The sequence below is a fragment of the Pedococcus sp. NPDC057267 genome, from assembly GCF_042668795.1.
Classification (GTDB): Bacteria; Actinomycetota; Actinomycetes; order Actinomycetales; family Dermatophilaceae; genus Pedococcus.
The window spans coordinates 1-56890 of sequence record NZ_JBHUYG010000013.1 but is presented as its reverse complement, the minus strand read 5'-3'; the positions used below and the strand labels follow the sequence as shown (position 1 = coordinate 56890).

Here is a 56890-nt window from a genome sequence, read left to right as displayed (position 1 = left end):
GTCCCCCACGGGGGCCCGGCCTTCCGCCGTACCGGGCGTCCGGCATACTTGCCGCCCGTGGGTGACGACGACGTGTGGCTGGTGGTCGGCCTCGGGAACCCCGGGCCGCGGTATGCCGGCAACCGGCACAACGTCGGCGCGATGGTGGTGGACGAGCTGGCGTCGCGCGGGTCGTCACGGCTCACGAGCCACAAGGCACGCGCCTCGGCGACGACGGTGCGCGTGGGCATGCTGCCGGGTGGGGCGCCGGGTCCGCGTGCGGTCGTCGCGGTGCCGACGACGTACATGAACGAGTCCGGCGGCCCCGTCAAGGCCCTCATGAAGTTCTTCTCGGTCGAGCCGGACCACCTCGTCGTCGTCCACGACGAGCTCGACATCCCGGCCGGTGACGTCCGGCTCAAGCAGGGCGGTGGCGAGGGCGGCCACAACGGGCTGCGGTCGATCTCGTCCGCGCTCGGCACCAGGGACTACCTGAGGGTGCGCGTCGGCATCGGCCGGCCGCCGGGCCGGATGGACCCGGCCGACTTCGTGCTGCGCGACTTCTCCCCGACCGAGCGCAAGGAGCTGCCGTTCCTCGTCGGCGACGCGGCCGACGCCGTCGAGCTGCTCGTGACGCAGGGGCTCGTCGCAGCCCAGCAGAAGTTCCACAGCCCCGCCTGAGCCGTCCCGGTCGGCGACGAGTGTGGCGATTTCGCCGCCCCCGGATGGTCAGTGACTAGTCAGTGACCATTTTTCCGGCCTGGTCACCGGGTGGCCCCACGCGGTCGGCATGAGCCCCGGTTGGGTCGATCCCTGCGTTTGGTGGTGCTGCTCTCCGGTTGCGTCGTCCCGTCGTCGCGCGTCTCCACCACACGGCTGAGACAGGTCCGCCGACTGGTGTAGTCGAGAGGTCCACCCCGCCATCGGGTCCGGGGAGTAGTTCCCGAATTCCATTGCTGCATAACCTTTTCCAGCACGACGAATGACCGTCGTCGAGGGGTGTCCGGCACGTCGTGCCGGGTCTAGCGTGCGACGCACTTCAGTGTCGTGGGGGAGCAGGAGATGGCAGAGATCGCAGGGACCGGCCGAGCAGGGGGACGGCTCTCCGGAGAGGCCTACGTCGGGACCCACCGGGCCCGCGCGCACTCGCGCGAGGCCGCGGAGCGCACGCGGCGCAGCCGCATCCTCGCCGGCCTCACGTCGCCGGCGCGGGTCGGCGAGGGCGCACAGGCGGTGTCGCGGCGTCGCGCCACGTGGGCCGACGCGTACCGTCGCCGGGCCGTCGCGGGCGACGTGGTGGTGTCCGTCCTCACCGGTGTCGTGACCGGGCTGCTCGCGTTCCCGGGGTGGTCGCTGACGCGCACCGCCGTCGCGGCCGCCGTCATGCCCGTCCTGTGGGTCGGCGCCCTCTCGCTCGGGCACGGCTACGAGGGGCGCTACGTCGGGACCGCGCCCGAGGAGTACCGCGCCGTCGTGCGCACGGCCTGCTACCTCGTGGCCGCGGCCGGCCTGGTCTCCTACGGGCTGCGGGTCGACGTGCCCCGCGCGATACCGCTCGTCGCGGCACCGATGCTGGTCGTCCTCGGCCTGATCGCGCGCCGCATCCTGCGCAGCGACCTCGGGCGCCGTCGCCGTGCGGGCACCGACACCCAGGCGACCGTCATCATCGGCAACGCGCGGTCCGTGGCCCCGATGATCGCCGAGATCCAGCGCGCGCCCGAGCAGGGCCTGCGCGTCGTGGCGGCCTGCGTGTCGGGCCTCGACCTGTCCGGCGACGTGCCGTCCGAGGTCAACGGCGTGCCCGTGTTCGGCTACCCCGAGGAGGCCATGTCGGCGGTGGACCTCTTCGACGCCGAGGTCGTGGCGGTGTCCAGCGACCCGGACCTGCACGGTCCCGAGCTGCGCCGGCTCGCGTGGTCCCTGGAGGAGCGCGAGGTGGACCTCGTGGTCTCCGCCGGTCTGCTGGGCGTGGCCGGCCCGCGGCTGTCCATCCGCCCCACGGCGGGTATGCCGCTGCTGCACGTCGAGCGCCCGGTCATGTCCGGTGCGCGACGGGTCCTCAAGGTGGCGATGGAGCGGCTGCTGACCGCGGTGCTGCTGCTGGCTGCGCTGCCGGTCGGGCTCGCGATCGCGCTGGCGATCCGCGTCGACTCGCCCGGCCCGATCCTGTTCCGGCAGAACAGGGTCGGCGCCCGTGGCGAGCCGTTCTCGATGCTCAAGTTCCGCACCATGTGCGTGGACGCGGAGGAGCGGCTGGCCGCCCTGCAGCGGGACGCCGGCAACGACGTCATGTTCAAGATGAAGGACGACCCCCGTGTCACCCGGGTCGGCAGGCTGCTGCGCCGGTACTCCCTGGACGAGCTGCCGCAGCTGCTCAACGTGATCGCCGGCCAGATGTCCCTCGTGGGGCCACGCCCGGCCCTCCAGCGCGAGGTCGACGCCTACGAGCCTGACGCCGTGCGCCGGCTGCGGGTGCGTCCCGGCCTGACCGGGCTGTGGCAGGTGAGCGGCCGCAGCAACCTGTCGTGGGACGAGTCACTGCGCCTCGACCTCTGGTACGTGGACAACTGGTCGATGGTGCTGGACCTGCAGATCCTCTTCCGCACGGCGCGGGCCGTCCTGCGCGGCACCGGGGCCTACTGATGGCCGGGCCGTCCTCGGCGGCCGGTCCGCACCGTGCAGATGGTGCACCCCTGCCCTACCGCAAAGAGCCGAGGTGCGGGATCGGCCGGACGGCGACGATTCCCCTGAGAGGGGCCGCGGGAGCCCTGCCGAGAGGGGATGTCCGATGAGCTTGCGCGTGGCCGTGGTGGGGGCGGGGTACTGGGGTCCGAACCTGGTCCGGAACTTCGGGTCCAGCCCCGACTGGGAGGTCGTCGCCCTCTGCGACCTCGACGCCCAGCGTGCGGCAGCCGTCCTCGGCCCCCGCAGCACGGTCGACATCGAGACCTCGCTCGAGGCGCTGCTCGCCCGCGACGACGTCGACGCCGTGGCAGTCGCCACGCCGGCCGACACGCACTGCGCGATCGCGCTCGCCGCGCTCGAGGCCGGCAAGCACGTCCTGGTCGAGAAGCCGATCGCCTCCAGCCGGGCCGACGCCGAGCGGATGGTCGCCCGGGCCGAGGAGCTCGGGCTGGTCCTCATGTGCGACCACACCTACTGCTACACGCCGGCGGTCCAGCACCTGCGGGCGCTCGTGCAGGCCGGCGAGCTGGGCGACATCCTCTTCGTTGACTCGGTGCGGATCAACCTCGGGCTCGTGCGGTCCGACGTCGACGTCTTCTGGGACCTCGCCCCGCACGACCTGTCGATCCTCGACTTCGTCCTCCCCGGCGGGCTCTCGCCGCTGGAGGTGTCCGCGCGCGGTGCCGACCCGATCGGCAACGGCCACTCCTGCCTGGGCTACCTCACGATGCCGCTGCCCGGTGGTGCGATCGCCAACGTCCACGTCAACTGGCTCAGCCCGACGAAGATCCGGCACATGGTCATCGGCGGCAGCCGCCGCACCGTGGTCTGGGACGACCTCAACCCTCAGCAGCGGCTGTCCGTCTACGACCGGGGGGTCGACCTCGACCTGACGTCCGACGGTGCCGACTCCGCCGAGAAGCGGCTCGTCAACGTCAACTACCGGCTCGGCGACATGCACGCGCCGGCGCTCCCCGAGCGGGAGGCCCTCGGGCTCATGGCCGCCGAGTTCGCGGCCGCCATCACCGAGGGCCGTGCCCCCGCCACCGACGGCTGGGCCGGGCTGCGCGTGCTGTCGGTGCTCGAGGCCGCGACCGAGAGCCAGCGCCGTGCCGGCGCCATGGCCGCGGTCGGTATGCCGTTCGGCCGAGCCGGCCTGCCCCCGCAGCGCGGCCTCGTCGCGGCAGGTGCGGGCCGATGACCGCGCTCGAGGGCGCCACGGTCCTGGTGACCGGGGGAGCCGGGACGATCGGGTCGACCATCGTCGACCAGCTGCTCGAGGCGGGCGTGGCCCACGTCGACGTCCTGGACAACCTCGTCCGGGGCCGGCGGGAGAACCTCGCGGACGCGCTCGGCAGCGGCCGGGTCACCCTCGTCGAGGGCGACCTGCGCGACCGCGACCTCGTGCACGACGTGACCCGGGGCAAGGACCTCGTCTTCCACCAGGCCGCGATCCGGATCACCCAGTGCGCCGAGGAGCCCCGACTCGCCCTCGAGGTGCTCGTCGACGGCACCTTCACGGTGCTCGAGGCGTGCGCCCGCTCGAAGGTGGACAAGCTCGTGTATGCCTCGTCGGCGTCGGTCTACGGCCTGGCGGAGGAGTTCCCGACGGGGGAGCGGCACCACCACCACAACAACGACACCTTCTACGGCGCGGCCAAGTCCTTCAACGAGGGCATGGCCCGCAGCTTCCGGGCGATGTACGGCCTCAACCACGTCGGGCTGCGCTACTTCAACGTCTACGGCCCACGGATGGACGTCCACGGCCTCTACACCGAGGTGCTCGTGCGCTGGATGGAGCGGATCGCCGACGGCGAGCCGCCGCTCATCTTCGGCGACGGCCGGCAGACCATGGACTTCGTCTTCACCCGCGACATCGCCCGGGCCAACCTCCTGGCGGCGAGCAGCGACGTCGTGGACGGCGTCTACAACATCGCCAGCGGCACCGAGACGAGCCTGCTCGGCCTCGCCGAGGCCCTGCTGCGCGCCATGGACTCCGACCTGTCCGTCGAGCACGGCCCGGACCGTGCGGTCAACGGCGTCACGCGCCGCCTGGCCGACACCACGGCGGCCCGGCGGGACCTCGGGTTCACCGCCGAGGTCGGGCTCGAGGACGGCCTGCGCGAGCTCGTCGAGTGGTGGCGCCCGCTGCGCGAGGAGGTCGCGGCCGGCCGCGCACTGAAGGCCGGTGCCTCGTGAGCCGCAACAACGTCGTCTCCCACGGCTGACCACCGGTCAGCCGTCGTCCCACCCTGTCGGAAGGTCCCCCGATGAGCGCGTCAGCTTCCCCCGGACTCTCGGGTCGCTCAGTGGGTCGTGGTCGCCTCGGCGCCCTCGCCCTCGCCCTGGCCGTGGCTGTCGCCACGACCGTCCTCGTGCCGCTGCAGCTCGTGGTCGCGACGTCCGCGTCCGCCGCCGACCCGTGCGGACCGCCCGTGGTCAACGCCATCGCGTGCGAGAACAGCAAGACCGGGACGCCGACGTCGGACTGGCAGATCACGGGGGCGGGGGACGCCACCATCCAGGGTTTCGCGACGCAGATGAGCGTCCAACCCGGTGACACGGTGCAGTTCAAGGTGAAGTCCACCTACGCGTACCACTTCGACATCCTGCGGATGGGCTACTACCAGGGCAACGGTGCCCGCAAGCTGGTCGCCGGCCTGGCGCCCTCGGCGACCCAGCCGCAGAGCCAGCCGAGCTGCCTGACCGTGCAGGACGGCACCGGCATGTTCGACTGTGGCAACTGGGCCGTGTCGGCCTCGTGGACGGTGCCCACCACCGCCGTGTCCGGCGTCTACATCGCGCACCTCATCCGCGACGACGGCAAGGGGTCGAGCCACATCGTCTTCGTCGTCCGCAACGACGCGAGCCACTCCGACGTCCTGTTCCAGACCTCCGACGAGACGTGGCAGGCGTACAACACGTACGGCGGCAACAGCCTCTACCAGTGCACCCTCTCGAACTGCCCGCCGGGCAGCCCTGCGGTCTACAAGGGTGCGTCGAAGGTGTCGTACAACCGCCCGTTCCACACGGCCGAGGACGACCAGGGCGGCCGGAGCTGGCTGATGTACAGCGAGTACCCGATGATCCGCTTCCTCGAGGCGAACGGGTACGACGTCTCGTACACGACCGGTGTCGACATGTCGACGACAGGTGCGCGGACCCTGATCCAGAACCACAAGGTCTTCATGTCGACCGGGCACGACGAGTACTGGTCGGGCATCCAGCGCGCCAACGTCGAGGCCGCGCGTGACGCCGGCGTGAACCTGGCCTTCTTCTCGGGCAACGAGGTCTTCTGGAAGACGCGCTTCGAGCCGAGCTTCGACGGCACGAGCACGGCCGGACGGACGCTGGTCTGCTACAAGGACACCCACTACGACGGGCAGGTGGACCCGGTCGAGTGGACCGGGACGTGGGAGGACCCGCGGTTCAGCCCCCCGGCGAACGGTGGCAGGCCCCAGAACGCCCTGACCGGGCAGCTGTTCCTCGTCAACTCCGGCACCACCGACATCCAGGTGCCGTCGACGTACTCCAAGCTGCGGTTCTGGCGGAACACCGGTGTGGCCAACCTGACGAGCGGGCAGACCCTCACCCTGGGATCCGGCCTCGGCACCCTCGGCTACGAGTGGGACTCCGATCCCGACAACACCTTCCGTCCCGCGGGGTCGTTCCGGCTCTCGTCCACCACCTCGACGAGCGCGGAGATCTTCACGGACTACGGCAGCACGACCCAGAGCCCCGGGACGGCCACGCACAACATGACGCTCTACCGGGCGAGCAGCGGTGCGTTGGTCTTCGGTGCCGGTACGGTGCAGTGGTCCTGGGGGCTCGCCGACCCCACGCTCACGCCCGACACCAACATGCGCCAGGCGACCGTCAACCTGCTGGCCGACATGAACGCCCAGCCGTGGGCCCTGTTGTCCGGGCTGGTGGCCGCGACACCGTCCACCGACACGACGCCGCCCACGTCGACCATCACCTCACCGGCGCCCTCCACCACCGTCGGTGACGGTGGGAAGGTCACCGTCACGGGCACGGCCAGCGACACCGGGGGTGTCGTCGCGGGTGTCGAGGTGTCCACCGACAACGGGGCCACCTGGCACCCCGCGACGGGGACGACGAGCTGGTCGTACACCTGGAACGCCCACGGCAGCCCGAGCACGACGCTGCGCTCCCGGGCCGTCGACGACAGCGGCAACCTCGAGACGCCGAAGCCGGGCGTGGTCCTCAACGTCGGCTGCACCTGCTCGATCTGGGGCACGGGCCTGACCCCGAAAAAGGCGGACTCCGGCAGCGCCACGGCGACCGAGGTCGGGGTGCAGTTCAAGTCCGACGTCTCCGGCTACGTCACCGGGGTGCGCTTCTACAAGGCGAGCACGAACACGGGTACCCACGTGGGCAGCCTCTGGACGTCGTCGGGGACGAAGCTCGCCTCCGCCACCTTCACGAACGAGACCTCGACCGGCTGGCAGCAGGTGACCTTCGCCTCGCCGGTCCAGGTGAACGCGAACAGCGTCTACGTGGTCTCCTACTACGCCCCCAACGGGCACACGTCCAGCGACGACGCCTACTTCTACCCGAACCCGTCGCCGAACCCCTACACGTACAGCACTGTCGACAGCCCACCGCTGCACGCGCTGCGCAACGTCAACGGGACGCTCAACGGGCTGTCCCGCGGCGGCGCAGGCTTCCCCACAGCAGGCGCCACGGCGACCAACTACTGGGTCGACCCCATGTTCACGCCGAACACCGGGGCGGCCACTGTCCCCGGCGTGCCGACGTCCGTCACGGCCACGCCGGGCAACGGCTCCGCCCAGGTGTCCTGGACCATCCCGTCGGACGGTGGCAGCGCGATCACGTCCTACACCGTCACGCCGTACGTCGGCACGACCGCCCAGACGCCCACCACGGTCCCCGGCGGGTCGGCGGATGCGAGCGCCACGATCGCGGGGCTCACCAACGGAACCACGTACACGTTCACGGTCGCTGCCACCAACGCCGTCGGCACCGGGCCGGCGTCGACAGCCTCCAACGCGGTCACGCCGTCGCCAGTGGTCTGCAACCCGTGCACCATCTGGACGCCGACGACCGTGCCCAACACCCTCGACGAGGGTGACACCGGCTCGATCTCCCTCGGCACCAAGTTCACCTCGGACGTCAACGGTCAGGTCCAGGGCATCCGCTTCTACAAGGGCCCGACCGGCACCGGCACCCACGTCGGTGGCCTGTACACCCTCTCGGGCACCAAGCTGGCCTCGGCGACCTTCCTCAACGAGACGGCGTCGGGCTGGCAGCAGGTGAACTTCTCGACGCCGGTCTCCATCACCGCAGGCACGGTGTACGTCGCCGTGCTCTTCGCCCCCGCTGGTCACTACGCCGCGGACACCGGGTACTTCGCCGCCTCCGGCGTGGACAACCCGCCGCTGCACGCGCTGCGTGACGGGGTGAGCGGCGGCGACGGGGTCTACATCTACGGCTCGTCGATGACCTTCCCCACCAACACGTTCAACTCGGAGGGGTACTACGTCGACCCGGTGTTCGCGACGGTCACCGCGACGGTGCCCGGCGCGCCCACCGGTGTGGCTGCGACGGCGGGCAACGGCACCGCGACGGTGACGTGGACCGCACCGGCGGACGGCGGCAGCCCGATCACGAGCTACACGGTCACCCCGTACGTGGGCACGACCGCGCTCACCCCCACCACCGTCAGCGGCACCCCGCCCGCGACCACGGCGACGGTCACCGGGCTCAGCAACGGGACGACCTACACGTTCACGGTGTCGGCGACCAACGCGCTCGGGACCGGTCCGCAGTCGGCGGCCTCCCCGGCGGTCACGCCCCAGCCCCCGACCGCCCCGTCGGCACCCACCAACGTCGTGGCCACGGCCGGCAACGGGTCGGCGAGCCTCACCTGGACCGCGCCGTCCGACGGCGGGAGCCAGATCACCCAGTACACGATCACGCCCTGGATCGGCACGACGGCGCAGCCGACCACCACGGTGACCGGCACCCCGCCGGCCACCGGTGGCACGGTCTCCGGACTGACCAACGGCACGACGTACACGTTCACGGTGACTGCCACCAACGCCGTCGGGACCGGCCCGGCCTCGGCAGCGTCGGCGCCGGTGACGCCCAGCAGCAACACCGTCCCGAGCGCGCCCACGGGCGTGACGGCGACGGCGGGCAACGCCTCGGCGACCGTCAGCTGGACCGCGCCCCCGAACGGCGGCAGCGCCATCACGGCATACACCGTGACACCGCACGCGGGCAGCACGCTTCTCGCGGCCACCGTGGTCACGGGTACGCCGCCGGCGACGACCGCGACGGTCACAGGGCTCACGAACGGGACGGCCTACACCTTCACGGTGACCGCGACGAACTCCGTCGGCACCAGCGCAGACTCGCTGCCCTCCAACACCGTGACCCCGGCCGCCCCGACCAGCTGCACGCCCTGCACCATCTGGCCCTCGACGGCGACCCCGGCGACTGCCAGCGTCACCGACACCTCGTCGGTCGAGCTCGGTGTGAAGTTCACCTCCGACGTGTCCGGCTACGTCTCGGGCGTGCGCTTCTACAAGGGCTCGGGGAACACCGGCACGCACGTCGGCTCGCTGTGGTCGTCGACGGGCACGAAGCTGGCGTCGGCCACCTTCACCGGTGAGAGCGCCTCGGGCTGGCAGCAGGTCAGCTTCGCCAGCCCGGTGGCAGTGACCGCCGGGACCGTGTACGTCGCGTCGTACTTCGCCCCCGCGGGCGGCTACGCCCTGGACGGCGGCTACTTCACGGCAGCCGTGGACAACGCGCCGCTGCACGCCCTCAAGGACGGGACGAGCGGAGGGAACGGCGTGTACGCGTACGCCGGCTCGAGCACCTTCCCGTCGAACACCTACAACTCGTCGAACTACTGGGTGGATGTCGTCTTCAGCACGACGACCGCTGCCAGCGCTCCGTCCGCGCCCACCGGCGTGACGGCGACGGCGGGTGACTCGAGTGCCACCGTCACGTGGGCGGCGCCCGCGGACGGCGGCAGCCCCATCACCTCGTACACGGTCACGCCTTACGTCGGTACCACCGCGCAGACGGCGACCACGGTGAGCGGCAGCCCGCCGCAGACGTCGACCACGGTGAGCGGCCTGACCAACGGCACGGCATACACCTTCAAGGTCACGGCGACGAACTCCGTCGGCACGAGCCCGGCGTCGGCCGCCTCGAACAGCGTGACGCCCGCCCCGGTGACGTGCAGCGCCTGCACGATCTGGTCGAGCTCCGCCACGCCGACGAACGGCGACTCCGGTGACACCTCCTCGGTCGAGCTCGGGGTGAAGTTCACCTCCGACGTGGCCGGCACCATCACCGGCGTCCGGTTCTGGAAGAGCACCGCGAACACGGGCACCCACGTGGGCAGCCTGTGGAGCTCCACGGGGACCAGGCTCGCGTCGGCGACGTTCGCCTCCGAGACGGCCTCGGGCTGGCAGCAGGCGTACTTCTCGACGCCCGTCACCATCACCGCCGGCACCGTCTACGTGGTGTCCTACCTGGCGCCCGTCGGCCACTACGCCGCCGATTCCGGGTACTTCGGCTCGGCGGTGGACAACCCACCGCTGCACGCCCTCAAGGACGGCACGAGCGGCGGGAACGGCGTGTACGCCTACGGCAGCACGAGCACCTTCCCGACCAACTCGTACAACGCCTCCAACTACTGGGTCGACGCCGTCTTCAGCAACGCGGCGGCGACGGCCCCCGGTGCCCCCACGGGCGTGACGGCCACCGCCGGCAACGCGAGCGCGGTCGTGAGCTGGGGTGTGCCGTCCAACGGCGGCAGCGCCATCACGAGCTACACCGTCACGCCCTACGTGGGCACCACCGCCCAGGCCACGACCACGGTGACCGGCAACCCGCCCGCCACCACGGCCACGATCACCGGCCTGGTGAACGGCACGACGTACACGTTCACGGTCACCGCGACGAACTCGGTCGGCACCGGCCCGGCGTCGGCCGCCTCGAACGCGGTCACGCCGAAGTCGGTGACGTGCACGGCCTGCACCATCTGGGCGGCCACGGCGACACCGGGGACTGCGAGCAGCACCGACACGTCCTCGGTCGAGGTCGGGGTGAAGTTCAAGTCGGACGTGAGTGGCTTCGTCACCGGGATCCGGTTCTACAAGGGCTCGGCGAACACCGGTACCCACGTGGGAAACCTGTGGAGCTCGACCGGCACGAAGCTGGCGTTCGCCACCTTCACCGGCGAGACCGCCTCGGGCTGGCAGCAGGTGACGTTCGCGACACCCGTCGCCGTCACTGCCGGCACCGTCTACGTCGCGTCGTACTTCGCGCCGGTCGGCCGCTACGCCGCCGACAGCCAGTACTTCAGCTCGGCCGGTGTCGACAACCCGCCACTGCACGCGTTGAAGAACGGCTCGAACGGTGGGAACGGCGTCTACGCCTACGGCGCGAGCAGCACGTTCCCGAACAACTCGTACAAGGCGACGAACTACTGGGTCGACATCGTCTTCAGCACCGGGTGAGAGGGGACAGGGGTATGAGCTCGGTCAGCGTGGTCATCCCGTGCTACGCCTACGGCCGGTTCCTCGAGGACGCGGTGGCCAGCGTCCTCGAGGACCAGCCCGGGGTCGACGTCCGCGTCCTGATCATCGACGACGCGTCGCCTGACGACAGCGCGGAGGTCGCCGCCCGGATCGCCGCCCGCGAGCCCCGGGTCGAGGTGCGGCTGCACCAGGAGAACAGGGGCAACATCGCGACCTTCAACGAGGGCCTGATGGAGTGGGCGGACGGCGACTACTGCACGCTGCTGTCGGCCGACGACCTGGCCACCCCGGGGTCGCTGTGCCGGGCCTGCGACCTGCTGGACGCCCACCCCGAGGTCGGCTTCGTGTACGGCAGGGCGGCGTGGTTCACCGACGGTGTCCCGACGCCCCCGCCCCGCACGCACCTGCGGGGCGAGTCCGTCATCGGCGGCCGGGAGTGGCTGGAGCACCGCTTCCGCCAGGCGGAGAACCCGATCGTCACCCCGGAGGTCGTCGCCCGGACGTCGCTGCAGCACCGCCTCGGCGGTTACGACCCGAACCTGCCGAAGGCAGCGGACATGGAGCTGTTCATGCGCTTCGCGGCGCACGCCGACGTCGGGTTCCTCCGCGGGGTGGACCAGGCCCTGCACCGCCGGCACGGCACCAACATGAGCACCGGGGTGGACCCGCTCGCCGACCTCGTGCAGCGCAGGGCCGTCTTCGAGCAGGTGCTCGAGCGCTACGGCCACCGGCTCTCCGAGGTCAGGAACCTGTCGACGACCGTGCACCGCCAGCTCGCCTGGGAGGCCCTGTGGACCGCGGGGCGCGAGTACGACCGCAGCGCCCTGACGCGGTCGGCCCCGGGGCGGGTCCTGCTGCGCAGCACCGGGACCGGCACCGACGAGGAGCGGACCGAGCTGCTCGCGTTCGCCGCGGAGTGCTGGCCCGAGGTGAAGCGGTTCCCGCTCTACCGGACCCTGGAGGGCGGCCACCGGCTCGGTGCCCGTGACGTCGCCTTCATGGCGCGCGAGCGGGGTCGCTGGTGGGCGCGACGCCGGGCTTGGACGTACCGCGGCTACTGAGGACCGCCGGCCGCGCCGACGCGCGTCGTGCGGCGGCGCCACCACGCGCCGCGGTGAGGCGCCGCGTGCTGCTGGCGCCACCGCGCCTCATGCCGTCGGCCCGCTCCGGCCTTCAGCAAATGGCTGAGGTGCCCTGCGACTCACGGCGGAAGGATTGCCGCGACCACAGCGAAAGGGAGCTGGTGGACACGGGGGACGCGGCCCGCCCGGGCCGGGCACGCCCGACGCCAGGAGAGGGGACCGGAGCATGAAGGCCGTACTGCTCGCCGCGGGGCTGGGGACCCGCCTGCGCCCGGTCACCGACGCCGTCCCCAAGTGCCTCGTCGAGGTCGCGGGCCGCACGCTCCTGGACACGTGGCTCGACGCGCTGGCGGCGGCCGGCGTCGACGAGGTGCTGGTGAACACCCACCACCTCGCCGAGCAGGTCGCGGCCCACGTGGCCGGCCGCACCGCGGGCCCGCTCGTGCACCTGGCCCACGAACCCGTCCTCCTCGGCAGCGCCGGCACGTTGGTGCGCAACCGCGAGTTCCTCGACGGCGAGGACATGTTCCTCGTCCTCAACGCCGACAACCTCACCGACTTCGACCTGCGCGTGCTGGTGGACGCGCACCGCGCCGGGGGAGACCCCGAGGGAGCCGCCGGGGGAGCCGTGGCGACCCTGACGGTGTTCCGCACCCCGCGCCCGTCCGAGTGCGGGATCGTCGAGGTGGTCGACGGCCGGGTGGTGGGCTTCGTGGAGAAGCCGGCGGTGCCGCGCAGCGACCTGGCCAACGCCGGCATGTACGCCTTCGGCCCCGAGGTCCTGGAGGAGGTGCCCGAGCCGCTGCCGCGGGACGTGGGCTTCGACCTGCTGCCCAGGCTGGTGGGGCGGGCACGGGCGGTCTCGATCGGTGACAGCTGGTTCCTGGACATCGGCACCCCGCAGGCGCTCGAGCGCGCGCGGGCCGAGTGGGGAGCGAGGGCGAGCGCATGATCATCACCCAGACCCCGTTGCGGGTCGGCCTCGTCGGCGGTGGCACCGACCTGCCCGACTTCTACCGCGAGCACGGCGGTCGGGTCCTCAACGCGGCGATCGACAAGTACGTGTACGTCGTCGTCAAGCAGCGGTTCGACGACGACGTGTACGTCAACTACTCCGCCAAGGAGGTCGTCTCGCGCGTGGAGGACCTGCAGCACGAGCTGGTGCGCGAGGCGATGCACATGACCGGAGTGCGCGGGGGTGTCGAGATCACCACGCTGGCGGACATCCCCTCCGCGGGCTCGGGGCTCGGCTCTTCGTCCGCGGTGACCGTGGGCCTGCTGCACGCGCTGTTCGCCTACAAGGGCCGGCAGGTGACGGCCGAGGAGCTCGCAGACCGGGCCTGCGCCATCGAGATCGACCGCTGCCGCAAGCCGATCGGCAAGCAGGACCAGTACGCCGCCGCGTACGGCGGGATCTGCGACCTGCACTTCGGCCCCGGCGACCGCGTCGTGGTCGACCAGCTCGACCTCGCGTCCCCGGTCCGCCGCCAGGTGCAGGACGAGCTGCTGCTCTTCTACACGGGCACGACCCGGAAGGCCGACAACATCCTCGGCGAGCAGAAGGCCAACATCGGCGACCGCATCTCCCAGCTCGTGCAGCTGCGCGAGCTCGCGGCCGAGGCCTCCGCCGGCCTGCGCGAGGGCGACGTCGACGCGCTCGGCGTGGCGCTCAACAAGAGCTGGGCCGCAAAGCGCGAGCTCGCCTCCGGGGTGTCCAACAGCCAGATCGACGAGGCGGTCGAGTCCGCCCTGGCCGGTGGCGCGACGGGCGCCAAGGTGACCGGCGCCGGCGGTGGCGGGTTCCTGCTCGTCGTCTGCCCGCTGGAGCGCCAGCGCGCGGTGCGCGAGCGCCTGGCCGCGATGAAGGAGCTTCCCATCAAGATCGACCCGTTCGGGTCCCGCGTGGTCCTGAACGTCCACCGAGACATCTGGAGCTGAGGTGCGTACCGCATGATCCCCGTGATGAGACCGTGGCTCGACGACGCGGAGGCCAGGGCCGCCGCGGACGTCGTCGCCTCCGGCTGGCTGGCCCAGGGGCCGCGGGTCGCCGAGTTCGAGTCGGCCTTCGCCGCCAGGGTCGGCGTGGCCGAGGGCGTGGCGGTGTCGTCGTGCACGACCGCCCTCCACCTCGCCCTGCACCTGCTCGGGGTGGGCCCGGGCGACGAGGTCGTGGTGCCGTCGTTCTCCTTCATCGCCACCGCGAACTGCGTCCGCTACGTCGGCGCCGAGCCGGTGTTCGCCGACGTCGAGGCGCTCGACGGCAACCTCAGCCTGCGCACCGTCGAGGCGGTCCTGACCGACCGGACGAGGGCCGTGGTCGTCGTCGACCAGGGCGGGATGCCTGCGGACGTCCAGCCCCTGCGCGAGCTCTGCGACGCCCGAGGGGTCGCGCTCGTCGAGGACGCCGCCTGCGCCGCGGGGTCGAGCTACCGCGGCCAGCCCGTGGGGGTGTCCTCCGACCTGGCGGCGTGGTCGTTCCACCCGCGCAAGCTGCTCACCACAGGTGAGGGCGGCATGCTCACGACGACCGACGCGCAGCTCGCCGAGCGCGCCCGCCGCCAGCGCGAGCACGGCATGAGCGTGAGCGCCGCCGCCCGTCACGCCAGCCGGCAGCCGGTGCTGGAGCAGTACCTCGAGGTGGGCTTCAACTTCCGCATGACCGACATCCAGGCCGCGGTCGGACTCGTCCAGCTCGGCAAGCTCGACGCCATGGTGGCGCGCCGGCGCGAGCTGGCCGAGGCCTACCAGGCCATGCTCGCCGACGTGCCGGGGCTGCGCACCGTGCGCGACCCCGAGTGGGGCACCTCGAACTTCCAGTCGTTCTGGGTCGAGCTCGATCCCGGTTTCCCGTTGTCCCGCAACGACCTCCTGGCCCGGCTCGCCGACCAGGGCGTCTCGGCCCGCGCCGGGATCATGGCCGCCCACCGCCAGCCTGCGTACTCCGACCACCCGAGGGGGGACCTCACCGTGACCGAGCGGCTCACCGACTCCACGCTCATCCTGCCGATGTTCCACACCATGACCGAGGCCGAGCAGCACCACGTCGTCGACTGCGTCCGCGACGCGGCCGGCCTGAGGGCAGCCTGATGGGCGCCGAGCAGCGGGCCGGGGTGCCCCTCGTCGACCTGTCGGTGCAGCACGCACAGGTGGCGGAGGAGGTCGCCCAGGGCTTCGCGGAGGTGCTCTCGACCGGCGACTTCATCGGCGGGAAGGCCGTGGGGGCGTTCGAGCGCGCGTATGCCGAGTTCACCGGCGCCCGTGCGTGCGTGGGCGTGGGCAACGGCACCGACGCCCTGGAGCTGGCGATGCGCGCGGTCGGGGTCGGCCCCGGCGACGAGGTCGTCCTGCCGGCCAACACCTTCATCGCCACGGCCGAGGCCGTGCTGCGTGCCGGCGGCACGCCCGTGTTCGCCGACGTCGACGACGACGCGCTTCTTCTCGACCCCGCCTCGGTGGAGGGGGCGCTGACCGCCCGCACGCGGGCCGTCGTGCCGGTCGACCTCTTCGGGCAGGTCGCCCCCTTCGAGCAGCTGCCGGCGACGCTGGCGCAGCGCGGCATACGGGTCGTCGAGGACGGCGCGCAGTCGCAGGGGGCGACGCGGCACGGCAAGGCCGCGGGGACCTTCGGCGACGTGGCGGCGACGAGCTTCTACCCCGGCAAGAACCTCGGTGCCTACGGTGACGCAGGCGCGGTGGTGACCGACGACGAGGAGGTCGCCGCGACGGTGCGGCTGCTGGGCGCCCACGGCAGCCCGGCCAAGTACGAGCACACCGTGGTCGGGTTCAACTCCCGGCTCGACACCCTCCAGGCTGTGGTCCTGTCGGCCAAGCTCGCACGGCTGCGCGGGTGGAACGCCGAGCGTCGGGCCGCCGCGGCGGTCTACGACGAGCTGCTCGCCGGCACCGAGGGCGTGCGGTTGCCTGCGACGCTGGCCGGCAACGAGCACGTCTGGCACCTCTACGTCGTGCGGGTCGACCGCCGGGACGAGGTCCTGCGCCGCCTCCAGGAGGAGGGCGTCGGCGCGGGGGTGCACTACCCGACGCCGGTGCACCTGACCCCGGCCATGGGCCACCTCGGGTACGGGCCCGGCCGGTTCCCCGTGGCCGAGCGCGCGGCGCGGCAGATCCTGTCGCTGCCGCTGTTCCCGGGAATCACGCGTGGCCAGCAGGAGCGGGTCGCCGACGTGCTGCGGCAGGCCGTGGAACGCCAGGGGTGATGGTGCCGGCATGACCTCGTGCATGCTGGGTCCGGTGTGGTCGTGAGCGTCGACGAGAAGGCCGAGCCGGTGGGACTCGGGCGGGCGGCCGCGTCCGGGGTGCTGTGGCTGGCGGTCCAGAAGTGGCTCGTCCGGCTCAGCGCCTTCGCGACGCTCATCGTGCTGACGCACCACGTCTCCCCACGCGACTTCGGTGTCGTGGCCGCCGCGTCCACCTTCATCCCGATCATCTACCTGCTGTCGGACGTCGGGTTCTCGACCTACCTGCTGCAGAGCGAGGACTCCGACCGACGCAGCCTGAGCACCGCGTTCTGGACGACGGTGGTGGCGGGCGCCTGCCTGTCCGGCGCCCTCTGGGTCGGCAGCCCGCTCGTGGGCGCCGCGTTCCGGAGCGAGGCCCTGGTCGGGGTCCTGCGGGTGCTCATCCTGTCGGTGGTGCCGACCGTGCTCGCCGGGGTCCCCCTCGCGCTGCTCCGCCGGGCCCTGCGCTTCCGCGCCGTGGCCGTCCAGAGCCTCGTCGCCGCGATCTCGGGGCAGGTGGTCGCGATCGGCGTGGCCGTGTCGGGCGGTGGCGTCTGGGCCCTGGTGTCGCAGGTGGTCGTGACGCAGTGGGTGATCGCCGTGCTCGCGTGGTGGAGCGTCCGGTGGCTGCCCGGCCTGGCGTTCTCGCCGCGCAAGTTCCGCCAGATGGCCGCGTTCGGCGTGCGCGTCTCCAGCGTGGACTTCGTCGGGACCGGGCGGCTGTGGGCAGAGAGCCTCGTCGTGACGGTGGTGCTCGGCCCGGCCGCGATGGGGCAGCTCAACGTCGGCCAGCGGGTCGTCCAGGTCGCCCAGGACCTCGCCGCCGGCTCGCTCGTGCCGGTCTCGACCGTGGTGTTCGCCAAGGTCCGTGAGGTCCCCGAGCGCCTGGCGGAGTCGTACCTCAAGGCGCTCGGCGTCGCGTACGGAGTGGTGTCGCCGCTCATGGTGCTCATCGCCGTGACGGCACCACAGTCGATCCCGCTGGTCTTCGGCAGCCAGTGGACGGCGAGCGTCGTGCCCGCCCAGGCCCTGTCCGTGGCCGCCGTCATCACCCTCGGGGCGATGGTGGACCACGGGCTGTTCTACGGCCTGGGGCGGCCGGGCACGTGGCTCGCGTATGCCGTCGTCATCGACGCCCTGACGCTGACCACCACGGTGGTGGCGGTGCGCTGGGGCCTGCCCGCCGTCGCGTTCGGCTTCCTCGTGGTCGCCACCGTCGCGACCGTGGCCCGCTGGGTGCTCGTCGGCCGGCTCCTCGGGATGCGCCCCGCCCGGGTCGCACGGCCCTTCGTCACGGCGCTGGTCCCGACGGCGGTCACCCTGGCCGTCGGCGCGCTCGTGTCCACCTGGACGTCCCGGGTCCCGTCGGTCTGGCTCGGCCTCGCCCTGCTCGGGGCGGTCACCGTGCTGGTCAACGTCCTGCTCCTGCGGCTCGTCGGGGGCCGCGTCCTGCGCGACGCGCTGGGGCTGCTGCCCGTGCCGGCCAGGGTGACCCGGCCGGTCGTCCGCCTGCTGCGCCTGCAGCCGCTGGACGGGTCCTGAGCGCACGCTGACCGCTCGCCGGTCGCGCCCTGACCCGCCTGGTACCGGAGGCCGTTCGCGCCGGGGGACGCCTCCACCATTTGGCCTACTCCACGCTTCCGCATCGGGACGACCCGCCCCACGCTGCCGCGCGGTTCGATGAAGTCTCCAGTGGGAGGGGAAGCTCATGAAGGTTGCTGTCTTCGGTCTCGGCTACGTCGGCACGGTCACGGCCGCGGGTCTCGCGTCGCGGGGCCACGACGTCGTCGGGGTGGACGTCGACACCATGAAGGTCGAGGCGATCGCCTCGGGCCGCAGCCCCGTCGTGGAGCCGGGGATCGACGAGCTGGTGCGCGACTCCGTCGCAGCCGGCCGTCTCCAGGCCACGACCGACGCCAGGCTCGCCGTCGAGGGCGCGGACGTCTCGCTCCTGTGCGTGGGCACGCCGTCCTCCCCCCGGGGCGACACCGACCTGACCTACATCTCGCGAGCGGTGACGGACCTGCGCGAGGCCATGGAGGTGGCCGCGCCGCCGGCATCGGGCATGCACTCCGTGGTCGTCCGCTCGACGGTCCCGCCGGGCACGGTCGCCGGCGTCGTGGCGCCGGTCTTCGACGGCGACCTGCCGGACGGCTGGGAGGTCGGCACGGCGATGTGCCCCGAGTTCCTGCGCGAGGGCTGCGGCGTCGAGGACTTCTTCGCACCGCCGTTCGTCGTCGTCGGAACGGCGGACACCCGCACCCGCGCGGCGATGGGCGAGCTGTTCGCCTTCCTGGGCATGGAGATCCACCACGTCGACGTCGCCTCGGCCGAGGCACTCAAGTACGCCTGCAACGCGTTCCACGCCGTCAAGGTCACCTTCGCCAACGAGATGGGCCGCGTCTTCGCCGCCCACGGGGTCGACAGCCGCCGCGTGATGGAGATCTTCTGCGAGGACCGCAAGCTCAACATCGCACCGTCCTACCTGCGTCCCGGCTTCGCCTTCGGCGGGTCGTGCCTTCCGAAGGACCTGCGTGCCCTGCAGAGCCTCGCCCGGGTCAGCGGCGTCGAGATCCCGATGGTCGGCTCGGCCATGGTGAGCAACGAGATCGCGGTCCGGGCCGTCGTCGACCGCGTGCTGCAGACCGGTCGGCGCAGCGTCTGCATGCTCGGACTCAGCTTCAAGATGGACACCGACGACCTGCGCGAGAGCCCCAACCTCGAGGTGGCCGAGCGGTTCGTCGGCAAGGGCCTCGACGTGCGGATCTATGACCCGATCGTCAACCCCGACAAGCTGGTCGGTGCGAACCTGCGCCACCTGCAGAGCAAGCTGGCGCACGTCAACCGGTTGCTGGCGCAGACCCCGGAGGAGGCGCTCGAGGGTGCCGAGGTGGTCCTCGTCTCGTCCTCCGACCCGGTGGCGCTGCGGGCGCTCGCGGCCAGCCGCCCCGCCCTGGTCATCGACCTGCACGGCCGGCTCGGTGCCGACGTCGAGGCGCTGGAGTCCTACGAGGGCGTGGCCTGGTGAGCCGACGACGCGGCAGCGGCTCGGCGCGGCCCCGCGTCCTGGTCATCGTCCAGAACCTCCCCGTGCCCTTCGACCGCAGGGTCTGGCTCGAGTGCCAGACGCTCACCGGGGCGGGCTACGACGTGACCGTCGTGTGCCCGCAGGGCCACGGGACCGGCGCCTCGCAGGTCGTCGACGGCGTGCGCATCCTCGCCTACCGGCCGTACGCGCCGGGCGGGGGAGCGATCGGCTTCATCACCGAGTACGCGTACTCCTTCCTCGCCACCGCGCGCCTGGCCCTGCGCGCCCGGCGCAGCGGCGCGTTCCGAGTCGTCCAGGCCTGCAACCCGCCGGACATCTTCTGGCCGCTGGCGTGGGCCCTGCGCGTCCTCGACGGGACGCGCTTCGTCTTCGACCACCACGACCTGTGCCCGGAGCTGTTCGAGTCGCGCTTCCCGACCGGGCGGCGCGCGTTCCTGCGCGGCCTGCTCTTCCTCGAGCGGATGACCTTCCGGACCGCCGACCGGGTCACGTCCACCAACGAGTCGTATGCCGCGATCGCCACGTCCCGGGGCGGCAAGCCGCCGGAGCGGGTCACCGTCGTGCGCACCGGACCGGACCCGGAGCAGCTGCGTCGCCGCGAGGCCGAGCCGGAGCTGCGGCGCGGCCACGACCACCTCGTCGCCTACCTCGGGGTCATGGGCCCGCAGGACGGTGTCGACGTGGCCCTGCAGGCGGCCGACATCGTCGTGAACCGGCTGGGTCGCACCGACATCGGCTTCACCCTCATGGGCGGCGGTGACTGCTGGAGCGACCTGGTCGCGGAGCGGAACCGGCTGGGCCTCGAGGACCACGTCGAGATGCCCGGGCGCGTCCCGGACGACTTCGTGGTGTCGGTCTTCTCCACCGCCGAGGTCGGCTTGTCGCCCGACCCCCTCAACCCGTTGAACGACGTCTCCACGATGAACAAGACGATGGAGTACATGTCCTTCGGCCTGCCGGTCGTGGCCTTCGACCTGCACGAGACCCGCGTGTCCGCTCAGGACGCCGCGCGGTACGTGCAGCCGGGTGACGTCGAGGCATACGCCCGCGCCATCGTCGAGCTCGTCGACGACCCGGCGGCGCGGGCGGAGATGGGGCGCTACGGCCGTGAGCGCGTCGAGACGCAGCTCGCCTGGGAGCACCAGAGGGGCGGCTACCTCGCCGTGTTCGACGACCTGAGCGGGCGGACCCGGTCCGCCTCCGCCACGCAGCAGCGCTCGGCGCGGTCGACGGCGGCCGGTCGCCCGCGGGTGGGGTCGGGGGCCTGACCGTGTGCGGTGTGGCAGGGGCGTACCAGCAGCCCGACGGCAAGGTCGTGGTCACGACGATGGTCGAGCGCATCGACCACCGCGGGCCGGACGCGTGCGGCGTCCTGGAGCTGGTCGACCCGGAGACGTCCGTGGTGCTGGGCCACCGGCGGCTGTCGATCATCGACCTGTCGACCGCGTCGGACCAGCCGTTCGCCAAGGACGGCCTGACGCTGAGCTACAACGGCGAGGTCTACAACTACCGCGAGCTGCGGTCCGAGCTCGAGCGGCACCACGGCGTCCGCTTCGCCACCGGCTCGGACACCGAGGTGGTGCTCGAGGCCTGGCGCGCGTGGGGTCCGGCGTCGCTCGCCCGGCTGCGCGGCATGTTCGCCTTCGCCGTCCACGACGCGTCGACGGGCTCGATCACCCTCGCCCGCGACCCGCTGGGCATCAAGCCGCTGTACGTCATGGAGCGCGGGGAGGGCGTCGTCTTCGCCTCCGAGCTCAAGGCGATCCTCGCCGCGGTCGGCAGGGAGCTCACGGTCGACCCGCAGGCGATGGTCGCCTCAGCCCTCTACTACTGGGTGCCGCAGGAGTTCGACTCCGTCCGCGGCGTCTCCAAGCTGCCGCCCGGTACGTGGCGCACGTACCACCGGGACGGGTCACGGTCGGCCGGCGCGTTCTGGGACGTGGTGGAGGAGGCTGCGCGCGCGTCGCGCGGCCCGCAGGCCGACCTCCGGGAGGTCGTCGCGGAGTCGGTGCGGGCGCACCTGGTGTCCGACGCCCCGGTCGCGTCGTTCCTCAGCGGGGGCCTCGACTCCTCGATCGTCACGGCCCTGGCGCACCGCCAGGACCCGTCCATCGAGGCGTACACCATCGCGTTCCGGGCCGAGGACCAGAAGCTCGAGGCCATGCCGGACGACGCGAAGTACGCCCGGATCATGGCCCGGACGCTCGGGATCCGCCTGCACGAGATCGAGATCCGACCGGACGTCGTCAGCCTGCTCCCGCGGATGGTGGACATCCTCGACGAGCCGATCGGCGACCCGGCGGCGATCAACACGCTCCTCATGTGCGACGCGGCACGCGACGCCGGCGTCAAGGTCCTGCTGTCCGGCATGGGTGCCGACGAGCTCTTCGGCGGCTACCGCAAGCACCTCGCCACCCTCGCCACGGCCCGGTACCGCCGGCTGCCCGCGCCGTTGCGCACCGGCGTCATCGCGCCGCTCGTCCGGGCGACGCCGGTCGCGGTCGCCGGCCGCGGCATACGCACCGTCCGGTGGGCGCAGCGGTTCCTCACCTTCGCCGAGCTGCCGGAGGAGGAGGCGTTCCGGCGCAGCTACACCATGTACGACCGCGACGAGCTTGTCGACCTCGTCGACCCGGCGCTGGCCGGCACGGTCGACGGGGTCCTCGACCGGCACCGCGAGGTGTACGAGGACAACGCGCTCGAGCACCAGGTCGACCGGATGTGCCTGGCCGACGCCCGGATGTTCATGGTGGGGCTCAACCTCACCTACACCGACCGCGCCAGCATGGCTGCCTCGACCGAGGTGCGCGTGCCGTTCGTCGACATCGAGGTCTTCCGCGCCGCGTTCTCGGTGCCCGGGCCGGAGAAGATCCGCGGACGGGTGCAGAAGGCCGCGCTCAAGGACGCTGCTCGCGCCTGGCTGCCCGACGAGGTGATCGACCGCCCCAAGGCGAGCTTCGGCGTGCCGCTTCGGGCGTGGGTCGGCAACGACCTGCGCGAGCTGGTCGACGACACGCTGCTGCGCGGCGAGCTCGTCGGCTCCGGCTTCCTGCGCCGGGACCCGTTGCAGCGGCTCGTCGACGACCAGCGCTCGGGCCGGCGCGACGAGTCCAAGCAGATCTGGCAGCTGCTGTGCCTGGAGTACTGGTACCGCAACGTCAGGGCCTCGGGGGTGGCCACCGCATGAACCGCACCGACAGCTGGAGCCGCTCCACCGGCGGCCACGGCATCGACAGCAGGAACGGCACGCGCATGAACAGCACGCGCAGGAACGGCACGAGCAGGGGGCAGGCGTCGTGAAGCAGGTCGCACAGAACTACCGGAGCGGCGAGCTGACGGTGCTCGACGTCCCGGTGCCGTCGTGCAAGCCGGGGGGTGTGCTGGTCCGCTCGCTCTTCTCGCTCATCTCCACGGGCACCGAGATGATGAAGGTGACCGAGGCGCGGCTGTCGCTCCTGGGCAAGGCGCGCGCCAGGCCGGACCAGGTCAAGAAGGTGCTCGACTCGATGGCCCAGCAGGGTCCGGTCGCCACCTACAAGAAGGCGATCAACACCCTCGACAGCTACACGCCGCTGGGCTACTCGCTGTGCGGGGTCGTCGTGGAGGTCGGCGCGGGCGCGGAGGAGTTCGCCGTCGGTGACCTCGTGGCCGCGGCCGGCAACGAGTTCGCGCTCCACGCCGAGCTCAACTGGGTGCCGCGCAACCTGTGCGTCCGCGTCCCCGACGGCGTCGCCCCCGAGCACGCGGCGTTCGCCACGGTCGGCGCCATCGCCATGCAGGGTGTGCGCCGCAGCGAGCCGCAGCTCGGCGAGCTCGCGTGCGTCATCGGGCTCGGCCTCATCGGCCAGCTCGTCGTGCGGCTGCTCGTCGCGTCGGGGGTCCGGGTGGTCGGCGTCGACACCGTGCCCGCCCGCTGCGCCATGGCCGAGGAGGCAGGCGCCATCGCCAGCGGGGCGCCCGACGGGGAGGGCGGCGCCGCGCTCGAGCGCGCGATCGCCGCCGCGACCGGCGGCCTGGGTGCCGACCACGTCTTCCTCGCCGCCGGTGGCGACAGCAACGGCCCGGTCGAGCTGGCCGCCCGGATCGCCCGCGACCGGGCCCGCGTGGTGGACATCGGCAAGACCAAGCTCGAGCTGCCGTGGAACGCCTACTACGAGAAGGAGCTCGACGTCCGGTTCTCGCGCTCCTACGGCCCGGGCCGGTACGACGACCGGTACGAGCTCGAGGGCGTCGACTACCCGGCCGGCTACGTCCGCTGGACCGAGCGCCGCAACCTCGAGTGCTTCCTGCAGCTCCTGGCCGCCGGCTCGGTCGACGTCGGCCCGCTGGTCTCCGGCACGCACCCGGTCGCCGACGCCGAGTCGGTCTACGGACAGCTGCGCGACGGCTCGCTGAAGGGCATCGGCTTCCTCTTCGAGTACCCGGAGGCCGCCGACCAGGTGCCGGCCGCGGCGGCGCCGGCCACGGCATACGCGCGCACCGTGGCTGCACCGCGGCACAGCGACACGTCGCAGCGCACCGGCACCGGCGCGGACGGCGGGACGGTGCGGCTGGGCTTCATCGGCGCGGGCGCCTACGCGAGCTCGATGCTGCTGCCGCACCTCGCGAAGCTGCCGGGCGCGACCCTGGGCACGGTGGCGACCACTCGGTCGCTGTCAGCGGTGAACGCCCAGCGCAAGTTCGGCTTCCGTGCCCTCACGACCGACGCCTCCAGCGTGCTGGAGGACCCCGGCATCGACGCCGTCTTCGTCGTCACGCGGCACCACTCGCACGCCGACTTCGTCTGCCGCGCGCTCGAGGCCGGCAAGGCGGTGTTCGTCGAGAAGCCGCTGGCCCTGACCGCCGAGCAGGTCGACCGCGTGCTGGAGACCGTCGACCGCACCGGCAACGACCGGGTCATGGTCGGCTTCAACCGCAGGTTCGCCCCGCTCTTCACGGACCTGCGGCGGCGGTTCGGCCCGACGGCCGGACCGGTGAGCGTCCGCTACCTCGTCAACGCCGGCCAGCTCTCCACGGGCAGCTGGTACCTCAACGAGGAGCAGGAGGGGTCCCGGTTCCTCGGCGAGGGCGGCCACTTCATCGACACCGTCGGCGCGTGGATCGGGTCCGCACCCGTGGAGGTGACCGCCTTCCAGACCGGCGACGGCGCCGACCTGCAGGCCACCCTGCGGTACGCCGACGGCTCGCTCGCGACGCTGACCTACGCCACGGACGGCAACGCCCGCTTCCCGAAGGAGACGATGGACGTCTCCGGGGCCGGCCGCAACGCCCGGCTCGACAACTTCACCCGCGCCACGGTGTGGAGCCGGTCGGGCAAGGACGTCAAGCGGTCGTATGCCGGCCAGGACAAGGGCCAGCGGGCCGAGGTGGCCGCGTTCGTCGAGGCGGTCCGGACCGGCGGCCCGATGCCGATCGGCCTGGGCTCGCTCGTGTCCACGACGCTCGCCACGATCGCCGTCGAGGAGAGCCTCACCATCGGAGGGCCGGTCAAGCTGTGAGCAGGTCCCTGTCCTGGTACGCCCGCCGGCTGCGCGCGATGTCACCCGGCGAGGTCGGCGCGCGCGTCGGTGACCGCGCCCGGCAGCTCGCGTGGGCGCGTCGCCGGGTCGCCCCGGGCACCGTCCCGCCCGGCGGTCCCGGTGTCGACGGCGTGCCGGGACTGCTCGGCCGGCGGCGGTTCGACGCGACCGTGCCGGCGGGCACGCGCGAGGACGTGCCTGACGCCGCGCGGGAGGCCCTCCTCGCGGCAGCCGACGGCATCCTCGCGGGGCACTGGCTGGTCCTCGGCGTGCCGCGACCGGACGTCGCCGACCCCGACTGGTTCGCCGACCCCGTCACCGGGCGGCGCGCCCCGCAGGACCTCCTCGCCTTCCGGGTCGACCACCGGGACGAGTCCGTGACCGGCAACGTGAAGTCGGTGTGGGAGCTGTCGCGCCACCACCACCTCACGGTGCTCGCCGCCGCGTGGTGGCTCACCGGCGACGACCGGTATGCCGTGGCGGTGGACCGCCAGCTCCGGTCCTGGTGGGCGGCCAACCCGTTCCTCTCGGGCATCCACTGGACCAGCGGGATCGAGCTGGGCACCCGCCTCGTGAGCTGGGTGTGGGTGCGGCGGCTGCTCGACGGGTGGGCCGGTGCGCCCGCCCTGTTCGAGGACAACCCCGAGGCCCTGCGCCAGCTGCGGTGGCACCAGGAGTACCTCGCCGCGTTCCGCAGCCGGGGCTCCTCCTCCAACAACCACCTCGTCGCCGAGGCGGTCGGCCGGCTCGCCGCGGCGTGCGCGTTCCCGTGGTTCGAGGAGAGCAGCCGGTGGCGCCGGTCGGCGGCCGCCAGCCTGGAGACCTCGCTGGACGCCAACACCTTCCCCAGCGGCGTGAACCGGGAGCAGGCCAGCGACTACCACCGCTTCGTCGCCGAGCTGGGCCTGCTGGGCCTGGTCGAGGCGGACGCGGCGGGGGAGCCGCTGGGCGCCGGCACCCGCCGGCTGCTCGCGTCCTGCCTCGACGCGGCAGCCGCGATGGTCGACCGCACCGGCCGGCCGCCGCGCCAAGGGGACGGCGACGAGGGCCGCGGCCTGGTCGTCGACGACCCCGAGCGCGACCCGTGGGCCTCGCTGCTGGCGTGGGGTGCGGCGGTCGTCGGCCCCCAGCCGTGGTGGCAGCCGGTGCCGGCGACCGTGGGCTCGGTGCTGCTCGGCTCGCTGGCCTGGTCGGCGCAGGGCCACCCCGTCGCAGGGCGGCCGGCAGCAGACCGGCCGGACCGTGCCCCGGTGCAGTTCCCCGACGCCGGCCTCCACCTCCTGCGCACGCGTGACGCCGCGCCCGAGATCTGGTGCCGCTGCGACGGGGGTCCCCAGGGGTTCGGCGCGATGGCGGCACACGGCCACGCCGACGCGCTGTCGGTCGAGGTCCGGTGCGACGGCGTGGACCTGCTCGCGGACCCCGGCACGTACTGCTACCACGGTGAGCCGCAGTGGCGGTCGTACTTCCGCTCCACGCTGGCGCACAACACGATCGAGGTCGACGGACAGAGCCAGTCGGTCGAGGGCGGCCCCTTCCTGTGGTCGAGCCGCACGGATGCGGTGGTGGACGAGTTCGACGTCGACGGCGACGTGCAGTCCTGGTCGGCGCACCACACCGGCTACCGGCGGCTGGACCCGGCGCTGCGCCACGACCGGCAGGTCCGCCTGGACGCCGGCACGCGGGTGCTCACCGTGCGCGACACCCTCACCTCCTCGCAACCACACGCCGTGCGGCTCGCCTGGCACCTCGGACCCGAGGTGGGGGTCGCCCTCGACGGACCGGTCGCCGAGCTGTCCTGGGACGCGCCTTCCGGGCGGCGGACCGCTCGGCTCCGGCTCCCCGGCGAGCTCGGGTGGGCCGTCCACCGGGGCGGGACGGACCCGGTGCTCGGCTGGTACTCGCCCCGGTTCGGGGAGCGGGTCCCGGCCACCACCCTGGTCGGGTCCGGTGCGCTCGACGGTGAGCTCGTCCTGACGACCACGCTCGACCTCGCGGCGACGCGGGACCTCGGTGCGGCCCGCCGGCCCGACGCCGTGCGGGAGCTGGTCTCCGCGATCGACGGCGGCACGGCGACGCCCACCACGACCCAGCAGGAGGGACGGCGATGAGCGAGCAGGTGATCGACCTCCGGTCGACGTGGGCGATCCTGCGCCGCCGGGCCGGCGTCCTCGTCGCGGCGGCGGCACTGGGTGCCGCGGGTGGTGCGGCCACCGCCTACGTACAGCCCCCGGCATACACGAGCACGAGCATGGTGCTGCTGCCGTCCGCAGCGCCCGGGTCCAGCGCTGCGGCCTCGAGCCACAGCATCGACACCCAGGTCGCCATCGCCCAGAGCCAGGCCGTGCTCGGCCCCGCGGGGCAGGCCCTGTCCCCGCCGCTGCCGGCCGAGCAGGTCTCCCGGCTCGTCACCGTCGAGTCACCGACCACCGACGTCCTCACCATCACCGCGACGGGGACGACACCGGCCCAGGCCCAGGCCCTCGCGAGCTCCGTGGCCAACGCCGAGATCGAGTACCTCAAGGACGCCGCGAACTCGCTCACCCAGGACAAGAAGACCGCCCTGAACGAGCGGTCCGCCACGCTCAAGTCGAGCCTGGACTCGGTCAACCGGGAGATCAAGGACGCGCAGACGCGGATCGGCAGCGAGTCGCCGTCGTCGACGGGTGGGCGGGCGGACGCCGCCGCCCTCGCGGAGCTGACGGCGCAGCAGGCCAACCTCGTGCTGCAGCTCGACCAGCTGGAGAAGGAAGCTGCTGGCGCGGGCAGCGGCGACACGACCGCAGCGCCGAGCGCCAGCGTGATCCAGCAGGCGTCGCCGGCGCAGCGCACCCCGCTCGCCCTGCGCATGGGGCTCAACGGCCTCGCGGGCGCAGGGCTCGACGTCCTCGTCGTGGCCGGGGTCATCGTGGTGCGGGGCCGTCGGGAGCGCAGCATGCGCTCCCGGGACGAGATCGCCGACGCGGTGGGGATCCCTGTCGTCGCGTCCCTGCGCAGCCGGGCCCCGAAATCGGTCGCCGCCTGGACGACGCTGCTCGGTGCCTACACCCCCGACAACGTCGAGATGTGGACGCTGCGGCAGGTGGTGCGCCTGCTCACCCCGGGGCACCCGGGCAGCCTCGTCCCGGAGGCCGACAAGGGCGCCGCCCCCTCGCACGTCGTCGTCCTCACCCTCGCCGGGGACATGCGGGCGCTCGCCATCGGACCGCAGCTCGCCTCCTTCGCCGCCTCGACCGGCCTGCGGACCCGGCTGGTCACGGCGCAGACCCATGACGCGGGCGACCCGCTGTGGGCCGCGTGCGCCGGCATACCGACCGAGGCCCAGCCACGACCCGGCCTGTCGGTGGACACCCGCGCCGGCGGCCACGCCACCGGCGACCTGTCGGTGGACATCGCGGTGATCGACAGGATCCGGCCCCACGTGCAGCTCAAGGCCTCGGAACGAGCCGCCGTCCTGCTCGCCGTCACCGCAGGTGCGGCGACCGCCGACGAGCTCGCCCGGGCTGCCCTCGCCGCCGACGACGCCGGCCACCCGATCGACCGGATCGTCGTCGTCGACGCCGACCCGCTCGACCGCACGACGGGTCGCCTCGCCCCGGCCGAGCGCGCCCAGCACGTCGTGCTGCCGTCGCTCATGACGGGCTCGGAGGTCGCCGGGGAGGCGACCGCCCTCGACGCACGCAGGAGGCTGCGGTGATCGACGCAACGTGGCGGATCCAGGACGACGACGGGGACGCCGACCTGACCGGTGCGCCCCGACCCCTGATGGGCACCTGGCACTACCTGCGCAACTCGCTGCGGAGAGACTGGCGCACCTGGGCCTCCGTGTCCGCGGTCGGCGCGCTGGTCGGACTGGCGCTGGTCGTCCTCGCGCCCCCGCCGAGCCAGGGCTCGGTGAGCCTGCTCATGGCGCACCCGGCGAACATGGAGGCCCAGTCGGCCATGGCGACGGACGTGAGCCTGCTGACCACGCGGGAGGTCTCCGCCCGTACCGTCGCCAAGCTGGGCCTGCCGATGACGCCGGAGGCCTTCCGCGCGACCATCACTGCCGTCCCGGTGACGACGGAGGTCCTCACCGTCACCGTGTCGGCCCCCGACACCGGGTCGGCCGTCAGGCGTGCGGCAGCCCTCACGTCGGTGTACCTCGACTTCCGCGCCACCCAGCTGCGCTCGCTGAGCAGCGGCCTGGTGAACGGTTACGAGGCGCGGGTCGCAGGCATGCAGAAGGAGGTCTCGCAGATCAACGCCCAGTACGCCACGGCCAGCCAGGAGGGCGGCAACCAGACGCAGGCCACCGAGCTGCTGACCCGCCGCAGCCAGCTCGAGTCCCAGATCTACGACATGCAGCAGTCGATCGCCGACGCAGCCCTCACGACCGACGCCGCCGTCTCCTCGAGCCACGTCATCGACGAGGCGCAACCGGTCAAGGGCTCGCTGAAGCGCACCGCGGCCCTGGACGTCGGTTCCGGCCTCATCGGTGGAACTGCCCTGGGGGTGGGCTTCGTGCTGTTCCGTGCCCTCACCTCCACCAAGGTGCGCCGTCGGGAGGACGTGGCCCTCGCCATGAACACCCCGGTGCGGTACAGCGTCGCCTCGCACTCACGCCTGGTCCGTCGCCTCCGGGGTCGCAGGCGCGACTCCGCACGCACGGGTACGCGGCGTGGGGACCTCGACGTCCTCGTCCGCGGGCTGGAAACCCTGCTCGAGGAATCCACGCCGCCGGACGGGGGAAGGCTGCTCGCGGCGACCGGCCCCACGCACGGAGTCGCCCTCGCGGCCATCGGCGACCCCCGGATCGCCGCCGCGGTGGTCGACTCCCTCGACGCCACGTTGCGCGCCCGGGGGCGCAACCCCTTCGTGGTGGACCTCAGTGCCTCGGGCGCCCTCGCCCGCCGTCGCGGCTCCGGCCGGCGCGGTGCCCGGCACCAGGCGGGGTCGGCGGGCGCGGGAGCGGTGGTCTTCCGGCCCACCGGCGTTCCGGCCCTCGCGACCGGCCCGGCAGGCCTGCGGGGTGGGGCGGTCGACCTCCCCGACGACGCGCCGTGGCGCGAGGCCTGGGAACAGGCGGACGTCGTCCTGGCGCTCGTCGAGGTCGACCCCGGGATCGACGCAGAGCACCTGCGGTCCTGGGTCGGCCAGGTGGTGCCCCTCGTCACGGCCGGCGACTCCTCGGCCGAGCTGCTCGAGACCACGGCAGAGCTGGTGCGGGCGGCCGGGCTCGCCCTGCCGTTCGCGATGCTCGTCGGGGCCGACCGCACGGACGAGAGCTTCGGTGCGGTGGCGTTCGGTGAGTCGGTGCCGCGCAGCCTGGTCCCGCAGCCGTGAGTCTTGCCACTCGCGCCGGGCAGGCGCCGATCGGCGAGCAGCCGGGCGCCCCGTCGCTGCGCACCGGCGCGAAGGAGGTGCCGAGGCTGCTGCTGCTGGCGTGGGGATCACTGCTGCTCAACGTCCTCCCCCCGTACGGCGCTGCGTCCTTCCTGCCGATCCCGCACGCTATGAACCAGGCGATCGCCCAGGGCTCCCTGCTCGTGGCGATCGTCCTCGCCCTCCTCGTCAACCCCCGCATCGTCATCCGCCCCAACCTGTTCCTGGTGCTCGTGTCGACGATGGCCGTCGTGGCGCTGATCGTCAGCATCCACAGCGAGTTCATCGTGGGTTCGACCTACCGCGCCATCCGGCTCTGCGGCTTCGTGCTCGCCCTGTGGCTCCTGACCCCGTGGTGGGGACGTCGCGAGCTGCTGCTGCTGCGCGTGCACCGGCTGTGCCTGTGGGCCGCGGTGGGGTCGGTCGTGCTCGGACTGGTCATCTCGCCGGGCACCGCCATGGGAGACCAGGGTCGGCTGTCCGGGACCATCTGGCCCATGCCGGCGCCCCAGGTGGCCCACTACGCCGCGGTGCTGCTCGGCACCACGGCCCTGCTCTGGATGTGCCGTGTCATCGGGGGCCGGCACGCAGCCCTTGCCATCGTCGTGAGCGTGGCCGTGCTGCTCGGCACCCACACCCGCACGGCGCTGCTCGGTTGCGTGGTGGGCCTCGCGGTCGGATCGGCCAGCCTGTTCCTCGGCCACGCACGGGTGCGGCGCACCTCGGTGTGGACCATCGTGACGGCGATCGTGGGTGGCACGGCGTTCGCCCCGCAGATCCTGGGGTGGCTGGCCCGGGGCCAGAGCGCCCAGGACGCTGCCGAGCTGACCGGCCGCACCAAGGTGTGGAGCGCCGCCACCGAGGGCCAGCGCCCGCTCGTCAACGAGCTGTTCGGCAACGGCCTGTCGAACAAGTCCTTCAACGGCCTGCCCGTCGACAGCAACTGGGTCGCGACCTACATCGATCTCGGCTGGTTCGGGATCGTCATGCAGGTCGCGTTCCTGTTGCTCCTGCTGCTCACGGCGGCCACGCACGTGCGGGGGCTGCGGCGGGCGACCGCGCTGTTCCTCACGGTGTACTGCATCACCGCCTCCTTCACCGAGGTCGGGCCCGGCGACGCCTCGCCCTACCTGCTCGACCTGTTCGTCGCCGCCTCCCTGCTCGCCCCCCGGCCGGACGCCGTGCGTGCCTGGGCCTCGCGCGCGAGACGACCGTCCGCCCAGCGCCCGGGCGGCGGCCTACAGCACGTGCAGTAGGACCGCGTACTACCGGGGACCGTGCCGCCGTGCGCGCGGCGGGACGACGATTCTCGAGTGCTCATCAGCCATGGCGCACCGACGTCCGCGACCGACTCCGCACGGGTCGCGGGGCGGTGGCGCCGGGACGCGGCTCGAGCCGACCGAGGTGGTCGAGCCGTGCCGGTGGCTGCGGTCGCGGGGGCGGCCGGTTGACGACGACGCACGGGAGACGGACATGGTTGGTGCACAAGGCGGCCGGGGCGTGCTTCTCGACCGGGACGGGACGATCATCGTCGACAGCGGCTACGTCGGCTCGGTCAACGACGTTGTCTTCCTCGACGGCGCGATCGAGGCCATCGCCCGCCTCAACGCGGCGGGCGTCCCCGTCGCGGTCGTGACCAACCAGGCCGGGGTCGCCCGCGGCTACTACGAGCTCGAGGACGTCGAGCTGGTGCACAAGCACATGGCGGCGGAGATGGCCCGCGGTGGCGCGCACGTCGACGCGTGGTTCTCCTGCCCCTACCACCCGGACGGCACGGTGGCGCCGTTCGCCCGGGCCAGCGCCGACAGGAAGCCGGGGCCCGGCATGGCGATCGCCGCCGCCGGTGCCCTCGAGCTGGACCTCGCCCGCTCGTGGGTCGTGGGCGACAGCGCCTGCGACGTCGGCCTGGCGCGAGCCGTCGGCGCCTCCCCGTTCCTCGTCGGCGGCGGAGCGACCGCGGAGCCGGGCGTCACCGGCGTGGCGAGCCTCGCCGACGCCGTCGAGCTGATCCTCGCCGAGCTGGCAGCGCCGGTCGCACCGGCTGCGGCGAGCGCGTTCCCGGCCCACGCCTACGGCGACGCGTCGTGGTTCGCCGGCGACTACGCCGACGAGCTGGCCCGCGCCCTGGCCACGGTCGAGGAGGGCCGGTTCGAGGCGGCCGCACGGATCCTCGACGCGGCATACAGCCGGGGAGCCACGGTCTTCTCCATCGGCAACGGGGGCTCGGCGTCCATCGCCAACCACTTCCAGTGCGACCACGTGAAGGGCGTCCGCATCGGCACCGACCTGCTGACCCGCGTGCAGAGCCTGAGCACGAACGTCGAGATCCTCAGCGCGATCGCCAACGACATCGGCTACGACAGCGTGTTCGAGTACCAGCTGCAGTCGCAGGCTCGGCCGGGTGACGTCGTCGTGGCGATCAGCTCCTCGGGGCGCTCGCCGAACATCGTCCGGGCCCTGGAGTGGTGCGCCGCCAACGGCGTGGAGACGATCGCGCTGACCGGGTTCACCGGCGGCCAGTCCCGGGAGCTGGCGACGGTGTCCATCCACGTCGACTCGCTCAACTACGGCGTCATCGAGGACAGCCACCAGGCCTGCATGCACCTGCTGGCGCAGTACGTCAGGCAGTCGCACATGGAGCCGGCTGCGGTCGAGAGCGCGGTGTTCTGACCGATGCGTGTCGCCATCAACCTGTTGACCGACGACCCCGACCACCCCTCCGGAGCCCACTGGTTCTGGACCCGCGTCATCCCCGAGATGGCCGCCAACCTCACCGAGGACGAGGAGCTGCACCTGCTGGTGAGCCCGCGGACCCGGTCGATGCACCAGGGATACGGCCGCGGGGTGCACTACGTGACCTTCCCGTGGTCGAACGAGCGGCGGAACCTGCGCACCCTGAGTGAGCACCTCTACGCGCCGATCCGCCTGCCCCTGAAGAGGATCGACGTCTTCAACACCCTCATCGCCCCGATGGTCAAACCGGCGCCCGGGCTCGTCGCGCACTTCAAGACCATGCACGCGTTCACGGCACCGGAGGCGATCGGCGCCGCGGCACGGCTGTACCGGCGCATCGGCTACCCGCGCACCGCGAGCGTGGCCGACGCGATCATCATCAACTCCGAGAGCCTGCGGGCCGAGGTCGAGGAGCACCTCGACGTCGACCCGGCCAAGCTGCGGCTCATCCCCGAGGCCGTGGACCACGAGGTGTTCCGGCCCGGCGACCCCGAGCAGGCGCGACGGCGCCTCGCCGAGCGGTATGCCGTGGACGCGCCGTTCGTGCTCTTCGTCTCCTCGCTGTGGCCGTACAAGAACTGCGAGGGACTGCTGCGCGCCTTCGCCCTCGTCAAGGGCGACCTCGACGGCCACAAGCTGGTCGTCGTCGGTCCCGGCCGCGACACGGCATACGTCGCCCAGCTGCACGCGCTCGCGGAGGAGCTGGGCATCGCCGAGGACGTGGTCTGGGTCGGGGGAGTCGCGCTCGAGGAGACGGTCGACTTCTACCGGGCCGCGGACGTGTTCGTGTACCCGTCGCACAACGAGACGTTCGGGCTCACCATCCTCGAGGCGATGGCGTGCGGGTGCCCGGTGGTGACGTCGGACCGCAGCGCGATGCCCGAGACGGCAGGCGGTGCAGCGGTGCTGGCCGATCCCGAGGCGCCCGAGACGATCGGCCGCGCCATCCTCGAGGCGATGGCGTCGGGCGACGCCCTGCGCGACCGGGGGCTGGCCCGCGCCGGTGAGTTCACGTGGGCGCAGACGGCCAAGGCGACCCTCGAGGTCTACCGCGAGGTCCACGCGATGAGGAGCGGGCGATGAGGATCCTGGTCACCGGGGGCGCCGGCTTCATCGGCTCGCACACCGCGGACCGCCTGGTGGAGCTGGGCCACGACGTCGTCGTGCTCGACGCCCTCACCGCGCCGGTCCACCGCGACGGCAAGCCGAACTACCTGACGCCCGGCGCGGAGCTGTGGGTGGGCGACGTGCGCGACAAGGACCTGCTCGCCAACCTGCTGCGGCGCGTGGACGCGGTGTACCACTTCGCCGCCTACCAGGACTACCTCACCGACTTCTCGCGGTTCACCTCCACCAACGTCGTCTCCACGGCCCTGATCTACGAGGTCGCGGTGGCCGAGGGCCTCGACCTGCAGCGGGTCGTCGTCGCCTCGTCGCAGTCGGCCATGGGGGAAGGCCTGTACTCCTGCCCGGTCGACGGGCCGCAGGCCCCTGACATGCGACCCGAGTCGGCCCTCGCGAGGGGCGAGTGGGACCACCGGTGCCCGCAGTGCGGTGGCCCGCTGGAGATGCTGCTCACCCCCGAGTCGTTCTCGCACCCGCAGAACGCCTACGGCATGTCGAAGTACGGCGAGGAGATGGTGGCGGTCAACCTCGGCCGCCGCTACGACATCCCGACCGTCGCCCTGCGGTACAGCATCGTCCAGGGCCCGCGGCAGTCGATCTACAACGCGTACTCGGGCGCCTGCCGCATCTTCTGCCTGCACTACCTGCTCGGCTCGGCCCCGACGCTGTACGAGGACGGCGGCATGATCCGCGACTACGTCAACATCCACGACGTCGTCGCCGCCAACGAGCTCGCCCTGACCGACGACCGCGCGGCCGGGCGCGTGTTCAACGTCGGTGGCGGCACGGCATACACGACAGCGGAGTTCGCCGACGTCGTCCGGGCGCACTACGGGTCCGACCTGCCGGCGCGGGTCTCGGGGGAGTACCGCTTCGGCGACACCCGGCACATCCACTCCGACATCTCGGCGCTGCGCGACCTGGGCTGGGAACCCAAGCGGATCCCCGCCGACTCCGTCGCGGAGTATGCCGCGTGGCTCGAGGGGATGCCGGGCCTCGACGACGTGCTCGCCGACGCCGACGCGAAGATGCGACAGCTCGGGGTCGTGCGCCGGGCGGCGACGTGACGCTGCAGCAGCCACGTGACGCCGCCGCCTCGGCGGGCCCGCTGCCGCTGGTCATCGCGATGGTGGCGCGCGAGCGCGGCATCACCGGCGTGCACACCCACGTCCGGCAGCTGCGCCGCTACCTCGACCGCACCGGCACGCCGGCGGAGCTCGTGACCCCGCACTCGTGGGTGTCGGGCGCCGGGGACGCGAGGTCGGCGGGCGCGTGGTGGCGCCGGCTCGTCCTCGCCCCGGCCTTCGGCGCCCGGGTGGTCCTGGAGCGGGCCTGGGGACCGGGCAACGTGTGGTGGTACCGCACCTCGCACGAGGTGGTCCTGCGCCGGGCCCTGCGGCAGCGCCTCTCCGGGGCGGGTCCCTGCGTCGTCTACGCCCAGTGCCCGGTGGCGGCCCGGGCCGCCCTCGCCGCCCGCACCGGCCCCGAGCAGCGGGTGGTCCTCGCGGTCCACTTCCGGATATCCCAGGCCGACGAGTGGGCCGACAAGGGCCAGGTCCGCAAGGGCGGACGGGTGTACCGGTGGGTGCGCGCGACCGAGCGTGAGGTCGTGCCGGCGGTGGACGGGGTGGTGTTCGTCTCACGGTGGGCCCGCGACGCCGTCCGCGCCTGGCTGCCTGCGGTCGACACGGTCCCCGGCACGGTGATCCCCAACTTCGTGGACGGCACCACCGCCGGGCGGAGCTCCGCCCCGCGGGATGTCGGGCCGGCCGCCGGGGAGCGCGCGGGCGACCTGGTGAGCGTCGGCAACCTCGAGGCGGTCAAGAACCACCGCTACCTCCTGCGCGTCGTCGCGGCCGCTCGCGCGCTGGGCCACGACTACACCCTCGACGTCTTCGGGCAGGGGGTGGAGCGGGGGAACCTGCTCGCGCTCGCTCGGGAGCTGGGTGTCTCGGACCTGCTGCGGCTGCGGGGTTTCCAGCCCGACGTGCCGCAGCGGCTGCCGGGCTACCGGGCGTACGTTCACGCGTCGTACTCGGAGTCCTCGTCGCTGGCGATCATGGAGGCGATGGCTGCGGGCCTGCCCGTCGTCTCGGTGCGCGAGAACGCGCTGGGCGAGCTCTTCGTGGACCCGGACGAGGGCCGGTTCTGGCCCCTCGACGACGCGGAGCAGGCGGCGCGGATCCTCGTCGACCTGCTCGAGGACGACGCCGAGGTCGTCAGGGCGGGCGGCGCGGCCAGGGCCGCCTTCCACGACCGCTACGACGCGGAGGTCGTCGCCCCGCGCCTGGTGCGCTTCCTGCTCTCTGGGGCCGTGCCCGAGGTGGACGCCGGGCTCGAGCGGGTCGGCTGATCCGGCGCCACGGTCCGGCGCACCCGTTCCGGGTTGTCACGCAGCGGCAGCAGGCCCACGCCGCTGAGGACGACGAGGGAGAGCAGGACACCGCCTGCGACGTCGGTGGGCCAGTGCGCTGCCGAGACGAGCAGCGCGCGGGCCATGAGGGCGCCGGCCGCGACCACGGGCGCCCACTGCCACCACCGCACGCGCGGTGACAGGACCATCACCGAACCGGCACAGCACACGAGCACCGCCACCACGTGCCCGGACGGGAAGGCACCCCCGGAGGGGGCGACCCAGCCGTGCGGGTCGGGACGCGACAGGGCGACCTTCACCGCGGCCGTCAGCGCGGCCGCGCTGGAGGCGAGGGCGACGGCGAAGAGCGCCGGGCGCCACGTCCGGCGCCATGCGCACGCGGTGGCCGTGGCGGAGGCCAGCACGAGCGCCATGTGCGCCGGAGAGAGTCGCCCCATCCACGGGCTGGCGGAGACCTGCGCCCCGCCCCAGGCGTCGCCGGGCCGGAGCCGGGCGGTCGTCGCGACGTCGAGGGCGTGCGTGGTTCCGGTCGCGACGAGCAGGCCGAGGGCGACGAAGCTGACCGCGCAGCCGAGGGCGAGCCAGGCAGGGCCGGGCAGCCTGCCGAGGGCGGTGCGCATGGACAGGACCCCCTGACGACGGCGTGGATGGCGCGGCTGCCCCGGGTGCCGGAGCCGCCGCGGCGCCCATGCCCTGCACACGGGGACGTACGACTGTCCGCCGACGCTACCGGGGGGCCGAAGCGGGGACATCGGCCGTAATGCGTACGCACCGGCACGGAACGCGCCATCACGGACGGGGCTCCGGCCCGCAGCGGCGGCCCGGTCGTCCTCGGGGAAGCGGTCACCTGCGCCCGTCGGGGGGTCGGGAGGGTGGTCAGCCCTTGAGCGGTGTGGCCTGGACCGCCGCAGCCAGCGCCGCCAGGTCGGGCTGGTTCCCCTGGCGCACGACCAGCACGACCTGGTCAGAGCTGACCCAGCCCGCCACGGACCGCTGCCCGGTGGAGAGTGCCATCACCTGTGAACCCACCTTGACGAAGCGCGGCTCGGCGGTTGACCTGGAGACGGCGTTGAGCAGCTGCACGACGTACTGGTCCTGGAAGGTCGCACTCTTCGACGAGCCCGGCTTGAGCGTGTAGACGGCCACCACGCCGGCATCCTTGCCGCCCACCCGCACGGTGGTGACCGACCGCTGGGTGGCCAAGCCGCCGGACGCCTTGGCCACCGGGCTGAACAGCTGCATGCGACTCGCAGAGGCCTTGGCGTACGACACGTCGAGGAGCTTCGCCGGGCTCACCCGCGGGACGTCGGCGCGGGCGTCCCTGGCTGTCGTCCGGGACGGCGTCGACCCTGCGGTGGCCGAGCTCGGGCTGCCCGACGGAGCGGCCGACCCGTGACTGTCCGAGCCGGATCCGCTGCCGCTGCCGGTGCAGGCTGCCGTGCCGAGGGCCACGACGGCCAGGACGCTCGTCAGGGCCAGGCGGGTCCGTGCGGTCATGGTCTCTCCCCGGATGTCGGTCTGCCCATGCCCTTCGACGGTACGAGCGCCGGGGGGCCGGCACCCCATGCCGATGCTGTAGGAGGTGGTGGGCCGGGTGCACGACCGGCCGGTGGCCGGGTGCCGTGTCGGGCCTCGCGGTTACAGTGGGAGCACCCCCACCTGCTCCTTGCGGTGGGGCGTTCGTGCTGCCCCAGGAGAGATGTCCCCGTGTCGCTGGCCCCCCTGCTCGACGTCCTCGCCACCGACCCTGCGGTGGCCGGTGCCCTCACCGTCGCCCGCTCCGGCGAGCCCTCCGCCGACCTCAGCGTCGCCGCCGGCGCGCGCCCGGAGCTGATCGCGGCGATGGCCCGCGAGTCGGGCCGGCCGCTGCTCGTCGTCACCGCGACCACCCGCGAGGCCGAGGACCTCGTCGACGCCCTCGGCTGCTTCCTCGACCCCGCGCGCGTGGCCGACTTCCCGGCCTGGGAGACGCTGCCGCACGAGCGTCTGAGCCCCCGCAGCGACACCGTCGGCAAGCGGCTCGCCGTCCTGCGCCGACTGCGCCACCCGGACCCCACGGACGCGGCGTACGGCCCGCTCGACGTCGTCGTCGCCCCGGTCCGCGCCGTCCTGCAGCCGCTGGCCCAGGGCCTCGGCGAGCTCGCGCCGGTCTCGCTCCGCGCAGGCGACGAGGCGCCCCTCGAGCAGGTCGTCGAGGACCTCGCCGCCGCGGCATACACGCGCACGGACCTCGTCGAGCGGCGCGGTGAGTTCGCCGTGCGCGGCGGCATCCTCGACGTCTTCCCACCGACCGAGGACCACCCGGTCCGCGTCGAGTACTGGGGCGACACGGTGGAGGAGATCCGCTGGTTCAAGGTCGCCGACCAGCGCAGCCTCGAGGTGGCCGAGCACGGCCTGTGGGCGCCGCCGTGCCGCGAGGTCCTGCTCACCGACTCCGTCCGTGAGCGGGCCAGGGCCCTGATGGACCAGCTCCCGGGCGCCCTCGACCTGCTGGGCAAGCTCGCCGAGGGCATCGCCGTCGAGGGCATGGAGTCGCTGACCCCGGCCCTCGTCGACGGCATGGAGAGCATCCTCGACACCCTGCGTGAGCGCAGCGCGGTCGTCCTGTGCGACCCCGAGCGCGTGCGCACCCGAGCCCACGACCTCGTCGCGACCAGCCAGGAGTTCCTCGACGCCGGCTGGGCCAACGCCGCCGCGGGCAACGCCGTGCCGATCGACCTGCAGGGCGTGCTGGGCACCGCGTCGTTCTGGACCGTCGCCGACCTGCGTGCCCACGCCGCCGAGCTCGGTATGCCGTGGTGGGACCTGTCGCCGTTCGTCGCCGACGAGGAGACGGCCGCCGACGACGCGGTCGTCGTCAACACCGGGCTCGAGGAGGCGCCGCGCTACCGCGGAAGCACCCCCGACGCCGTGGCCGACCTGCGTCGCTGGGTCACCGACGGCTGGCGCGTCGTCGTGGTCACCGAGGGGCCCGGCATGGCCCGGCGCGTGGCCGAGGTGCTCGCGACCGAGTCCGTGCCGGCCCGGCTCGACGCCGACCTCACCGACCTGGCCGAGGGCGTCGTCCACCTCACCAACGGGTCGGTGGGCAGCGGGTTCCTATGTCCCGCGAGCAGGTTCGCGGTCATCACCGAGAACGACCTGACCGGCTCGACCGGCACGGGCGGCTCGACCAAGGACATGCGCAGGATGCCGTCGCGGCGGCGCAACCAGGTCGACCCGCTCCAGCTCAAGCCGGGCGACTTCGTCGTCCACGAGCAGCACGGTGTCGGCAAGTTCGTCGAGATGGTGCAGCGCACCGTCGGCGGCGCGACCCGCGAGTACCTCGTCATCGAGTACGCGGCGTCCAAGCGCGGCCAGCCGGGCGACCGCCTCTTCGTCCCGACCGACCAGCTCGACCAGGTCACGCGGTACGTCGGCGGCGAGCAGCCGACCCTGAACCGCATGGGCGGCTCGGACTGGAAGCAGACCAAGAGCAAGGCGCGCCGCTACGTCAAGCAGATCGCGGCCGAGCTCATCCAGCTCTACTCCGCGCGCATGGCGACCAGCGGCCACGCGTTCGGCCCGGACACCCCGTGGCAGCGCGAGCTCGAGGACGCCTTCGCCTACGTCGAGACGCCGGACCAGCTGTCGTCCATCGACGAGGTCAAGGCCGACATGGAGCGCACCGTGCCGATGGACCGCCTCATCTGCGGCGACGTCGGCTACGGCAAGACCGAGATCGCCGTGCGCGCCGCGTTCAAGGCGATCCAGGACGGCAAGCAGGTCGCCGTGCTGGTCCCGACGACCCTGCTCGTCCAGCAGCACCTGCAGACCTTCACCGAGCGCTACCAGCAGTTCCCGGTGACGGTGAGGGCGCTGTCCCGGTTCCAGACGGACAAGGAGGCCCGCGAGACGATCTCCGGCCTCGCCGACGGCAGCGTCGACCTCGTCATCGGCACGCACCGCCTGCTGTCCAAGGACATCCGCTACAAGGACCTCGGCCTCGTCGTCATCGACGAGGAGCAGCGGTTCGGTGTCGAGCACAAGGAGCAGCTCAAGAGCCTGCGCACCTCGGTCGACGTGCTGGCGATGTCCGCCACCCCGATCCCGCGCACGCTCGAGATGGCCGTGACCGGCATCCGCGAGATGTCGACGCTCGCCACGCCGCCGGAGGAGCGGCACCCCGTCCTCACGTACGTCGGCGCCTACGACGAGAAGCAGATCGTCGCCGCGATCCGGCGCGAGCTGCTCCGAGACGGCCAGGTGTTCCTCGTCCACAACAAGGTGTCGAGCATCGAGAAGGCCGCGAGCCGCATCCGCGAGCTCGTGCCCGAGGCCCGCGTCGCGACCGCCCACGGCAAGATGGGCGAGCACAAGCTCGAGCAGGTCGTCGTCGACTTCTGGGACAAGAAGTTCGACGTCCTCGTCTGCACCACCATCGTCGAGACGGGCCTGGACATCTCCAACGCCAACACCCTCATCGTCGAGCGGGCCGACGTCCTCGGCCTGAGCCAGCTGCACCAGCTGCGTGGGCGGGTCGGTCGTGGCCGCGAGCGGGCCTACTGCTACTTCCTGTACCCGCCCGAGAAGCCGATGACCGAGACCGCGCACGACCGGCTGCAGACCATGGCCAGCCACACCGACCTCGGTGCCGGCATCCAGATCGCCATGAAGGACCTCGAGATCCGCGGGGCCGGCAACCTGCTCGGCGGCGAGCAGTCCGGCCACATCGCCGGGGTCGGCTTCGACCTCTACGTCCGGCTGGTCGGCGAGGCGGTGGCCGACTTCCGCGGCGAGGGCGAGACGGCCCCGGCCGAGATCAAGATCGAGCTGCCGGTCGACGCCCACCTGCCGCACGACTACGTGCCGGGGGAGCGGCTGCGGCTCGAGGCCTACAAGAAGCTCGCCAGCGTCGTCGACGAGGACCAGCTGGCCGAGATCGTGGCCGAGCTCGAGGACCGCTACGGCACGCCGCCGGAGCCGGTGCAGCACCTGTTCGAGGTCGCCCGGCTGCGCACCGTGGCCCGCCAGGCAGGGGTCGCCGACATCTCCGTGCAGGGCAACTACGTGCGGTTCGGGCCGGTCGACCTGCCCGAGTCGGCGCAGCTGCGGCTGCAGCGGCTGTACCCGAAGTCGTTGGTCAAGGACGCGGTGCATACCATTCTCGTGCCGAAGCCGACCACGGCCCGGGTGGGTGGAAAACCGCTGCGCGACACGGCAGTCTTGCAGTGGGCCAGCGACCTCATCCGCGCCGTGCTGCTGGGCAGCGTCTCCGACGCGGCCCGCGTCGGAGCCGGACAGGGAGCGGCGACCGCCCGCTGAGCACCGAGAGAGGGAACTTCGTGAACGCAACTCGCGTCCTGCGCGCGTCCGCCGCGGCCGTGCTGGCTGCCGGCGTGCTGGCCGTGTCCGGCTGTGCCACCGCCGACACCGCCGCCGTCGTGAACGGCGAGCGCATCTCCGAGACCGAGGTGCAGCAGGCGGTGACCTCCATCAAGGAGGTCGTGCCCAACGCGCAGATCGACACGGCGACCGCGCTCACGCTGCTGGTGTACGCCCCCTTCGTCACGCCGGTCGCCGACCGCGCGGGCAAGGGCGTCTCCGACAGCCAGGTGCGTGCGAGCATGGACGACGCCTCCGGCCGGCTCAGCGAGGCCGCCCTGGAGCTGATCCGCACGAGCGACCTGCTCAACCCGAACAACCCCTCCGCGCTCGACCAGGCGCAGCAGAACGAGGCGATCGCTGCCCTGCACAAGGCGAAGATCACGATCAACCCCCGCTACGGCACCTTCGACGCCAAGCGGATCGCCTTCGACGCGTCCTCGCCCAACTGGATCAAGCAGACGCCGACGACGACCGCCACGCCCCAGGGCTGACGCGCCGTCGTGGCCGGCCGCCTCAGCCTGCTCGTCGCCAGCCCCCGGGTCGCACCGGGGCTGCTGAGCCGGTCGGCCTGGCAGGCGGTGGAGGCGGCCGACCACGTGCTGGCGCGGGGGGCGGACGAGCCGCTGGCCGCGGCCCTCGTGGAGTCCGGTGTCTCGGTGGCGTATGCCGGTGACGTGCCGCCCCCTGCCCTCGCCCGCGACCTCGTGGCCCGGGCGGGGGAGGGGCGGGTCGTCTGGGTGTCCTCGGCCGACGCCGACCCGGGGCTGACGGACGCCGTCGCCGCCGAGGTGTCGCGGCTGCCCGAGCCGCCCGAGGTCGAGGTCGTCGTCGGCTCCTGGGACGTCCAGGGTGCCCGGCTGCTCGACGTGGTGGCCGTCATGGACCGGCTGCGCTCTCCCGGCGGCTGTCCGTGGGACGCCGAGCAGACCCACGAGTCGCTGGTGAAGTACCTGGTCGAGGAGTCGCACGAGGCCGCCGAGGCGATCGAGTCCGGCGACCGGGACCACATGCGCGAGGAGCTCGGCGACGTGCTCCTGCAGGTCGCCTTCCAGTCCCGGGTCGCCGAGGAGCACCCCGACCAGCCGTTCGACATCGACGACGTCGCCGGGGGCCTCGTCGCCAAGCTCGTCCGCCGCCACCCCCACGTCTTCGCCGACGACGCGGCCGCCACGCCCGAGGAGGTCGAGCGCAACTGGGAGCTCATCAAGGCCCAGGAGCGGGCGGCCAAGGCCGAGCACGCCGGTGGTGAGGCGGGGCACGCGGGCCTGCTCCACGGCATACCGGCGTCGCTGCCCGCGCTGCTCGCGGCGGACAAGGTCGTCGCGAGGCTCGAGCGCCGTGGCGACTCGCTCCCGGCTGCGGGGGAGGACGTCGCCTCCCAGCTGCTGGCCCTGGTCGCCCGCGCCCGCGCCGAGGGCACGGACGCCGAGGCCGAGCTGCGCCGGGCACTGCGCCGGCTCGACCAGCAGGCCTGACCCCGGCGGCGGGCCGTCAGGCGCGTCCCGGGAGCTCCCAGCGCTGTCCGGTGCTGCTGTCCACCAGGGCGACCCGGTCGGCGACCGCCCGCAGCGGCAGGATCTCGAAGGCCGTCGTGGCGGCGGTCGCCACGTCGTCGCGCCGCACGCTGGTGGCCAGGCTCGCGTGCGGGATCCACTGGCCGGGGCGGTAGTGCACGTGCAGGTCCGCGCCCGTCGACTCCCCGGCGGCGACGACCTCGGCCTGGCGCGCGAGGAGCTGCGGGGTGGCCGCGGCGAGGAGGGCCGCGCGTCGCCGCCGGAAGAGCGCGACGGCGTCGAAGTGCAGGGTGACCGGCTCGACGGGGGCCAGCTCGGCGACCGCGGCCCGCACCCGGTCCACGTCGAACGTGCGGTAGACGGCATACGACACGTGGGGCACGTGCCGGCGGTGGGTGTGGGTGAGCAGCGTCGGTATGCCGTGCTCCTCGAGCCGGGCCCACAGGCGCCGCAGCGCGCGGTCGGTCCGGGTGTCGAAGAGCAGGCACACCGCGAGGGCCACGCAGCCATTGTGCGCGACCCGCCGGTGGGATGGGGTCTGTTTGAATTCCTGAAGATGCCTTAGAGTTCCAAACATGAGCCTGACGCAGCGCGAGCGCGAGATCGTGGACCTGCTGCGCGCCGACCCCCTGCTCGACGCCGCGGCCCTCGCCGAGCGCGTCGGGTCGACCAAGGCCGCCGTGTCGGTGCACCTGTCCAACCTCACCCGCAAGGGCGTCATCCTCGGCCGCGGCTACGTCGTGCGGGCTGCCGCCCACTCGGTCGTCGTGGTCGGCGGCGCCAACATGGACATCAAGGCGCACTCCCGCGCCGCGGTGGAGCTGCGCACCTCGAACCCCGGCGAGGCGTTCACGACGCCCGGTGGGGTGGGCCGCAACATCGCCGAGAACCTCGCCCGGCTCGGCACGCCGACGCACCTCGTCGCCCCCGTCGGCCGCGACCCCTTCGGCGACCAGGTCGTGGCGCTCACCCGCAGCGCCGGGGTGGTGGTCGACCACATGGTCGCCGTCGACGGCCCGACGGGCACCTACCTCGCCGTCCTCGACGCCACGGGTGAGCTGCTCGTGGCCATCTCCAACATGAGCGTCACCGACGCCCTGACCGTCCGGCAGCTCGGTGCCGCCCGCGACCTGCTCGCCCACGCCGACCTGCTCGTCGTCGACGGCAACATCCCCGCCGCGCCCACCGCCTGGCTGCTCGACTTCGCCCGCGCGGTGGGGGTTCCCGTGGTCCTCGACCCGGTGAGCGTCCCCAAGGCGCGGCACCTCGCGGCCACGCTGTCGCCGGAGCGCCCGATCCTGGCGATCACCCCCAACTCGGACGAGCTGTCGGCGATCGTCGACGAGCCCGTCGCCGACACCAAGGGCGCCATCACCAGGGCCGCCCGTGTCCTCCACGGCCGCGGGGTCACGCACGTGTGGGTGCGCCGCGGCGTCCGCGGCAGCATCCTCAGCAGCCTCGACGACGACGGCCGCGTCACGGTGACGACGCTGGCCGCGCCCAGCGTGCAGGTCGCCGACGTCACGGGCGCCGGTGACTCCATGACCGCCGCGTTCGTCCACGCGTGGCTGCGCGGCGACAGCGCGGTCGAGGCGGCTCGCTTCGGCCAGGCTGCCGCCGGCCTGACGGTCGCCAGCACGGAGACCGTCCGCCCCGACCTGACCGCCAGCCTCGTCGACGCCGAGCTGCGCCGGCACGCACCCCGACCCAGCCAGGAGAAGAAGCGATGACCACCCCCCACCCGTCCCTCGCCCTGCGCGACGAGGTCGCCGACTCGCTGGCCGCCGGCCGGCCGGTCGTCGCCCTGGAGTCGACGATCATCAGCCACGGCATGCCCTACCCGCGCAACGTGGAGATGGCCCTGGAGGTCGAGGGCATCATCCGGGCGGGCGGCGCCACGCCGGCGACCATCGCCGTCCTGGACGGGGTGCCCCGGATCGGCCTGTCGCCCGACGAGCTCGAGACCCTCGCCAGCTCGCCGGACGTCGCCAAGGTGAGCCTGCGCGACCTGCCCTACGTCATGGCCCGCAAGCTGCACGGCGCCACGACGGTCGCCAGCACGATGCGCCTCGCGGCGCTCGCCGGCATCCGGGTCTTCGTGACCGGCGGCCTCGGCGGCGTGCACCGCGGCGCCGAGCACAGCTTCGACGTCTCGGCCGACCTCACCGAGCTGGGCCGGACGGACGTCGCCGTCGTGTCCGCCGGCGTGAAGTCGATCCTCGACATCGGCCTCACCCTCGAGACCCTCGAGACCCTGGGCGTGCCGGTCGTGGTCCACGGCAGCGACGAGTTCCCGTCCTTCTACTCGCGCTCCAGCGGCCACCCCGCACCCCTGCGGGTCGACTCACCCGAGGAGGTCGCCGCCATGATGGCGGCCAAGTGGGACCTCGGGGTCGAGGGCGCGATCTCGGTGGCCAACCCGGTGCCGGAGGCCGACGAGATCCCGGCCGCCGAGATCGGCCGGCTCATCGAGCGGGCCCTTGCCGAGTGCGACGAGCGCGGCATCACGGGCAAGGACATCACGCCGTTCCTCCTCGGCCGGATCGTCGAGCTGTCGGGCGGGCAGTCGCTGGAGACCAACATCGCCCTGGTCCGCCACAACGCCCACCTCGGCGCCGCCGTCGCGGTCGCCTACCAGCGCCTCACCGCCTGACCCCGGCCCCCGCGTGTGCCGCGCAGCCGGCGGCGCGGCATACGTCCCCATCCGTCCGGTCCGGGGTGCGGGTCGGTCGTCGATGGGGGCCCGCTCGCCCGGTAGCCTCGGGACGTACCCCTTCGGAGCACCACGATGGAGAAGTCTGTGGCCAGCATTGACGCAGTCGGCGCCCGCGAGATCCTCGACTCGCGCGGCAACCCCACGGTCGAGGTCGAGGTGGCCCTCGACGACGGCACCATCGCCCGCGCGGCGGTCCCGTCGGGTGCCTCCACGGGTGCCTTCGAGGCGGTCGAGCGCCGGGACGGCGACAAGGGCCGCTACCTCGGCAAGGGCGTCGAGGCGGCCGTGGACGCGGTCCTCGACGAGATCAACCCCAAGCTCGTCGGCTACGAGGCCAGCGAGCAGCGGCTCGTCGACCAGGTGATGCTCGACCTCGACGGCACCGACAACAAGGGCAAGCTCGGCGCCAACGCCATCCTCGGTGTCTCCCTGGCCGTCGCCAAGGCCGCGGCCGAGTCCGCCGGCCTCCCGCTGTTCCGCTACGTCGGCGGCCCCAACGCCCACGTACTGCCGGTCCCGATGATGAACATCCTCAACGGCGGCAGCCACGCCGACTCCAACGTCGACGTGCAGGAGTTCATGATCGCGCCGATCGGCGCCGAGTCCTTCCGCGAGGCCCTGCGCTGGGGCGCGGAGGTCTACCACGCGCTCAAGTCCGTGCTCAAGGAGCGCGGCCTGGCCACCGGCCTCGGTGACGAGGGCGGCTTCGCCCCCAACCTGGAGTCCAACCGCGCGGCGCTCGACCTCATCCTGGAGGCCATCGAGAAGGCCGGCTACCAGCCGGGCACGCAGATCGCCCTGGCCCTCGACGTCGCTGCCAGCGAGTTCCACAACGAGGACGGCACCTACCAGTTCGAGGGCGTCGCCAAGAGCAGCGGCGAGCTGATCGACTACTACGCCGAGCTCGTCGAGTCCTACCCGCTGGTGTCCATCGAGGACCCGCTCGACGAGGAGGACTGGGACGGCTGGAAGGCCATGACCGAGCGCCTGAGCAGCAAGGTCCAGCTCGTCGGGGACGACCTCTTCGTCACCAACCCCGAGCGCCTCGGCCGCGGCATCGCCTCCGGCACCGCCAACGCGCTGCTGGTCAAGGTCAACCAGATCGGCTCGCTCACCGAGACCCTCGACGCCGTCGACCTCGCGCACCGCAACGGCTACCGCTGCATGATGAGCCACCGCTCCGGCGAGACCGAGGACGTCACCATCGCCGACCTCGCGGTCGCCACCAACTGCGGCCAGATCAAGACCGGCGCCCCCGCCCGGTCCGAGCGCGTGGCCAAGTACAACCAGCTGTTGCGGATCGAGGAGGAGCTCGACGACGCGGCCGTGTATGCCGGCGCCGGCGCCTTCCCCCGGTTCACGGCCGGCCGCTGACGCCACCGCAGCGCACCACACGACCGACCACACGCCACCGAGGGGACGAGGGAGGGCTCGACATGGCGGGCACCGGGCACGGCAGCGCCGGCCGCGGGCGACCGGCACGCCGCACCCCGGCGACGCCGGGTGGCGCGTCGGGCCGTCCCGCCCCTGCGCGGGGGGCGTCGCCGCGTCCCTCGGCGGCACGCAGCGCAGCCGCCCGCGGCACCTCCGCGCGGCCGGGAGCCGGGCCCGGGCGCTCGCGTGCCACGGCGTCGGGCGCCCTGCGCAAGGCCACGTCCGTGCAGGTGTCGCAGGAGCGCAAGGCGGCCCGCGGTGTCATGCGCGTGGTCGTCCTCGCCTCGATCCTCGTGCTGCTCGCCGTCACCCTCGTGCCGACCCTGCGCTCGTACCTGCGCCAGCAGGGGGAGATCGACGCCCTGCGCGGCCAGGTGGCCAGCCAGCGCGACGACGTCATCGGGCTCCAGAAGGAGCAGGCGCGCTGGAACGACGACGCCTACGTCGTGCAGCAGGCCCGCGAGCGGCTCAAGTTCGTCAAGGTCGGGGAGAAGTCGTACACCGTGATCGACGGCAAGCCGGCAGCCCCGTCCGAGCCGGGGGTCGCCAAGGCGCCGGCCGGTGCCAGCGACCACCCCTGGTACGGCCAGCTGTGGGAGTCGGTCCGGGCGGCGGACGAGGGGCCGCGCGAGACGACGGCTCCGGCGAAGTGACCGAGCAGCCCACGGCGGCGGACCTCGAGGCCGTCGACGCCCAGCTCGGTCGTGTGCCGCGCGGCGTCGCCGCCGTCGCCCACCGCTGCCCCTGCGGCCGCCCGGACGTGCTCACCACCGAGCCGCGGCTGCCCGACGGGACGCCGTTCCCGACGACGTTCTACGCCACCTGCCCCAAGCTGACCGGGGCCATCTCCACCCTGGAGAGCCAGGGCGTGATGCGCGAGATGACCGAGCGCCTCGGCGTCGACGAGGACCTCGCCGCCGCGTACGCCGCGGCCCACGAGGACTACCTCGTGCGGCGCGCCGCGCTCGGCTCGGTGCCCGAGATCGAGGGCATCTCCGCCGGCGGCATGCCGACCCGCGTCAAGTGCCTGCACGTCCTCGTGGCGCACTCGCTCGCCGTCGGCCCCGGCGCCAACCCGCTCGGCGACGAGGCGCTGGCGATGCTCGGGGACTGGTGGGCCGACGGGTCCTGCGTGCCCGACCAGCCGGCGGCGGGCGCGTGACCCGGGTCGGCGCCGTCGACTGCGGCACCAACTCGATCCGCCTGCTGGTCGCCGACGTCGACCCCGCAACCGGCGGCCTCACCGACGTGCTGCGCCGGATGGAGGTCGTGCGCCTCGGCTACGGCGTCGACCGCACCGGCTCGATCGACCCGCAGGCCATGGCCCGCACGCTGGCCATGGCGAGCACGTATGCCGGCCAGTGCCGTGAGCTGGGCGCCGAGCGGGTGCGGTTCGTCGCCACCTCCGCCTCCCGGGACGCCTCGAACGCGGGCGAGTTCGTGGCCGGGGTCCGCGACGCCTTCGGCGACTACGACGTCGCCCCCGAGGTGGTCTCGGGCGACGAGGAGGCAGCCCTGTCCTTCCGCGGCGCGACCGGCGACCTGCACGCCGCCGGCACACCCGGGCCCTACCTCGTTGTCGACCTCGGCGGCGGCTCGACCGAGCTCGTCCGCGGCACCGAGCGGGTCGAGGCGGCCCGCTCGGTCGACATCGGCTGCGTCCGCATGACCGAGCGCCACCTGGTCTCGGACCCACCCACGCCCGAGCAGGTGGAGGCGGCGGTGCGCGACATCCGCGCGGCCCTGGACCTGGCCGAGGAGGTCGTCGACCTCGACGGCGTCGGCTCGCTCGTCGGGCTCGCGGGCAGCGTCACCACGGTCACCGCGAATGCCCTGCACCTGCCGCAGTACGACCCCAGCCGGATCCACCTGTCGACCCTCGCGCCGGACGAGGTGGTCGCCTCGTGCGAGGACCTGCTGCACCGCACGCGCGCCCAGCGCGCGGAGCTCGGCTTCATGCACCCCGGCCGGGTCGACGTCATCGGCGGCGGGGCGCTCATCTGGCGCGAGGTCGTCTCCCGGCTCGCGGCGCGGGGCGTCACGCGGGTCGTGACCTCCGAGCACGACATCCTCGACGGCATCGCCCTGTCGGTCGCCGACCGCACCGCCTGACGCACGCGCCCGCCGCCCGAAGTGCCGCCCGCGAGGTCTGGGCCCTCGGCACGGGAGCTGGAGCTGACCGGCCGTAACCTCGCGGGCTGCAGCCTCGTTGGCCCGGTGACGCACATCACGCGACGAGGGGTGGTGAGGACGGTCGAGGGACGCGAGCGACCGCCGCAGGACGACCGGGCAGCCGACCCGGGGGCCCTCGACGCCGCCGTGCTCCCGACCACGCCGACCTCGCCGATCGGGCCGGCCCGCGGGTGGGTCGCCCGGCTGAGCGACCGGGCGTACGGCGCGGCCTTCCTCCTCGTCGTGGGGCTGCTCATGGCCCTGTGCGTCGCGTCCTACGCCAAGGTCTTCACCCGGTCGGTCGACGTCACGCTGCTCACCGACCGCATCGGTTCCCAGCTGCAGACCTCTGCCGACGTCAAGCTGCGCGGGCTCATCGTCGGGGAGGTCCGAGGCATCTCGACCACGGGCAGGGGCGCACGTCTTCAGCTCGCCCTCGACCCCTCGACGGTCGACCTCATCCCGGCGGACGTCTCCGCGCGGCTGCTGCCCAAGACGCTCTTCGGTGAGCGGTTCGTCGACCTCGTGCCGCCCGAGCACCCGTCCGGGCGCCACCTCGAGCCGGGGGACACGATCGAGCAGGACCGCACGAGTGTGGCGATCGAGCTGGAGAAGGTGTTCGACGACCTGTTGCCGTTGTTGCGGACGGTGCGTCCGGACAGGCTGGCGACGACGTTGAACGCGTTGGCGTCGGCGTTGGAGGGTCGGGGGACGCGGCTGGGGCAGAACCTGGTGCTGGTGGATGACTACTTCAAGGTCCTGAACCCGACAATGCCGGTGATCAAGGCGGACATCAGTGGGTTGGCGGACCTGGCGAGCACGTATGCCGTGGCGGCGCCGGACCTGGTGCGGGCGGCGACGAACCTGATCACGACGAACACGACGATCGTGACGAAGAAGGACCAGCTGGCGGGGTTCCTTGCGGGGACGGCGGGGTTCGCGAACACGACCGCGGACTTCCTGGACGCCAACGGTGACCGCATCATCCGGGTCGGGAAGGTGGGCCGCCCGACCATGGAGCTGTTCGCGAAGTACTCGCCCCAGTACCCCTGCTTCACCCAGGCGCTGGTCGACTGGCGGCCGCGCATCGACGACGCGTTCCGCGACCGGAGGTTCCACATCACCGTGGAGCTCAGCTCCTCCCAGCGTCCCGGGTACGTGCCGGGGGAGGAGCCGCGCTGGGGCGAGCACCGCCCCGCCGCCTGCAACCTGCTGCCGGACCCCCACGACCGGTTCGGCCACCCGACCAGCCAGGAGTACCCCGTCCCGGGCAAGAAGTTCGACGACGGCACGCACAACGTCGGCGGCTACAGCTCGAACCCGTCCTACTCCGCGCTGCCGCAGATGTTCGCGGGCGCCGCGGGGGCGGCGATCCCCGACCCCGACGCCGGGCTGGCTGGGACGGTGCAGGAGCAGCAGCTCGTGACCGCGCTCCTGCAGCCCGACGCGGCCTCGCCCTCGGCGATCACGACGCTGCTCGCGGGCCCGATGCTCCGCGGCAGCACCGTCGACCAGCGCTGAGCCGGGTTGGGGCCGCCGTCAGTCCGCGTCGAGCGCCGTCAGGCCGGGTCGGGCTGCAGCGACGCCAGGCCGCCCCACAGCGCCGAGACCACGAGCTCGGTCGCCTCCACCGCCGTGGTGCCGGGCCTCCGGGCGCGCCACACGGCGACCCGCTCGCACGCGCCGACGACCACCTCGGCATACCCCTGCAGGAGCTCGAGCGGCACCTGGCCGAGCCCGGGCGCGGACGCGAGGGTGCGGGCGATGGCCTCGGACTGCTGCTCGCGGATGCTCTCGATGAGCGGGCTCGCCTGCGATGCCATCGCGCCCTCCTGCTGGATGAGGACGAAGGCGTTGGCGTGCTCGTCGATGAACTCGAAGAAGGCGAGCACCCCCGCCCGGAAGACGTCCACGAGCTCGGCGCCGGGGCCGGCCGCCTCCCAGGCGGACTCGGTCACCTCGCGCAGCTGCGTGCGCGCCCTGACGATGCACGCGGAGAGCAGCCCCTCCTTGGACCCGAAGTACTCGTAGATGAGCGGCTTGGTGACCCCCACGCGCTCGGCGACGTCCTCCATGGTCGTGGCCGAGTACCCGCGCTCGGCGAAGACCTGCTCGGCGACCACGAGGATCTGGGCCTCGCGCTCGGCGCGCGGCATCCGGCGACGGGTCGGGCGGTCCTGCGGGGCGGTGCTCACGCCGTGATCCTAGGGCCTCCCGCCCACAACTTACCCATGGTAAGTTGTGCTCCATGTCCGTCCCCCACCACTCCGTGGCGATCGTGGGCACCGGGTTCTCCGGCCTCGGCATGGCGATCCGGCTATCCCAGCGCGGCGAGCACGACTACGTCGTCCTGGAGAAGGCCGCCGAGGTCGGTGGCACCTGGCGCGACAACCGCTACCCGGGGTGCGCGTGCGACGTGCCCTCGCGCCTGTACTCCTTCTCCTTCGAGCAGAACCCCTCCTGGTCACGCGACTACGCCACGGCGGGTGAGATCTGGGCCTACCTGCGCGACGTCGCCGACCGGTATGCCGTGCGCGAGCGCACCGTCTTCGGCGCGGACCTGCGGGCGGCCGAGTGGGAGGAGCAGGCCCGCCGCTGGCGCCTCACCGCCGCCGACGGGCGACAGTGGACGGCGGACGCGCTGGTCCTCGGCGTGGGGGCGCTGCACGAGCCACGGGTGCCCGACGTGCCCGGGCTCGACGCCTTCCCCGGTCCGGTGCTGCACACGGCCGACTGGCCGGAGCGGGACGACCTCGACGGCAAGCGCGTCGCGCTGGTGGGGACCGGCGCGAGCTCGGTGCAGCTGCTGCCCGAGCTGGCCCCGCGAGCCGCGCACACGACCGTCTTCCAGCGCACCCCGGCCTGGGCCATGCCGAAGAAGGACCGCCCGTGGAGCCCGCGGCGCCAGCGGCTCTTCCGGCGCTTCCCCGCCCTGCAGCGCGCCGTCCGGTGGCGCACCTACTGGGAGCTCGAGGCCCGCGCGCCGCTGTTCGTGCGGTTCCCGGCCATCGCCCGGCTCGTCGAGCGGCTGGCCCTGCGCGAGCTGCACAAGGCCGTCGACGACCCGCACGTCCGGGAGCAGCTCACCCCGCGCTACCGCATCGGCTGCAAGCGCATCCTGCTGTCGAGCGACTACTGGCCCACCTTCAACCGCCCCGACGTCTCGCTCGTGACGTCGGCCATCGCCGCCGTCGAGGACGGTGCGGTCGTCGCGGCGGACGGCTCGCGCCACGAGGTCGACGCCATCGTCCTCGGCACGGGGTTCGACGTCCGCGGCAGCTACGAGCGGATCGACATCCGGGGGCTCGGCGGCCGCACCCTCACGCAGGCCTGGGACGACGGGATGCGCACCAACCTCGGTGTGACGGTGGCCGGCTTCCCCGAGCTGTACATCCTGCTCGGGCCGAACACGGGGCTGGGCCACAACTCGGTCGTGCTCATGATCGAGCTCGCCACCCGCTACGTCCTCGACTCGCTGGCCCGCGCCCGGGTGCAGGGCCCGGCCGTCACCACGCCTGCGGCGCAGGAGGCGTTCCGCCGCGAGGTGGACCGGCGTTCGCAGCACACGGTGTGGACGACCGGCTGCCACAGCTGGTACCTCGACGAGCACGGCAGGAACGCCACGCTCTGGCCCGGCTCGACCGTCTCGTACTGGTGGCGCACCCGACGCCGCCGCGACGAGGACTTCCAGCCCCTGCCCACCCCCAGCCAACCGGAGGCCGACCGTGTTCTCGCGCAGTGACTTCAGCCCGCAGGTCTCGATCGTCACCGGTGGCGGGTCCGGCATCGGCCTGGCGATCGCCGCCGAGCTCGTGGCTCGCGGCAGCTCGGTGGTCGTCGCCGACATCGACCCGGTCAAGGCGCAGTCGGCGGCCACGCGCCTCGGGGGCGCAGCGACCCCGGCGACGCTCGACGTGGCCGACGCCGACGCCGTCACGGCCCTCGTCGACCGCGTCGTGGAGGAGCGCGGCCGGCTCGACGTCATGGTCAACAACGCCGGCGTGGCGATCGGCGGCCTGCTCGAGGAGCTCGACGAGCGGCACTGGGCCAAGGCCCTCGACGTGAACCTGCGCGGTGTCATCCACGGCGTCACCGCGGCATACCCGCACCTGCGCCGCCAGGGGCGCGGCTCCATCCTCAACACCGCCTCGCTCGCCGGCCTCATCCCGGCGCCGGCGATGCTGCCGTACACGACGACCAAGCACGCCGTCGTCGGCCTGTCGACGGCGCTGCGCGCCGAGGCGGCCAGCCAGGGGGTGCGGGTGAGCGTGCTGTGCCCGGGCTTCGTCGACACCCCGCTCCTCGACGAGGTGTATGCCGCGCCGCCCAGCTTCGGGGGCGACAGCGTCCGCGCCCGCGTGCGCCTGATGCAGCCGTCGTTCCTCACCCCCGAGGTCGTGGCACGGAAGGCCGTCGACGGCCTCGCCGCGAACAGGGCCGTCATCCCGGTCGGGTTCCTCGCCCACCTCTCGTGGCGGACGCTGCGCTACCTGCCGCCCGTGGCCCGCGGGATGGTCCAGGTGCAGGCCACCGGCCACCGCCGGCTCAACGAGCGCGCGGCACGCAGGGCGGCCGCGTCCGCCTGAGCGACGGCCCCCGGCATACTGGGCGCGCCCCCGTGGCCCAACTGGCAGAGGCAGGCGACTTAAAATCGCCCCGGGTGCGGGTTCGACTCCCGTCGGGGGCACGCCGCACGCCGCACGTCGCACGGCCGCTCGGCCGCTCGATCCCCTCGGCGGGGTCCGGGTGGGGGAAGGCTGGCAGGGACGGTCAGTCGAGGGGGCAGTGCACCGCACGCGCCTGCGCCTGCGCTGCCTCGAACGCCGTGAGCTGGCCCTCGCCCACGTGCCAGTTCCGCTGCCACATGGCGGTCGCCTGTGCTGGGGTGATCTCCCCCATGCGCAGCATCTCCATGTCGTGGATGTGGTGCTGCCACGTGGTGACCGCCGCGTCCGCCTTGGTGAGGGCCGTCGCGGCACGCCCCACGTAGGTGACGCACTGGTTGAGCTGGTCCACCGGCCCGAACGGCAGGGAGGCGGCCACGGCGGGGTCCAGTCCCGGGCACTGGGACCGGGTGTCCCCCGTCGACTCCTGGGTGCGGCGGAACTCCGCCGCGTTCTGTGCCGCCCCGACGCGCGTCTGGTCCCAGAACTGTGTTGCCACGGCAAGGCTGATCTTCCCGGCGACGAGCAGGTTCATCGCGTCGATGTGCTTGTCGAACTGCTGGAGCGACACGTCGGCCGCACCCATCGAGGCCGCCACCCGCAGGGCTGCCAGCCGGCAGGAGGCCATCGCCTGACCGAGCGGCGAGTCCGGCGACACGTCGGCCCCCACCACCTCACCGGTGCCGGACGTGGCGGTGGCCGTCGGTGTCGCCCCCCTGGGCGGGGAGGTGGGCGCTGACGACGTGGCGAGCCCGGCCACGCCGGGAGGGGTGGTCAGCGCGGCCTGGCCGGCGGCGGCCCGGCCGTCCGACGGCGTGGCCCGGGTCAGGATCACGTACGGGCCGACGAGGGCCAGCAGGCAGCCGAGGACCAGCGCGGCCGTCCGCCAGCGCGTCGTCGGGTCGCTGAAGCTCGGTCCCGCCATGGCAGTCCTCCCTGGTCGCCCCGGTTGCGCACGAGTATGTGACGGGGGCGGGACCACCGGGTCGGCCGGAAGCATCAGGGAAAATACGCACAAAGGTGGACGTGTCCGTTTCCCGCCGTGCCGGGTCGGGAACCCCCGGTGGGTGTCGCACGTACTCTGGGCAGGAAGCGGCCGACCGCAGGGCCGCACGAGCCTCCCGAGGAGACGAACGATGGCCAGCAACCCGGTGTTCGACCGGATCGACAAGGAGTCCCGCCGCGGGTACGCCGGGTTCGGCCGGGCCCCGCAGCAGCCCACCACGGGGTGGGGCGCGAACGGCGCGATGTCGCAGCGCCAGCTCGAGGACCTCTACAACGGCCCCTCCGCCGGCCCGGTCCAGACCGGCCGCGTCACGATCGACGACGTCATCATGAAGACCGCGACGCTCCTCGCCATCGTGCTCGTGTCCGGCGCCGTCGGGTGGGCGCTCTCGCCGACCTGGGGCATCGCGATCTGGGGCGTCGGCGTCGTGGCCACGCTCGTCCTGGGACTGGCCATCGCCTTCAAGAAGGCGGTCAGCGTGCCGCTGATCGTGGCGTACGCCGTCTTCGAGGGGCTGTTCGTCGGCGCCATCAGCGAGTCCTACAGCGCGGCGTTCTACCAGCCGGGCCAGGAGACGGCGTTCCAGGGCATCGTCCCGCAGGCTGTCATGGGCACGCTCGCGGTCTTCGTCGGCATGCTCGTCGCCTACAAGACGGGCCTGATCAAGGTCACCGAGAAGTTCCGTCGCATGGTGGTCATGGCCGTCATGGGCTACGCCATCTTCGCGCTGGTGAACCTCGTCTACGCCCTGGTGGCGCACCAGGCCTTCGGCCTCGGCGGCACCGGGATGCTGGGCTTCGGCATCTCGATCTTCGCGATCGGGCTGGCGTCGCTGATGCTCGCGGTCGACTTCGACTCGATCGACCGGGCCATCGCCGCCGGCGCCCCCCAGAAGTACTCGTGGCTGCTCGCCCACGGCCTCGTCGTCACGCTGGTCTGGCTGTACCTCGAGATCCTGCGGCTCCTGGGCCGCATGCGCAGCAACTGATCCCGGGGACGGCGTACTCCGTGACACCGACCTCACCGGTGCCGCAGGAGGTGTCGACGGAGCTCGAGCGCGTGGCCCGGCGGTGGCGTGAGCTGCCGCTGGACCGCGCGCTCGCTCGCGTCCCCGTGGTGCGGGCACTCGTCGACGACATCGCCGCCTCGGACCCCCTTGCCGCCGACCGGGCGGGTGTGGCGGTGCCCGACCTCGGCCCGGCGGTCCTGCTCGACCAGCTCACCGTCCTGGTGTTCGACGCCTGCGCGGCAGGACGGGCCGAGGGGCTCGACCGCCGCCTGGCCGACCTCCGCCGCGCGCTGGGCTGAGGGCGCGCCCCGGAC

Annotated in this window: 42 protein-coding genes and 1 tRNA gene; 38 read left to right on the top strand and 5 right to left on the bottom strand. The window is 73.0% G+C overall.

Annotation, left to right across the window (positions count from 1 at the left end):
• Positions 1 to 57 precede the first annotated feature (57 nt).
• The 23 genes from pth to ACFUC1_RS05040 all read left to right on the top strand — a co-directional run bounded on the left by pth (position 58) and on the right by ACFUC1_RS05040 (position 36673).
• Positions 58 to 660: an aminoacyl-tRNA hydrolase gene (pth, locus tag ACFUC1_RS05150; protein ID WP_379117300.1), complete on the top strand. Its 603-nt coding sequence runs from the start codon at positions 58 to 60 to the stop codon at positions 658 to 660.
• Between the two features lie 381 nt (positions 661 to 1041).
• Complete coding sequence (locus ACFUC1_RS05145; RefSeq protein WP_379117298.1) at positions 1042 to 2622, top strand: sugar transferase; 1581 nt, start codon at positions 1042 to 1044, stop codon at positions 2620 to 2622.
• Positions 2623 to 2767: 145 nt separating this feature from the next.
• The gene (locus tag ACFUC1_RS05140) at positions 2768 to 3865 is read left to right on the top strand and encodes a Gfo/Idh/MocA family protein (RefSeq protein WP_379117295.1); all 1098 of its coding nucleotides are present in this window, start codon (positions 2768 to 2770) and stop codon (positions 3863 to 3865) included.
• A complete protein-coding gene (locus ACFUC1_RS05135; RefSeq protein ID WP_379117293.1) occupies positions 3862 to 4863 on the top strand; it encodes an NAD-dependent epimerase/dehydratase family protein in 1002 nt (333 codons plus the stop codon). The genes ACFUC1_RS05140 and ACFUC1_RS05135 overlap by 4 nt, the downstream gene beginning before the upstream one ends.
• Positions 4864 to 4973: 110 nt before the next feature.
• Positions 4974 to 11189, top strand: a complete 6216-nt coding sequence (locus ACFUC1_RS05130; RefSeq protein WP_379117291.1) for a DUF4082 domain-containing protein — start codon at positions 4974 to 4976, stop codon at positions 11187 to 11189.
• 14 nt (positions 11190 to 11203) lie between these two features.
• Positions 11204 to 12271: a glycosyltransferase family 2 protein gene (locus tag ACFUC1_RS05125; RefSeq protein WP_379117289.1), complete on the top strand. Its 1068-nt coding sequence runs from the start codon at positions 11204 to 11206 to the stop codon at positions 12269 to 12271.
• Between the two features lie 247 nt (positions 12272 to 12518).
• The gene (locus ACFUC1_RS05120; RefSeq protein WP_379117287.1) at positions 12519 to 13244 is read left to right on the top strand and encodes an NDP-sugar synthase; all 726 of its coding nucleotides are present in this window, start codon (positions 12519 to 12521) and stop codon (positions 13242 to 13244) included.
• Positions 13241 to 14230: a hypothetical protein gene (locus ACFUC1_RS05115; RefSeq protein WP_379117285.1), complete on the top strand. Its 990-nt coding sequence runs from the start codon at positions 13241 to 13243 to the stop codon at positions 14228 to 14230. Before ACFUC1_RS05120 ends, ACFUC1_RS05115 begins: the two co-directional genes overlap by 4 nt.
• Before the next feature lie 24 nt (positions 14231 to 14254).
• The gene (locus tag ACFUC1_RS05110) at positions 14255 to 15379 is read left to right on the top strand and encodes a DegT/DnrJ/EryC1/StrS family aminotransferase (protein WP_379117283.1); all 1125 of its coding nucleotides are present in this window, start codon (positions 14255 to 14257) and stop codon (positions 15377 to 15379) included.
• A complete protein-coding gene (locus ACFUC1_RS05105; RefSeq protein ID WP_379117281.1) occupies positions 15379 to 16509 on the top strand; it encodes a DegT/DnrJ/EryC1/StrS family aminotransferase in 1131 nt (376 codons plus the stop codon). The genes ACFUC1_RS05110 and ACFUC1_RS05105 overlap by 1 nt, the downstream gene beginning before the upstream one ends.
• Before the next feature lie 42 nt (positions 16510 to 16551).
• On the top strand, positions 16552 to 18072 hold the full coding sequence (locus ACFUC1_RS05100; protein WP_379117279.1) for a lipopolysaccharide biosynthesis protein: 1521 nt from the start codon (positions 16552 to 16554) through the stop codon (positions 18070 to 18072).
• A 166-nt stretch (positions 18073 to 18238) separates the two neighbouring features.
• Entirely contained in the window at positions 18239 to 19558 is a 1320-nt protein-coding gene (locus tag ACFUC1_RS05095; RefSeq protein ID WP_379117277.1) for a nucleotide sugar dehydrogenase, read from the top strand.
• Positions 19555 to 20847 carry a glycosyltransferase family 4 protein gene (locus ACFUC1_RS05090; RefSeq protein ID WP_379117274.1) on the top strand — a complete coding sequence of 431 codons (1293 nt, stop codon included), beginning with the start codon at positions 19555 to 19557 and terminating at the stop codon, positions 20845 to 20847. Before ACFUC1_RS05095 ends, ACFUC1_RS05090 begins: the two co-directional genes overlap by 4 nt.
• Before the next feature lie 11 nt (positions 20848 to 20858).
• Positions 20859 to 22766 carry an asparagine synthase (glutamine-hydrolyzing) gene (asnB, locus tag ACFUC1_RS05085; protein WP_379117272.1) on the top strand — a complete coding sequence of 636 codons (1908 nt, stop codon included), beginning with the start codon at positions 20859 to 20861 and terminating at the stop codon, positions 22764 to 22766.
• A 109-nt stretch (positions 22767 to 22875) separates the two neighbouring features.
• Complete coding sequence (locus ACFUC1_RS05080; RefSeq protein ID WP_379117270.1) at positions 22876 to 25077, top strand: bi-domain-containing oxidoreductase; 2202 nt, start codon at positions 22876 to 22878, stop codon at positions 25075 to 25077.
• Positions 25074 to 27209, top strand: coding sequence for an alginate lyase family protein (locus tag ACFUC1_RS05075; RefSeq protein ID WP_379117268.1), 2136 nt, complete (start codon positions 25074 to 25076; stop codon positions 27207 to 27209). Before ACFUC1_RS05080 ends, ACFUC1_RS05075 begins: the two co-directional genes overlap by 4 nt.
• Positions 27206 to 28795 (top strand): Wzz/FepE/Etk N-terminal domain-containing protein, encoded by a 1590-nt coding sequence (locus ACFUC1_RS05070; RefSeq protein WP_379117266.1) that lies wholly within the window; start codon positions 27206 to 27208, stop codon positions 28793 to 28795. Before ACFUC1_RS05075 ends, ACFUC1_RS05070 begins: the two co-directional genes overlap by 4 nt.
• Positions 28792 to 30423 carry a hypothetical protein gene (locus ACFUC1_RS05065; protein ID WP_379117264.1) on the top strand — a complete coding sequence of 544 codons (1632 nt, stop codon included), beginning with the start codon at positions 28792 to 28794 and terminating at the stop codon, positions 30421 to 30423. The genes ACFUC1_RS05070 and ACFUC1_RS05065 overlap by 4 nt, the downstream gene beginning before the upstream one ends.
• Positions 30420 to 31718, top strand: a complete 1299-nt coding sequence (locus ACFUC1_RS05060) for an O-antigen ligase family protein (RefSeq protein WP_379117263.1) — start codon at positions 30420 to 30422, stop codon at positions 31716 to 31718. Before ACFUC1_RS05065 ends, ACFUC1_RS05060 begins: the two co-directional genes overlap by 4 nt.
• A 217-nt stretch (positions 31719 to 31935) precedes the next feature.
• Positions 31936 to 33132 (top strand): HAD-IIIA family hydrolase, encoded by a 1197-nt coding sequence (locus tag ACFUC1_RS05055; protein ID WP_379117261.1) that lies wholly within the window; start codon positions 31936 to 31938, stop codon positions 33130 to 33132.
• Positions 33133 to 33135: 3 nt separating this feature from the next.
• Positions 33136 to 34278, top strand: a complete 1143-nt coding sequence (locus tag ACFUC1_RS05050; protein ID WP_379117259.1) for a glycosyltransferase family 4 protein — start codon at positions 33136 to 33138, stop codon at positions 34276 to 34278.
• Complete coding sequence (locus ACFUC1_RS05045) at positions 34275 to 35387, top strand: NAD-dependent epimerase/dehydratase family protein (RefSeq protein WP_379117257.1); 1113 nt, start codon at positions 34275 to 34277, stop codon at positions 35385 to 35387. Before ACFUC1_RS05050 ends, ACFUC1_RS05045 begins: the two co-directional genes overlap by 4 nt.
• Positions 35384 to 36673 (top strand): glycosyltransferase family 4 protein, encoded by a 1290-nt coding sequence (locus ACFUC1_RS05040; RefSeq protein WP_379117255.1) that lies wholly within the window; start codon positions 35384 to 35386, stop codon positions 36671 to 36673. The genes ACFUC1_RS05045 and ACFUC1_RS05040 overlap by 4 nt, the downstream gene beginning before the upstream one ends.
• Here the strand turns inward: ACFUC1_RS05040 and ACFUC1_RS05035 are convergent.
• On the bottom strand, positions 36580 to 37314 hold the full coding sequence (locus ACFUC1_RS05035; RefSeq protein ID WP_379117253.1) for a hypothetical protein: 735 nt from the start codon (positions 37312 to 37314) through the stop codon (positions 36580 to 36582). The two genes, ACFUC1_RS05040 and ACFUC1_RS05035, sit on opposite strands and share 94 nt — an antisense overlap.
• 256 nt (positions 37315 to 37570) lie before the next feature.
• Positions 37571 to 38191: a hypothetical protein gene (locus tag ACFUC1_RS05030; RefSeq protein WP_379117250.1), complete on the bottom strand. Its 621-nt coding sequence runs from the start codon at positions 38189 to 38191 to the stop codon at positions 37571 to 37573.
• 210 nt (positions 38192 to 38401) lie between these two features.
• Between ACFUC1_RS05030 and mfd the strand changes: the two genes are divergently transcribed.
• Genes mfd through ACFUC1_RS05015 form a run of 3 tightly spaced genes read left to right on the top strand, consistent with a single transcriptional unit; the run spans position 38402 to position 43536 of the window.
• Positions 38402 to 41998 (top strand): transcription-repair coupling factor, encoded by a 3597-nt coding sequence (mfd, locus tag ACFUC1_RS05025; protein WP_379117248.1) that lies wholly within the window; start codon positions 38402 to 38404, stop codon positions 41996 to 41998.
• A gap of 20 nt (positions 41999 to 42018) precedes the next feature.
• Positions 42019 to 42552, top strand: coding sequence for a hypothetical protein (locus ACFUC1_RS05020; protein ID WP_379117246.1), 534 nt, complete (start codon positions 42019 to 42021; stop codon positions 42550 to 42552).
• Between the two features lie 9 nt (positions 42553 to 42561).
• Positions 42562 to 43536: a MazG family protein gene (locus tag ACFUC1_RS05015; protein ID WP_379117244.1), complete on the top strand. Its 975-nt coding sequence runs from the start codon at positions 42562 to 42564 to the stop codon at positions 43534 to 43536.
• A 16-nt stretch (positions 43537 to 43552) separates the two neighbouring features.
• On the opposite strand, the gene ACFUC1_RS05010 is transcribed toward ACFUC1_RS05015, so the two are convergent.
• Positions 43553 to 44077 carry a 2'-5' RNA ligase family protein gene (locus ACFUC1_RS05010; RefSeq protein ID WP_379117242.1) on the bottom strand — a complete coding sequence of 175 codons (525 nt, stop codon included), beginning with the start codon at positions 44075 to 44077 and terminating at the stop codon, positions 43553 to 43555.
• Between the two features lie 73 nt (positions 44078 to 44150).
• Here ACFUC1_RS05010 and ACFUC1_RS05005 point away from each other — a divergent pair, with 73 nt between their 5' ends.
• From ACFUC1_RS05005 to ACFUC1_RS04975, 7 genes are all read left to right on the top strand, one after another.
• A complete protein-coding gene (locus tag ACFUC1_RS05005) occupies positions 44151 to 45305 on the top strand; it encodes a PfkB family carbohydrate kinase (RefSeq protein WP_379117240.1) in 1155 nt (384 codons plus the stop codon).
• Positions 45302 to 46228 (top strand): pseudouridine-5'-phosphate glycosidase, encoded by a 927-nt coding sequence (locus ACFUC1_RS05000; RefSeq protein ID WP_379117238.1) that lies wholly within the window; start codon positions 45302 to 45304, stop codon positions 46226 to 46228. Before ACFUC1_RS05005 ends, ACFUC1_RS05000 begins: the two co-directional genes overlap by 4 nt.
• A gap of 147 nt (positions 46229 to 46375) precedes the next feature.
• A complete protein-coding gene (eno, locus tag ACFUC1_RS04995; protein WP_379117236.1) occupies positions 46376 to 47665 on the top strand; it encodes a phosphopyruvate hydratase in 1290 nt (429 codons plus the stop codon).
• A gap of 62 nt (positions 47666 to 47727) precedes the next feature.
• Positions 47728 to 48378 carry a septum formation initiator family protein gene (locus ACFUC1_RS04990; RefSeq protein WP_379117234.1) on the top strand — a complete coding sequence of 217 codons (651 nt, stop codon included), beginning with the start codon at positions 47728 to 47730 and terminating at the stop codon, positions 48376 to 48378.
• Complete coding sequence (locus tag ACFUC1_RS04985) at positions 48375 to 48887, top strand: DUF501 domain-containing protein (protein WP_379117232.1); 513 nt, start codon at positions 48375 to 48377, stop codon at positions 48885 to 48887. Before ACFUC1_RS04990 ends, ACFUC1_RS04985 begins: the two co-directional genes overlap by 4 nt.
• The gene (locus tag ACFUC1_RS04980; RefSeq protein WP_379117230.1) at positions 48884 to 49837 is read left to right on the top strand and encodes an exopolyphosphatase; all 954 of its coding nucleotides are present in this window, start codon (positions 48884 to 48886) and stop codon (positions 49835 to 49837) included. Before ACFUC1_RS04985 ends, ACFUC1_RS04980 begins: the two co-directional genes overlap by 4 nt.
• A gap of 132 nt (positions 49838 to 49969) precedes the next feature.
• On the top strand, positions 49970 to 51418 hold the full coding sequence (locus ACFUC1_RS04975; RefSeq protein ID WP_379117228.1) for an MCE family protein: 1449 nt from the start codon (positions 49970 to 49972) through the stop codon (positions 51416 to 51418).
• A gap of 38 nt (positions 51419 to 51456) precedes the next feature.
• Here the strand turns inward: ACFUC1_RS04975 and ACFUC1_RS04970 are convergent, their stop codons facing one another.
• Complete coding sequence (locus ACFUC1_RS04970; protein ID WP_379117226.1) at positions 51457 to 52092, bottom strand: TetR/AcrR family transcriptional regulator; 636 nt, start codon at positions 52090 to 52092, stop codon at positions 51457 to 51459.
• Between the two features lie 53 nt (positions 52093 to 52145).
• On the opposite strand from ACFUC1_RS04970, the gene ACFUC1_RS04965 reads away from it, so the two are divergent.
• The 3 genes from ACFUC1_RS04965 (at position 52146) to ACFUC1_RS04955 (ending at position 54584) form a co-directional block, all read left to right on the top strand.
• Positions 52146 to 53639, top strand: a complete 1494-nt coding sequence (locus ACFUC1_RS04965; RefSeq protein WP_379117224.1) for a flavin-containing monooxygenase — start codon at positions 52146 to 52148, stop codon at positions 53637 to 53639.
• The gene (locus ACFUC1_RS04960; protein ID WP_379117222.1) at positions 53623 to 54483 is read left to right on the top strand and encodes an SDR family oxidoreductase; all 861 of its coding nucleotides are present in this window, start codon (positions 53623 to 53625) and stop codon (positions 54481 to 54483) included. Before ACFUC1_RS04965 ends, ACFUC1_RS04960 begins: the two co-directional genes overlap by 17 nt.
• Positions 54484 to 54509: 26 nt before the next feature.
• Positions 54510 to 54584, top strand: a tRNA-Leu gene (locus tag ACFUC1_RS04955).
• Between the two features lie 83 nt (positions 54585 to 54667).
• On the opposite strand, the gene ACFUC1_RS04950 is transcribed toward ACFUC1_RS04955, so the two are convergent.
• A complete protein-coding gene (locus tag ACFUC1_RS04950; protein WP_379117220.1) occupies positions 54668 to 55486 on the bottom strand; it encodes a hypothetical protein in 819 nt (272 codons plus the stop codon).
• 211 nt (positions 55487 to 55697) lie between these two features.
• Between ACFUC1_RS04950 and ACFUC1_RS04945 the strand changes: the two genes are divergently transcribed.
• The gene (locus tag ACFUC1_RS04945; protein WP_379117218.1) at positions 55698 to 56555 is read left to right on the top strand and encodes a Bax inhibitor-1/YccA family protein; all 858 of its coding nucleotides are present in this window, start codon (positions 55698 to 55700) and stop codon (positions 56553 to 56555) included.
• 20 nt (positions 56556 to 56575) lie between these two features.
• Positions 56576 to 56875: a hypothetical protein gene (locus ACFUC1_RS04940; RefSeq protein ID WP_379117215.1), complete on the top strand. Its 300-nt coding sequence runs from the start codon at positions 56576 to 56578 to the stop codon at positions 56873 to 56875.
• Positions 56876 to 56890 lie beyond the last annotated feature (15 nt).

Bases quoted from the DNA above. Each gene is read 5' to 3' on its own strand.
- ACFUC1_RS05145 (WP_379117298.1), top strand. From the start codon at position 1,042: ATGGCAGAGATCGCAGGGACCGGCCGAGCAGGGGGACGGCTCTCCGGA.
- ACFUC1_RS05140 (WP_379117295.1), top strand. From the start codon at position 2,768: ATGAGCTTGCGCGTGGCCGTGGTGGGGGCGGGGTACTGGGGTCCGAAC.
- ACFUC1_RS05135 (WP_379117293.1), top strand. From the start codon at position 3,862: ATGACCGCGCTCGAGGGCGCCACGGTCCTGGTGACCGGGGGAGCCGGG.
- ACFUC1_RS05125 (WP_379117289.1), top strand. From the start codon at position 11,204: ATGAGCTCGGTCAGCGTGGTCATCCCGTGCTACGCCTACGGCCGGTTC.
- ACFUC1_RS05120 (WP_379117287.1), top strand. From the start codon at position 12,519: ATGAAGGCCGTACTGCTCGCCGCGGGGCTGGGGACCCGCCTGCGCCCG.
- ACFUC1_RS05115 (WP_379117285.1), top strand. From the start codon at position 13,241: ATGATCATCACCCAGACCCCGTTGCGGGTCGGCCTCGTCGGCGGTGGC.
- ACFUC1_RS05110 (WP_379117283.1), top strand. From the start codon at position 14,255: ATGAGACCGTGGCTCGACGACGCGGAGGCCAGGGCCGCCGCGGACGTC.
- ACFUC1_RS05105 (WP_379117281.1), top strand. From the start codon at position 15,379: ATGGGCGCCGAGCAGCGGGCCGGGGTGCCCCTCGTCGACCTGTCGGTG.
- ACFUC1_RS05095 (WP_379117277.1), top strand. From the start codon at position 18,239: ATGAAGGTTGCTGTCTTCGGTCTCGGCTACGTCGGCACGGTCACGGCC.
- ACFUC1_RS05070 (WP_379117266.1), top strand. From the start codon at position 27,206: ATGAGCGAGCAGGTGATCGACCTCCGGTCGACGTGGGCGATCCTGCGC.
- ACFUC1_RS05055 (WP_379117261.1), top strand. From the start codon at position 31,936: ATGGTTGGTGCACAAGGCGGCCGGGGCGTGCTTCTCGACCGGGACGGG.
- ACFUC1_RS05050 (WP_379117259.1), top strand. From the start codon at position 33,136: ATGCGTGTCGCCATCAACCTGTTGACCGACGACCCCGACCACCCCTCC.
- ACFUC1_RS05045 (WP_379117257.1), top strand. From the start codon at position 34,275: ATGAGGATCCTGGTCACCGGGGGCGCCGGCTTCATCGGCTCGCACACC.
- ACFUC1_RS05035 (WP_379117253.1), bottom strand. From the start codon at position 37,314: ATGCGCACCGCCCTCGGCAGGCTGCCCGGCCCTGCCTGGCTCGCCCTC.
- ACFUC1_RS05030 (WP_379117250.1), bottom strand. From the start codon at position 38,191: ATGACCGCACGGACCCGCCTGGCCCTGACGAGCGTCCTGGCCGTCGTG.
- ACFUC1_RS05005 (WP_379117240.1), top strand. From the start codon at position 44,151: ATGAGCCTGACGCAGCGCGAGCGCGAGATCGTGGACCTGCTGCGCGCC.
- ACFUC1_RS05000 (WP_379117238.1), top strand. From the start codon at position 45,302: ATGACCACCCCCCACCCGTCCCTCGCCCTGCGCGACGAGGTCGCCGAC.
- ACFUC1_RS04990 (WP_379117234.1), top strand. From the start codon at position 47,728: ATGGCGGGCACCGGGCACGGCAGCGCCGGCCGCGGGCGACCGGCACGC.
- ACFUC1_RS04965 (WP_379117224.1), top strand. From the start codon at position 52,146: ATGTCCGTCCCCCACCACTCCGTGGCGATCGTGGGCACCGGGTTCTCC.
- ACFUC1_RS04950 (WP_379117220.1), bottom strand. From the start codon at position 55,486: ATGGCGGGACCGAGCTTCAGCGACCCGACGACGCGCTGGCGGACGGCC.
- ACFUC1_RS04945 (WP_379117218.1), top strand. From the start codon at position 55,698: ATGGCCAGCAACCCGGTGTTCGACCGGATCGACAAGGAGTCCCGCCGC.